Below are 50,283 nucleotides of genomic sequence, written 5' to 3' on the forward strand. Positions count from 1 at the left end.
GGCCCACCAGATTGGCCGCCAGGTTGACGCTGACCGTATCGATCAGGAGAATGATCAGGGCGATCAGCACGGCGGCGCCCGTCATGCGGCTGGCCAGGTCGACAGGGTCCCAGATGGCCTTGCCGTACATGACGACGGAACCCGCCGTGACGATCACGGCCAGCATGGCCAGGAGGCCCATGGGCACGGGCAAGCCGATCGACTGGCCGATCACCTGGTCGCGCTGCGTCTTGGCGAAGCGTGTGAAGTCGGGGATGTTCAATGCCAAGGTGGCCCAGAAGCCCACCATGGCCGTCAGCGATGGCCAGAAGACGCTCCAGAACTGGCCCGCCTTTTTGCCACCGGGGATGAACTGCGATGGCTGGTCCAGCAGGCTGGCCACGCCGCCCGCCTTGCTGTGCACCCAGTACAGCAGCACGAAGCAGATGAGGATTTTCAGCGGCGCCGTGTAGGTTTCGAGCTTGCGGATCGATTCCATGCCATGCAGGATGTAATAGAACTGGATGGCCCAGAAAGCCAAAAAGCACAACAACTGGCTGCCGTTGATGCCCAGGCCTGCGATCTTCTCGCCGCCCAGTTCATGGCCCACCAGCACGCCCATCAGGGTGTAGATCATCTGCCCGCCGAACCAGGTCTGGATGCCGTACCAGCCGCAGGCGACGATGGCGCGCATCAGGGCCGGCAAGCGCGCGCCCATGGTGCCGAACGAGGCGCGCGCCAGCACGGCATACGGGATGCCGTACTTGGTGCCAGCATGGCCGATCAGCAGCATGGGCAGGAGCACGATGGCGTTGGCGAGAAATACCGTGAGCACGGCCTGGTAACCGGACATGCCGCTGTCGATCAAACTGGCCGACAGGGTGTAGGCGGGAATGCACATCACCATGCCGACCCACAGCGCGGCAAAGTGATACCAGCGCCAGGTGCGCTGCGCCGCCGTGGTGGGCGCCAGGTCTTCATTCCAGAGTTGCGTGTTGCCTGAATAGTCGTGGTTCACAGGTATGCTCCATCGGTTGGGAGGGGATCGGTTTTATAGAAACGGCGCGACCTTTAAGTCAATCTAGCTTACCGCAAAGGCCGGCCGCTGTTTACAAATAAAACGCACGCAATAAGCGTGCCCTATGCCGACTCCGCCAATGCCCGAGGGTTGCGCGGATCCTGCGTCCAGTTCATGTATGGCTTGCCTGTCGTCTGCGGCACCATCGTGATGCAGCCCTGCACTGGACAGGTGATTTCGCACAGGTTGCAGCCCACGCATTCATCCTTGATCACCTCATAGGTGCGCGTGCCGGCGGCGTCGATCAGCTGCGCAATCGACTGGTGCGACGTGTCTTCGCAAGCCACGTAGCACTTGCCGCATTTGATGCAGTCGTCCTGGTTGATCTGCGCGATCACCTGGTAATTCATGTCCAGGTATTTCCAGTCCGTCGTGTTGGCCACGGCCTTGCCGGAAAAGTCGCTGATGCGTTCATAACCCTTTTCATCCATCCAGCGCGACAGGCCATCCTTCATCTCTTCGACGATGCGGAAACCATGCAGCATGGCGGCCGTGCACACCTGCACGCAGCCCGCGCCCAGGGCGATGAATTCGGCCGCGTCGCGCCAGTTGCCGATGCCGCCGATACCGGAAATGGGCAAGCCGCGCGTCTGCGGATCGCGGGCGATTTCCGCCACCATGTTCAGCGCGATCGGTTTGACGGCAGAGCCGCAATAGCCACCGTGCGTGCTGGCGCCGCCCACGATGGGCAAGGCGACCATGCGGTCCAGGTCCAGCGAGGTAATCGAGTTGATCGTGTTGATCAGCGAGACGGCATCCGCGCCGCCCGCCTTGGCCGCGCGCGCCGGCATGCGCACGTCCGTGATGTTGGGCGTGAGCTTGACGATGACGGGCAAGCGGCTGTGCTTTTTGCACCAGGCGGTGACCATCTGCACGTACTCGGGCACCTGGCCCACGGCCGCGCCCATGCCCCGCTCCGGCATGCCGTGCGGGCAGCCGAAATTGAGTTCGATGCCGTCCGCCCCCGTCGCCTCGACCTTGGGCAGGATGTCGGCCCAGTAGTGTTCTTCGCAAGGCAGCATCAGCGAGACGATCATGGCACGGTCGGGCCAGTCCTTCTTCACCTGCGTGATTTCGCGCAGGTTGATCTCCAGCGAGCGGTCGGTGATCAGCTCGATATTGTTGAAGCCGACCACTTCGCGGTTCTTGCCGTACAGGGCGGAATAACGCGACGAGACGTTGACGGCGGCCGGGTCTTCGCCCAGGGTTTTCCACACGACGCCGCCCCACCCTGCTTCGAACGCGCGCACCACGTTGTAGGCCTTGTCGGTCGGCGGTGCGGACGCCAGCCAGAAGGGATTCGGCGCCTTGATGCCGCAAAATTCGATGCTGAGATCAGCCATTATGCAGCCTCCACTTTATTGAACAAATCGGAATGGATGGCCAGTGCGGCCAGCTTGCCATGCTGGACGGCTTGCACCGTCAAGTCCTGCCCCGGCGCCACGCAATCGCCGCCCGCATAGATCCCCGGCAGCACCGTGCGAAAGCCCCCATCGACGGCGATCTTGTCGCCTTCACGTTTCAGCAGCGACGCCATCGGGTCATGCAGCACTTCCGTGTCGAGGCTCTGGCCGATGGCCTTGAAGATGGCGTCGGCCGCCACGTCGAACGTTTCCCCCGTTCCCGCCAGACGCGTGCCCTGCATGGCCGTTTTTTCGAAACGCATGCCGGCCACCTTGCCGCCAGCGTCGAGCAGCACTTGCTGCGGCTGGGCCCACGTCAGCATGCGCACCTGGTTCGCCTTGGCGATTTCCTGTTCATGGTGGGTGGCCGTCATGGCGTCGAAACCGCGCCGGTAGACGAGCGTGACTTCCTCGGCGCCCAAGCGCTGGATCTGCACGGCCATGTCGATGGCCGTATTGCCGGCGCCGATCACAATCGCGCGCTTCGGCACGGGCAGCGCGGCCAAGTCGTCCGCCTGGCGCAGCGCGGCGATGTAATCGACGGCGGCCAGCAAGCCCGGCGCATCCTCTCCCGTCAAGCCCAGCTTGCGGCTGGCGCCCAGGCCCAGTCCCAGGAAGACGGCGTCGTACTGCGCGTGCAAGTCGCGCAGCTGCACGTTCTCGCCCAGCGCCTGGCGACATCGGATCTCGATGCCGCCGATGTCCAGCAGGAAGTCGATTTCCTTTTGCGCGAAATCGTCCGTCAGCTTGTACTTGGCGATGCCGTATTCATTGAGGCCACCTGCCTTGTCTTCCTTTTCAAAGATCACCACGTCGTGGCCCAGCATGGCCAGGCGGTGCGCACACGACAGGCCGGCAGGGCCCGCGCCGACAATGGCAACGGTCTTGCCCGTGGCGGCCGCCCGCTTGAAAGGGTGCTGTGCAAAATGCATGTGGTCGACGGCGTAGCGCTGCAAGAGGCCGATCTTGACGGGCTGGCCTTCCGCGTCGTGGTTGCGCACGCAGACGTCTTCGCAGAGGATTTCCGTCGGACAGACCCTGGCGCAGCTGCCACCCAGGATGTTCTGTTTCAGGATGCCGGCGGCGGCGCCGTTGATGTTCTTGTCGTGGATATTGCGGATGAAGCTGGCCACGTCGATTTCCGACGGACAGATGCGGCTGCACGGCGCGTCGTAGCAATACAGGCAGCGGGCGCTTTCGATGGCGGCCTGGCGCGCCGTGAGCGGCGGCGCCAGGTCCGTGAAATGGTCCGCCAGTTCTTCATTGGGCAGGGCGGGATGGGGCAAATAGTTCAAAGACTCGATCATCGCGTATTCCTCTTGTTATGTGCGGCCGGCTTGTGATTTGAAACCCTTACTTCATCTGGGGAAAAGCAAATTCCACACCAGCGCTTGCCGTGTTCGGCCAGCGCTGCATCACGGCCTTGTGGCGCGTGTAGAAACGCACGCCTTCGGGGCCATACGCGTGGTGGTCGCCGAACATGCTGCGCTTCCAGCCGCCGAAACTGTTGAAGGCCATCGGCACGGGCAAGGGGATGTTGACGCCCACCATGCCGACCTGGATCTGGCGCACGAATTCGCGCGCCACGCCGCCATCGCGCGTATAGATGGCCACGCCGTTGCCATACTCGTTGGCGTTGATCAGTTCCACCGCGTGCACCACGTCAGGACAGCGCAGCACGCACAGCACGGGGCCGAAAATTTCTTCCTTGTAGATGTTCATGTCGCGCGTCACGTGGTCGAACAAAGTACCGCCGACAAAGAAGCCGTTCTCGCGGCCCGGCACCACGTGGTTGCGGCCATCGACGACCAGGGTCGCGCCCTGCTCCACGCCCGAGGCGATGAGTTTTTCGATGCGCTGCTTGGCGGCCAGGGACACGACCGGTCCCATTTCCGCACCATCTTCCATGCCGTCGCGCACTTTCAGTGCGGCTGTGCGCGTTGCCAGTGCATCGATCAATTTGTCGCCCGCGTCGCCCACGGCCACCACGACGGAGATGGCCATGCAGCGCTCGCCCGCCGAACCGTAGGCCGCACCGATCAGCGCATCGACCGTCATGTCCATGTCCGCGTCGGGCATCACCACCATGTGATTCTTCGCGCCGCCCAAGGCTTGTACGCGCTTGCCGCTGGCACTGCCGCGCGCATAGATGTATTCGGCGATTGGCGTGGAGCCGACAAAGCTGATCGCCTGCACGACAGGATGATCAAGCAGGGCGTCGACCGTCACTTTATCTCCCTGTACCACGTTGAAGACGCCATCGGGCAAGCCCGCCTCTTTCAGCAGTTTCGCGTGCAGCAGGGACGCCGACGGATCGCGCTCCGACGGTTTCAAGACGAAGGTATTGCCGCAGGCGATAGCGACGGGGAACATCCACATCGGCACCATCACGGGGAAATTGAATGGCGTGATGCCGGCCACCACGCCGAGCGCCTGGCGCATGGACCAGGCGTCGATGCCGCGCGAAATCTGGTCCGTGAATTCGCCTTTCAGCAGCTGCGGAATACCGACGGCAAATTCCACCATCTCGATGCCGCGCGCCACTTCGCCCTGCGCATCGGCAAAGGTCTTGCCATGCTCGCGCGTGAGCATGGCGGCAAAGTCGTCCGTGTGCTGCTGGCACAGCTGCAGATAGCGGAACAGGACACGCGCACGCGTCAATGGCGGCGTGGCCGACCACGAGGGAAAGGCGGCGGCGGCCGCCTGCACTGCCGCGTCCACGTCTTCCACGGTGCCCAGCGCTACCCTGGCCACGGGTTCGCCGAGGGCGGGGTTGTAGACGTCGCCATAGCGGCCACTTTGGGTGTCGACTTTGGCGCCGTTGATGTAATGGGTAATGGTATCGAGATCGTTCATGGTGTTCCTTTTTAACCCCAAGAGCAGAGGCCGGGGTCAGACCCGGCGGGTCTGACCCCGGATGTTGTTTTGTGTTTGCCGTTCAATCGAGATTTTTGAGTACCTTGGCCAGCTTGCCAAACAACTCGTCGACATGCTGTTTTTCCAGCACCAGCGGCGGCGACAGGGCGATTATGTCGCCCGTCGTGCGTATCAGCACGCCGTCGGCGAAGGCCTGCTTGAAGGCGTTGAAGGCGCGTGTGCCGGGCTTGCCGGCGATAGGGGCGAGTTCGATGCCGGCGATCAGACCGATGCTGCGCAAGTCGATCACGTGCGGCAAGCCTTTCAGGGAATGCACGGCGTCGCTCCAATACGCCTGCATGTTTTTCGCGTGGCCCAGGATGTCCTGTTCCTCGAACACTTGCAGGGTCGCCAGCGAGGCCGCGCAGGCGAGCGGGTGGCCCGAATACGTGTAGCCGTGGAACAGTTCGATGCCGGCTGGCGCGTCCATGAAAGCGTCGTGGATGTATTTTTTGCTGAACACGGCGCCCATCGGCACCATGCCGTTGGTCAGGCCCTTGGCCGTCGTCATCAGGTCAGGTTCGACGTCAAAATAATCAGCCGCGAACGGCGTCGTCATGCGGCCGAAGCCCGTGATCACTTCATCGAAGATGAGCAGGATGCCGTGCTTGGTGCACAGTTCGCGCAAGCGTTTCAGATAGCCTTTAGGCGGGATCAGCACGCCCGTGGAACCGGCCACCGGTTCGACGATGACGGCGGCGATCGTCGACGCGTCGTGCAGAGCGACGATGCGTTCCAGTTCATCAGCCAGGTGGGTGCCATATTCGGGCTCGCCCACCGTGTAGGCATTCTTGTCCAGGTTATGCGTGTGCGGCAGGTGGTCCACGCCGGGCAGCAGGGGGCCGAAGGTCTTGCGGTTGCCGCCGATGCCGCCCACGGAAATGCCGCCGAAACCCACGCCGTGATAACCGCGTTCGCGGCCGATCAATCGGGTGCGTGCACCCTCGCCGCGCGCCCTGTGGTAGGCCAGCGCGATCTTCAACGCCGTGTCGACGGCCTCGGAACCGGAGTTGGTGTAGAAGACGTGGCCGAATTTATGCCCCGTGTAGTCCATCAGTTTTTCCGCCAGCTCGAAGGCGGCCGGATGGCCCATCTGGAAGGTGGGTGCGAAGTCCAGCTGGCCCACCATCTCGCGGATGGCGCCGACGATTTTCGGCTGCGCATGGCCGCACGGCACGCACCACAGTCCGGCCGTCCCATCGAGGATGGCGTTGCCATCGACGTCCTTGTAGTACATGCCTTCGGCCGACACGAGCAGGCGCGGGTTGGCCTTGAAATCACGGTTATTCGTAAACGGCATCCAGAATGCCGACATCGATTCCGGCCTTGTTTCGTTCATGACCTTCTCCTTGGGATGGGCTGGCGCGGGGCCAGGATCGTTTTTGACGAAGCGTAAAATAATTTACCAGTTGGCAAAAAGCTGATGTAATAATAGACAGGCCATCCCCAATGGCACAGATACACAAACGGCAAAGTATCCCAACCGTACAGGTCGAAAAACCACTACAGTTTTTGTGTTAAGTAATCTCCGGGAAATTATTGTGAATTTATGACAAACAGAACCGGATGCTATGCAAGGCGCCTGTTGCGACGCAGTGTAAGCACTGCTAGCAGCAGGCAACGCTGCAGAGCGCCGGTTATGGAAGTCAGAAATCACAAGAATTTATTGGGGGTTACTTGAGCAGAAAGGAGCCACCGTGAAGCACAGCGACAGCACAGACGATGCACCCGAGCAAGCCAGTGGCTGGCCCGTGCTCGACATCGACCGCCAGAAGAAGGGCGGCCTGGTCGAGCAGATCGTCATCGCCATCAGCGTCATGGTGGGCAGCCGCGCCCTGCGCATCGGCACGCGCATGCCGTCCGTGCGCCAGTTCGCCCGCTGCAATGGCGTGTCGACGTTTACCGTCGTCGAATCGTACGACCGCCTGGTCAACCTCGGCTTGCTGTCGTCGCGCCGCGGTTCCGGCTATTTCGTCGCGCGCCACGATATCGCCGCCTCGCCGCAGGCCGCCGTGCACGCTAGCCCCACCGCCATCGACGCCCTCACGCCCGATCTGTATTCGGGCGTGTCCGATGCCCTGCCCGTGGGCGCGGGTTGGCTGCCGCCCGAAATGTATGGCGAGGCGACCGTGCTCGATGCCGTGCGCCAGGCCATGCGCATTCCAGCCAGCAGGCTGCGCGGCTATGGCCACCCGCTCGGTTTTCCCTCGCTGCGCCAGCACCTGGCCAGCAGCCTGTCGGAAGAGCTGTTCCAGGTGGAGCCCGACCAGGTCTTGCTGACGCATGGCGCCACGCATGCCTTCGATCTGATCCTGCGCAGCCTGACCAAGCCGGGCGACACGGTGCTGGTGGAAGACCCCGGCTACAGCAATCTGCAGTCGCTGATCCGCCACCACGGCTGCATCCCCGTGGGCATTGCACGCGGCGAGGCGGGCCTCGACCTCGATGCGCTGGCCAGCGAAGCCGCGCGCACGCAGCCCAAGCTGATGTTCGTCAACACGGTGCTGCAAAATCCGCTGGGCACTTCGCTCAGCCAGGCGCAGACGCACCGCCTGCTGGCACTGGCCGAGCAATTCGATTTCTGGCTGGTGGAAGACGATATCTACCGCGAGCTGGCGGCGCGCGGCGAAGCGTCGCTGGCGGCCATGGACGGCTTGCGCCGCGTGATCCGCGTGGGCAGTTTTTCCAAGACCCTGTCGCCCGTGCTGCGCGTGGGGTCGATTTGCGCCTCGCCGTCGCTGGTGGCGGAGCTGGTGCGCGTGAAGATGCTGGCAGGGTTGACGACATCGGAAATCAACGAGCGCGCCGCCTACCATGCCATCTCCGCGCGGCCCTACAAGCGCATGGTGGAACGACTGGTGGCGCAGCTCGACGCGGCCCGCGAGCGCAGCATCGACTGCCTGGCACAGGCGGGCATGGCGCCCGTGGCGCGTCCGCGCGGCGGCATGTTCGTCAGCGCCGGCTGGCCCGACGTGCAGACGCCGGAATGGAATGGCAAGATCATCGCCGACATGGCCTTGAAGGCGGGCATCCTGCTGTCGCCGAACGAATTTTTCATGCTGCGCGCGCCCGAGACGGTGTGGTTCCGCTTCAACGTGGCCTACACCGATACCCCCGTGCTGCAGGCATTCCTGCAATCGATACGCCCACGCTAAAGAACCCGCCATGGCCAGCGACAAAGCCCCTGCCCTTCTTGTGAAAAATGCCGGCGGCCGGCGCCTGCAAAACCGCGACCGCCTGGAAGCGGATATCCTCGAGCAAGCCGTGCGCGCGTTTGCGGAAAGCGGCTATGAAGGCGCGTCGATCGCCACGATCGCCGAGCGGGCCGGCCTGTCGAAGCAAAACCTCATGTATTACTTCCCGTCCAAGCAGCTACTGTACCAGCGCGTGCTCGACGACGTGCTCGACGACTGGCTGGCGCGCATGGACATGCTGGCCAATGCACACGATGAACCGCGCGACGTGCTGCGCGCGTATATCCGCGCCAAGCTGCGTTTTTCGCGCGAACAGCCATGGGCTTCGCGCGTGTATGCGCTGGAAGTGATCAATGGCGCCCCGCTGTACGGCGCGCAGATACGCGACCGGGTCGTGCCCCTGCTGCGCAAGGATATCGCCGTCTTCGAAGCGTGGATCGCGGCCGGCAGGATCGCGCCCGTCAACGCCACGCACCTGATGTTCGCCATCTGGGCCATGACGCAATCGTATGCGGATTTTTCGGCGCAGATGGCCCTGGTGCTGGAACGCAGGCAGCTCACGCGCAAGGATTACGAGGATGCGGAAATCCTGATCGCGCACATGGTGCTGGCGGCCGTGTCCATGCCGCCGGCAAGCGAAAAAAAACCGCCTTGAAAGGCGGTTTCCCGAACAGCGCGAACGTTACGCTGCCGTCTTGCTCTTGCGGCGGCGCGCCATGAAGCCAACCAGGCCCAGGCCGGCCAGCAGCATCGCATAGGTTTCCGGTTCCGGCACGGCCGAGACGTAACCGGCCACGTTGGTGGCGTTGAAATAATGGTTGGCGTTGACCTGGATGTTCGAGGCCCAGTTACCCACCACCACGCTGCCGTTGATCTGGCCATTACCACCGGCCAAGGTCGCCAGCGGCGCCAGGACGCTGCCGTACAGGCCCACGCCGTTCAGGGTGATCGTCTGCGCTTCATAGAAGTTGTACAGCACATTGTATTTGCTGAAATCGCCATAGCCGCCGGACAGGTTCACATTCGTGCCGCTGATATTGAGGATCAGGGTGTCGTTCGTGTGCAGGTTGCTGAACTTGAAGTTGTTCACCCCGCCCAGGGCCGCGGAAGTCAGGTCGAACACTTGCACGCCGCCCGTGCCGCCCTTCAGGGTCATGCCGCCGTAGGCCACGGAGCTGCTTCCCGTGGATGCCACGTTCGCCAGTGAGGCCGAAGTATTTTTCAGCTGGGTCGAGGTCGAGGCAAACGATACGGGTGACGCCGTCGTCTTGGTCGCCGTGTTCAGGCCCACGCTGCTCGTCGTCGTGCTGCCGCCCACAAAGTAATTGCCGTTCTTGATAGAACCGGAGCTGTAGTTCAGGTTGCCGCCAACGACCAGCGCATAGCCGGTATTACCGTGCGTGACGTAGGCGTCCTTGTTCTTGTCATTGACGGAATAGTTCGATGCCGTCAGATTGCCGGCCACCAGCACGCCGCCTTCGACATCGCTGCCGGACGCGCTGAAGTTGCTCAGGGAATATAAATTAGCGCCACCGATGCCCAAATCGACAACACCGGCTTGCGCGGCGCTGGCGGCAAACACGGTCGACAGAACGAGTACGAATGATGATTTAGGCATGATTGACATTTTATTTCCAAAAAGAAAATTAACTTGACGCCAGAATATCATATCCATTGACTTTGATATGTCGCAAACCAACAACTTTTGTAACAATAATGCAAACATAGTTGCTCAATGAGAATCATTCTTCTATCGCCGCCCGGAGAACGCGTTAGCCGTCCCGATGACGCTTTGAACAGACGGGCAAACAGCCGCCTGTTCTGCACTTTCAATATTGCTTAGAAGCGCAGCCAACTTGGTGATACGATCGCGGCAGCGCCAGACCAGGCCGGCCCACAGAGTACGAAATCATAAGGATGAAGCACGCATGAAACGATTGTCCCTAGGCGCACTGATGCTGGCATATGCCTGCGGCGCGCACGCCGATGTGTTTAACATGATCGACAACCAGCCGCTCAGCGAAACCTGGCTCAACGCGGGTTTTTATTCGTATCACTTTCAGCGCGACAAGAACCTGAACGACAGCAATCCGGGCCTGGGCGCCGAATACCGCTTTTCCACGGTCGCGTCGGTCACGGCTGGCCGCTTCTACAATAGCGACCGCGCCTACTCGAATTACCTGGGCGTGTACTACCAGCCGATCAAGGTGGGCCCGCTGCGCATCGGCGCCGTCGTTGGCGGCTTCAGCGGCTATCCGAAGATGCGCGATGGCGGCTGGTTCCCCGCCCTCGTCCCAACCATCAGCTATGAATACCAGCGCGTGGGCGTGAATATCGCCATCGTGCCGTCGTACAAGGACCGCCTGTATGGCGCGCTCAGTTTCCAGCTGAAACTCAAGGTATTCGAATAGCGGCTTGTCCCGGCCTGTCGCCGTTCGCTCCGCCATTCCTGCCATTCGTCGCATACGCGATGCGCGGCAGCAAGATTTTTCATATAGTGGCCTCATTGCCAGCATGCATACGGCAGCGGCACCCACACGACAGGAGAACGGCATGAAAGACATCAATTCGGCACCGGGCAGCACTTCCTTCAGCGCTTTCTGGAACGAGCTGTGCGCTTACACGCGCCAGGGCATGGCAGCCTTGCGCGCCATGCCCTGGCCCATGCTGCTGGTATGCTGCCTGGGCCTGGCGTTCCTGATCACCATCTTGCCGCTGGCCATCATGCTGTTTGCCCTCGTCATGCTGCTGAAATGGGCAAGCAACAGCGACGATGCCGGCGCAGACGAAAAAGTGCCTGGCTCGCAGCAGTCGCCGCAATAAAAATTTGTGTCGTGGCAAGAGGACAATGATTGTTCTATGGCACTATGGATGGGCGCAGCACTGACGGGCGTCAAGCCCATCCCCATGGATGGCAGGGATATGGAACGCCATGCAGGATCCATGATCGAAGCTACTCCCCCACAGCCATAGGAGTTTTCTGATGACCACGACAGCAAAAGCGACAGCAGCGACGACCATTCCCTGCCTGCGCTACCGCGACGCGCCCGCCGCCATCGAATGGCTGTGCAAGGCGCTCGGCTTTGAAAAACAATTGATCGTGCCTGACGGTAACGGTGGCGTCGCCCATGCGCAACTGAGCTTTGGCAATGGCATGGTCATGGTGGCGCCCGCCATCGACAGCGACTATGGCCGCCTGATGAAACTGCCCGGCGACATCGGCGGCGCCAACACGCAAAGCTGCTACCTGGTCGTCAGCGATGCCGACGCCGTCTACCGCAGCGCGCGCGAAGCGGACGCCGAAATCGTGCTCGACATCAAGGATGAAGATTACGGCGGACGGGGCTTTACCTGCCGCGACCCGGAAGGCCACATCTGGAGCCTGGGCACCTACGATCCATGGTAAAACGGAGAACAATGATTATCAGTAGCCTCACCGCCGCCAGCCTTGCGCTGATCGGCGGTTTCCTGTCCGCTCCCGTCCTCGTCGACGAACATCTCAACCGCGTCCATCCCCCGTCCGGCAAGGCGCCTTCAGCCGCCACTGTGGCCCTGCACGAGAGCCTGTGGATCGCCGATCTGCACGCCGACAGCCTGCTGTGGCAACGCAATCTGAACCGCGACAGCCAGCGCGGGCATGTCGACTTCCCCCGCCTGCAGCGGGCCAACGTGGCGCTGCAAGCGTTTTCCGTCGTCACCAAGACGCCGCGCAAGATGAATATCGAACGCAATGGCAGCGACACGGACAACATCACGGCGCTGGTGGTGGCGCAAGGCTTGCCGCCCGCCACCTGGAACAGCCTGCTGGCGCGCGCCACCTACCAGGCCGACGAGCTGCGCCAGCAAGCGTCCAGGAGCGATGGCAAGGTGCGGGTCATCGGCAGCCGCGCCCAGCTGCGCAGCTTCATCGCCGCGCGCGAAAAAGACCCCGCCCTGCTGGCCGGCTGGCTGACGCTGGAAGGCGCGCATGCGCTGGAAGGCAAGCTGGATAATCTGGACACCCTGTACCGGGCCGGCTACCGCATGGCCGCGCCCACGCATTTCTTCGACACGGAACTGTCCGGCTCCCAGCACGGCTTGAAGAAAGGCGGTCTGACGCCGCTGGGCAAGCAATGGCTGCGCGCCATGGAGCAGCGCAAGATGATCGTCGACCTGGCGCACGCCTCGCCGGCCACCATCGACGACGTGTTGACGATGGCGAAACGCCCCGTGATGGTGTCGCACACGGGCGTGCGCGGCACTTGCGCCAACGGTCGCAACCTCAGCGACGCACAGTTGAAACGCATCGCCGCCCAGGGTGGCCTGGTGGGTATCGGCTTCTGGAATACGGCCGTCTGCGGCAAGGACGTGGCGTCCATCGCGCGCGCCATCAAGTACACGGTAAAACTGATCGGCGCCGAACATGTGGCCTATGGCTCGGACTTCGACGGCGCCGTCACCACGGCCATCGATGCGACGGGCTTGCCGCGCTTGACGCAGGCGCTGCTCGACGCAGGCCTGTCGGAAGCGCAAGTGCGCCGCGTGGCCGGTGAAAACGTGCGCGACTTCTTGCTGAAAAACCTGCCGGACGATGACACCTAGGCCAGTGCGCTGATCAAGTCCTCGCTCGCCACCTGGCGCGGCCGGATGCGTATCAGCTTGCGGTACAGCGGCGGCATCGACTCGCACAGCGCCAGCAGCGCGTCCTCCCCCATGGCCGGGCGCACGTACTGGAATTGCGCGGGATTATTCTCCGGCAGCGCCCCTTCCATGGTGGAGCCGTAGGCGCCCAGGGTCATGAAACTGGCGGCGCCGTCGTCCGGGCCGATGGCCAGCACGAAGGTGCCGTGCTTGGGGTGGCCCAGGTAGCTTTTGATGTCTTCCTGCAGCGCAGGATCCGCGCTTGCCATCAACTCAAAGCGCAATTGCGCGTACTGGCGCGTGCATTCCATGAACGGCGTACGGATGACCGATTGCGACAATTTTCCCGGCATGCACAGCAGCAGGTTGCCGAAGGAGTCGAGCAAGGCGGCAGCGTCGCCCTGTCCGCCATCGCGCACGTCCTGCTCCATGGCCGCCTGCAGGAATGGCGCCAGCCCAGCATCGGGCGCATGCGGGTCGCAGCGGTAAGTCAGGGCGTCAGGATAGCGGCGGCGCAAGGCGCGCACCACGGCATGCTCGGACGGCAAGGTGGCCGGATCGCGCAGATGCACGTCGTCGCCCGCGTTCAGCAGCCGCATCACCTGCGCCGATGTCGACTCGAACACGAGCGAGCACAGTGCCTGCGTCGCCTCGTGGATGCTCTTGCCGATGAAAAAAGATTTGGGCGCGGCGCCGGACGGCGCGCGTGCGTATTCGGTGGCGCCGCGCACGGCCGGATAGCAAAAGCTGCGTCCCGCCTGCGCCTGCAGCGGCGCCGGCAAGGCCGTGAACATGGCGCTGCCATCGTAATTGATGCCCGCCTTGACGTCGGGCGCGGCTACCACCACGTTGAAACCGGCCGCCAGAATCGCCCCCGTACACATGCAGCACGGGTCGAGCGAGGTGACGATGGTCAGTTCCCCCGGCGGCGGCAAGGTCACGCCCTTGGCCCGCTCGGCGAAATACCAATCGACCAGCTGGCGCTCGCCATGCGCCGTGGGGTCAAATACCAGCCCCTGGCGCACGACGTTGTTGTGCATCGATTGCAGCACGTTGCCGGCGCCGTCGAGCAGCACGCCACCCACGCCAAACGTGCCCTGCGTCTTCGCTGCCATGGCTTCGGCCGCGGCAATCGCCACGGCGGCCTGGATGTCTATCGTCTTGTTCAAGCGGATCCTGTTACTTCATGTCCAGGTCGGAATTGCCGAAGCCGTGCGGCAGCAGCCAGCCGGCCGTCACTTCCATGACATCGTTTTTCAGGTTCGTCAGGATCACCGGCAGGTCGGCGCCGCCCATCTCGAAGATCACCTGGCGGCAGGCGCCGCACGGCGAGATCGGTTCAGCCGTATCGCCCGTGACGGCCAGCTTGGCGAAGTCGCCCGGCTTGCAGCCATGCGCGATGGCGCTGAAAAACGCCGTGCGCTCGGCGCAGTTGCACAGGCCATAGGCGGCGTTTTCCACATTACAGCCACGGAAGACGCGGCCATCCTTGCACAGCAGCGCCGCGCCTACCTTGAAACGCGAGTATGGCGCATAGGCCAGTTCACGGCCGGCATTGGCTTCGGCGATCAGTTCTTGGTTGTTCATTTTTTCTGTCATACCTTTGAAATCATTCAGGCCGGGGTCAGACCCTCAACACCGCCAACGCATAGCTCAGCGCCATCGCAAACGGGGGTCTGACCCCAGTTTTCAACTACGAACGAATGGTACGGTAAATCACGGGATTGCCCATCAACGCCACTGCGCTGATGGCATACGCTTCCTGGATTTCCTTGACGGCTTGCTGCGCCGCCGCTGCCGTGCGCGCGTGCACCATGGCCAGCGGCTGGCCCACGGCCACTGGCTCGCCCAGGCCCACGAGGTCCGTCAGGCCGACGGCGAAATCGATGCTGTCCGTCGGACGGCGGCGGCCACCGCCCAGGGCCACGACGGCCAGGCCGATGGCGCGGCAATCGCGCACGTTGGCAAAGCCGGCCGACAGCGCCGGTGCCGGCACGATGAACGGCGCCTGTTCCAGGTGCTTGTCCGGATGTTCGACCAGATCGGCCGGGCCGCCCAGGGCCGACACCATGCGCGCGAAGCGCTCGGCCACCTCGCCCGAATCGAGTGCCGCCATCAGTTTCACGCGCGCTTCTTCTTCGGTGGCGGCCAGGCCGCCCAGCACCAGCATCTCGGCGCACAGCGCCAGGGTCACTTCATGCAGGCGCGCGGGACGCGAACGGCCCGTCAGGTAATCCATGGCGCCGCGCACTTCCAGCGCATTGCCCGCGTAAGGCGCCAGTGACTCGTTCATGTCCGTCAGAATGGCCGACGTCTGCATGCCCGCGCCATTGCCGACGGCGACAATGCTTTCGGCCAGCTCCACCGACTTGTCGTACGTCGGCATGAAGGCGCCCGAACCCACTTTCACGTCCATCACCAGCGCGTCCAGCCCGGCCGAGAGTTTCTTCGACAGGATGGAGCCGGTGATCATGGCCACCGATTCCACCGTGGCCGTGACGTCGCGGATGCTGTAGAAACGCTTGTCGGCCGGCGCCAGCTGCGCCGTCTGGCCGATGATGGCCACGCCGATCTCCTGCACCACCTTGCGGAACAATGCATTGTCCGGCACCGTGCAATAGCCGGGAATGGCGTCGAACTTGTCCAAGGTGCCGCCCGTGTGGCCCAGGCCGCGGCCCGAGATCATCGGCACGTAGCCGCCGCATGCAGCGACCATGGGACCCAGCAGCAGCGAGACCACATCGCCCACGCCGCCCGTCGAATGCTTGTCGACGATGGGGCCAGGCAGGTTCAGCGAACGCCAGTCCAGCACGTGGCCGGAATCGCGCATGGCCAGGGTGAACGCCACGCGCTCGTCCATGTTCATGTCGTTGAAATAGACAGCCATGCCCAGCGCCGCGATCTGCCCTTCGCTGACGCTGCCGTCAGTAATGCCACGCACGAAAAACTGGATTTCCTCGGCGCTCAATACGCCCTTGTCGCGCTTCTTGCGAATGATTTCCTGAGTTAGAAACATGATAGCTCCCGATGTCCTATTCAAATGCTGATGTCGATCCAGCGGCCTTGTCGGATTACGCCCTGCGGGCTAATCCGACCTACACGCCTTGCTGGCGAAAGCAACTTGGGGCCGGCGCCCCGGCACATCGCTGCGCGGAAGAACCGGCCCCACTATCCTGCTTTACAAACTTAGACGCCGTAAGGAATCCACACGTTTTTCACTTGCGACGCATGCGCCAGCACGGCGCGGCCGCCGCTTTGGGCAGCGCTGTACCAGTCGCGGCCCTTGGCGCCGCCGACCCAGGTGCGTTTCAGGGTGCCGGCCGACAGGCGCTCGACTTCAGCGCAACCGTCAGCGGATCCGTCATGGCGCCAGACGGCGTCGATGTCGGCGTGCGTGGCCAGGGTGCGCGCCAGTTCATCGGCGTTGCCGCTGATGATGTTGACGACGCCGCCCGGCAGGTCGGACGTATCGAAGACCTGGTACAGGTCCAGCGCGGAGAGCGGATGCGCTTCCGACGGCACCACCACCACGCGGTTGCCCAGCGCGATGGCCGGCGCCACCAGCGAAATGAAGCCGAGTAACGGCGCTTCATTCGGGCAGACGATGCCGATCACGCCAACCGCTTCGTTCAGCGCCACGGTGATGCCCTTGGTTGGCGGCTGGTGCGCCAGGCCGTCGTACTTGTCGGCCCAGGCGGCGTAGTAGAACAGGCGTTCGATCGATGCCTGCACTTCCTTCTCGGGATTTTTACTGCCCGTCATGGCGGCGATGCGGGCGGCGAATTCGTCGGCGCGCGCTGCCAGGTTTTCGGCGATGTAGTACAGCACTTGCGCGCGGTTGTGCGCCGTGGCGCTGGTCCAGCCGGACGCTTTATGGGCCGCTTCGACGGCGTTGCGGATATCCTTGCGGCTGCCCACGCCCACTTCGGCCAGCAGGGCGCCGTTTGCGCCGAAGACGGGTGCGCTGTAGGCGCTGTCGGGGCGCGCCTGCTTGCCGCCGATGTACATCTTGGCCGTGCGGTCGATGGCGAACGGATCGGCTGGCGCCGGCTTCACGTTGGCCTTGGCTTTCGCCTCCACCACCGGCAAGGCCGGACGCGCATCTTCGGCCAGGGCCGTCATGTATTCCAGCATGCCTTCGCGGCCGCCTTCACGGCCGAAGCCCGATTCGCGGTAGCCGCCGAAGCCGCACGCCGCATCGAACTGGTTCGCGCTGTTGATCCACACCACGCCAGCCTTGATGGCGGGAGCGATATCGAGGGCCAGGCTGATCGACTCCGTCCACACGCTGGCGGCCAGGCCGTACACCGTGTTGTTCGCCAGCTGCACCGCTTCGGGCGGCGTGCGGAAGCTCATGGCCACCAGCACGGGGCCGAAGATTTCAGCCTGCGCCACGGCGGCCGAGGTCGACGCGCCCGTGATCAGGGTCGGCGGGAACCACGAACCGTCAGCCGGCAGTTCGCACGCCGGTTGCCACACGTCGCAGCCTTCGGCGCGGGCCGAATCGACCAGCGCGGCGATGCGCTGGCGCTGCACCGGATCGACCAGCGCGCCCACGTCCATCGATTTGTCCAGGGGCGAGCCGAGGCGCAGGTTTTCCATGCGGGCGCGTACCTTGTTCAGGAAGCGTTCCTGGACCGATTCCTGCACCAGCAGGCGCGAACCGGCGCAGCACACTTGTCCCTGGTTGAACCAGATCGAATCGACCAGGCCTTCCACGGCGCCATCGAGGTCCGCGTCTTCAAAGACGATGAACGGCGACTTGCCGCCAAGTTCCAGCGACAGCTTCTTGCCGCTGCCGGCCGTCGCCTCGCGAATGAGGCGGCCCACTTCCGTGGAACCCGTAAACGCGATCTTGTCGACGCCAGGATGGTTGACGATGGCCGAGCCCACGCGGCCGTCGCCGGTGACGATGTTGACGACGCCGGCCGGCACGCCCGCCTGCAAGCACAGTTCGGCGAACAGCATGGCGGTCAGCGACGTGAATTCCGCCGGCTTGAAGACGACCGTGTTACCGGCGGCCAGGGCCGGAGCGATTTTCCACGACAGCATCAGCAGGGGGAAATTCCACGGCACGATCTGACCTACCACGCCCACGGCGCGGTAGTCGGCGAACTCTTCCGACTGCAGCTGCGCCCAGCCGGCGTGATGGTAGAAATGGCGCGCGGCCAGCGGCAGGTCGATATCGCGCGTTTCGCGGATGGTCTTGCCGTTGTCCAGGGTTTCCAGCACGGCGAACAGGCGCGAATGCTTTTGCAGCAAACGGGCCAGTGCGTACATGACTTTCGCGCGGCCGTGGCCGCCCATGCCCTGCCAGACGGGCAGCGCGCGGCGCGCCGCGTCGACGGCGCGTTCCACGTCGGCGTCGGTCGCTTGCGTCAGTTCGGCCAGCTGCGTGCCGTCGGCAGGATTGGTCGAGGCGAACAGTTCCGCCGGCGCGCTCCAGGCATTGTCGATGAACAAACCGAATGTGCGCTGGTGGCCATCGAGCCACGCCTGCGCTTCTTTTTGACTTTCGGGAGCAGGGCCGTAGTCCATAGTATTGAGAATCTCGTTAATTGTTGGCATGACGATTGTTCTTTAAGGTTGTGCGTGACGATGATTGGCCGAGTAGCTGCCGGTGACGTAGTGCTCGAGCTGGCGCTCGATGTCGGTCAGCAGGCTGGAAGCGCCGATGCGGAACAGGTGCGGCTGCAGCCATTCGTTGCCCAGCTCTTCCTTCATCAGGGTCAGGTATTGCAGCGCGCTCTTGGCCGAGCTGACGCCGCCGGCCGGCTTGAAGCCCACCTGGAAGCCCGTCTGCTCGTGGTATTCGCGGATCGTGCGCACCATCGTCAGGGCCACGGGAATGGTGGCGTTCACGCCCTCTTTACCGGTGGAGGTCTTGATGAAATCGGCGCCGGCCATCATGCAGACCCACGATGCCTTGGCCACGTTTTCCATGGTCAGCAAGTCGCCCGTGGCGAGAATCGCTTTCACGTGCGCTTCGCCGCACGCCTTGCGGTAAGCGAGCATTTCGTCGTACAGCACTTGCCAGTTGCCGTTCAGGACGTGCTGGCGTGTGATGACGATATCGATCTCGGAAGCGCCCGCGGCGACCGACAGCTCGATCTCGCGCAGCTTCGTTTCCATGCTTGTCAGGCCGGCCGGGAAACCCGTCGAAACGGCGGCGATAGGCAAGCGGCCCTGGATGACTTTCACGGCCGGCTGGATCATCTCGTGGTACACGCACACGGCGCCGGTGCTCAAGTCGGTCAGGCCCAGCGCGTCCATCAGGTCGGCGCGCAGCGGGCGCATGGCCTTCATGCACAGGCGTTCGACTCTGCCCGGCGTATCGTCGCCGCCCAGGGTGGTCAGGTCGATCATCTGGATGGCTTTCACCAGCCAGGCGGCCTGGTATTCCTTTTTCACGGTACGGCGGTTTGCCAGGCTGGCCGCGCGGCGGTCTGTCGCGGCGCGGTTGACGCGGATCTGGTTGATCCAGCCCAGGTCGAGGCCAACGGCCTCGTTACGCTTGAATTCGGGATGCATGAGTGTCATAACAAGCTGGTTCCATTAGCAAGTGGTGGTACGCCAAGGTGTTTGGCGAGGGTTTGGCCAATATCGGAGAAGGTCTCGGAAATGCCCAGTGCGCGCGGGGCGACGCCGGGGCCGAAGAAGATCATCGGTATGTGTTCGCGGGTGTGGTCGGAGCCGTGCCAGGTGGGGTCGCAGCCATGGTCGGCGGTGATCACGACCAGGTCGCCCTCCTTGAGCTTGGCCATGAATTCCGGCAGGCGCGCATCCATTTCGCGCAGCGCGTCGGCATAGCCCTCGACGTTGCGGCGGTGGCCGAAAGCCTGGTCGAAATCGACGAAGTTCACGAAGGTGAGCGACTTGTCCTGCACCTCATCGGCCGTCTTCAACAGCGCTTCGAACAGCGCCATGTTGTCGACGCCCTTGACGACTCTGGAGATGCCCTGGGTAGCGAAAATGTCGCTGATCTTGCCCAGGCCGACGACTTCGCCGCCCGCATTCTTGACGTGGTCGAGCAGGGTCGGCGCGGGTGGCGCGACGGCGTAGTCGTGGCGGTTGGACGTGCGCGTGTAGTTGCCATTGCTGCCCGTGAACGGACGGGCGATGACGCGGCCGATGTTGTACGGCTCGACCAGCTTGAAGGCCATTTCGCACACTGCGTACAGGCGCTCGAGGCCGAACGATTCTTCGTGCGCGGCGATCTGCATCACCGAGTCGCCCGACGTATAGATAATCAGCTTGCCGGTGGCGACGTGCTCGTCGCCATGCTTGTTGATGATGTCCGTGCCCGAGGCATGGCAGTCGCCGAGGAAGCCGGGAACGCCGGACAAGGCCTTCAGCTTGTCGGTCAGGTCGGCCGGGAACGATGGCGTGGTACGGGGAAAATATCCCCAGTCGAATTCGACGGGCACGCCGGCGATTTCCCAGTGGCCGCTCTGCGTGTCCTTGCCGGTGGAGCGCTCGCGCGCCGCGCCGTAGGCACCGGTAAAACCGTCGCGCTGGTCGAAGCCCGTAGCCCATTCGCCGCTGGCCAGGTGCGCCGCGGCGCCCAGGCCCAGGCGTTCCATGTTCGGGAGTTTCAAGGTCTTGCCGCTTTTGGCGACAGTGCTGGCAATGTGGCCAAAGGTATTGGCACCTGCGTCGCCATACTTGGCGGCGTCTGGCGTCGCGCCAAGGCCGAAGGAATCAAGCAGGAGGATAAATGCGCGTGACATGATAAGGCTCGCTTTATGGAGTGATGCGAAGATGATGCGAACAGTGTAGGCCGGATTTTCCAGGCCTGCCGCGCGGCAGCGCCGCTAAGTGGCGCGCCGCTACTGCGTCAAGAAAAGTGCTTAGGCTTGCGGTTTGGCGGCTACGGTGGCCAGGAAAGCCAGGATCAGCTTGACCAGGTCTTTCGCGCCGATGGCCGCGTATTTCAGGGTTTGTTCGTGCGACAGGGCGAATGGCGACATGCCTTCGGCCAGGTTGGTAATCACCGATACGCCCACCACTTTCAGGTCGCAATGACGGGCCGACACCACTTCCGGCACCACGGACATGCCGACCGTGTCGGCGCCCAGGCGGGCCATCATGCGGATTTCAGCGGCCGTCTCGAAGTTCGGGCCTGGGTAGGCGACGAACACGCCTTCGTGCAGGGTGATGCCGTTCGAAGCGGCAGTGTCCTTGACCAGATTGCGCAGGTCCGCATCGTAGGCGTTGGCCATGCTGAAGAAGCGCGGGCCGAAGCGGTCATCGTTCGGGCCGACCATCGGCGTGCCTGGCAACAGGTTGATGTGGTCGCTGATGGCCACCAGACTGCCGGCGTCCACTTCAGGGCGCAGGGAACCGGCGGCGTTGGTGACGAACAGCATTTCGCAGCCCAGCAGTTTCAGGGTGCGGATGGCGCTCGTCATCACGCCCATGCCATAGCCTTCGTAGAAGTGGCCACGCCCCTTCATGCAGACGACGGCGACGCCCGACAGGGTGCCGATCACCAGTTCGCCGGCATGGCCGTGCACGGTGCTGATCGGGAAACCTGGCAATTCGTCAAAGCTGATGCTGACGGCGTCCGTCATCTGCTCGGCCAACACACCCAGGCCGGAGCCGAGGATCATCGCCACGCGCGGCTTGAAATTTTCAGGAGCGCGGGCACGGATGATTTCGGCGGCGTGGAATGGGGTGTTGTTCGACATGGTTATCCTCTGATTGACTATTGATGATGGGTTGCTGCCTGCGCCACGGTATAGGCAAAATATCGCGCCCAGGTATCGGGTATGTATGGGTGTTACTGGACTATCCAGATGCGTATTGCCACTATTTGCCGCCACTATGCATCAAACGGAATATGTATGGCAAATACCATTTTTCTTGCCCATTTATACAATTCAAATATAAATGGCCGACATTATAGTCGAGGCTAGCCCCAGCCCGCCATCCCCGGAAAATGCATGCATACAAGCTCCATACGAAGGTTTTCCATGCACACTTGACACGAGCTTGACACTGGTCGGACAAATGTTTACAGTTTCAGACAAATGTTTAAACCCCAGCGAAAACCCTGTGACCGATACCAATAAAAAAGACCAGCTGTACACGCTGATCCGTAACAACCCCTTCATCTCGCAGCAAGACCTGGCGAGCGAGCTGGGCTTGTCGCGCTCGGCCGTCGCCGGCCACATCGCCGGATTGATCCGCGAGCGCCGCCTGCTGGGACGCGCCTATGTACTGCCCGACAGCCGTCCCGTGCTGTGCATAGGCGCAGCCAACCTCGACCGCAAGATGCGCACCCTGGCGACCCTGCAGATGGGCACCTCGAATCCCGTGCGCTCGGAAGAAGTGTTTGGCGGCGTGGGCCGCAACATCGCGGAAAACCTGGCCCGCTTGTCGATCCCCGTGGCCCTGCTGACGGCGCTGGGCGACGATGCGGCCGGCCACGCCCTGCAGACGCACGCGGAAGACGCGGGCATCGACATGCGCGGCAGCTTGCATCTGAGCAATACCAGCAGCGGCACCTACACGGCCGTGCTCGACGAACATGGCGAAATGCTGCTGGCGATGGCCAACATGCAACTGTACGAACAGCTGACCCCCGCCTTTTTGCATAGCCGCCAGCCGCAGCGCGCCGCCGCAGCCCTCACCGTCTGCGACCTGAACCTGGGCCACGACAGCGTGCAGGCACTGCTGGCCGATGCCCGCCAGGACGCGGCCCATGCGACGCCGCTCGTCATCGTCGCCGTCTCGCAGCCGAAGATGGCGCACTTGCCGCAAGACCTGTCGGGCTTGCACTTGCTGATACTCAACCGTGGCGAACTGGAAACGCGCGTGGCGCGGGCCTTGCCCACGGCAACCGATCTGCGCGCCGCCTGCCGCGAAGTGCAGCGCCAGGGCGCGCGCCAGATGATCGTCACCTGCGGCAGCGAAGGCGTGTATTTCACGGATGGCGACAGCCTGGACGCGCCTATCGTCCACCTGGCCGCGCGCGAAGTGGACGCCGTCGACGTGACGGGCGCCGGCGACGCGTTTTCCGCCGCCGTCTGCTGGTCGCTGTACCACGACAGCAGCGATTTGAAACTGGCCTGCCGGCGCGGCCTGAAGCTGGCCGCCATGACCCTGGAATCGGCCGCCACCGTCTCGCCCCAGATTTCCGCTGGCGCACTCGACAACATTGACGACGCCGACCTGGCGCCGCCCCCACCTACCCTCTTTCAACAGGACTGACATGACCCAATTACAGAATTTCCTCTTGTTCTCGCAAGAAGTGCTCGACGCGCGCGCCGCCGGCAAGGCCATCGTGGCGCTGGAATCGACCATCATTTCGCACGGCATGCCGTATCCGCAAAACGTGGAAATGGCGCGCGAAGTGGAACAGATCATCCGTGACGGCGGCGCCGTACCGGCCACCATCGCCATCATCGATGGAAAAATCTGCGTGGGCCTGTCGCCCGAACAGCTGGAACTGCTGGGCACCTCGCCCGACGCCATGAAGGTCAGCCGCCGCGACCTGCCGTTCGTCCTGTCGCAAGGCAAGCTGGGCGCCACCACCGTGGCAGCCACCATGATCTGCGCGGAACTGGCAGGAATTTCCGTGTTCGTCACTGGCGGCATCGGCGGCGTGCACCGCGGCGCGGAAACGAGCTTCGATATTTCCGCCGACTTGCAGGAACTGGCACAAACGTCGGTGGCCGTCGTCTGCGCGGGCGTCAAATCCATCCTCGACATCGGCCTGACCCTGGAATACCTGGAAACGCACGGCGTGCCCGTCATCAGCGTGGGCCAGGAAGGTTTTCCTGCCTTCTTCACGCGCGAAAGCGGCTTCAAAGCCGATTTCCGCCTCGATACGGCCGCCGAACAAGCCGCGTTCATCGGCACCAAGTGGCAGCTGGGCTTGACAGGCGGCGTGGTCGTCAGCAACCCCGTGCCGGCCGCGCAAGCGATGCCCAAGGAAGAGATCGATGCCATCACCGCGCAAGCGCTGCAGGAAGCTGACGCGGGCGGTGTGAAAGGCAAGCAAGTCACGCCATTCCTGCTCTCGCGCATCAAGCAGCTGACGGATGGCCGCAGCCTGGCGACGAATATCGCGCTGGTCAAGCACAATGCGCAAGTCGGCACGGCACTGGCCATTGCCATGCAGGCGGTCGTGGCACGATAATAGGACTGCTGTAAAGAAAGCGCGCGCACCTTCACGGGTCTGCGCGCCGTTCCATCGCCTAGCAACACGCAACGCCAAGGAAAGCATGTCCATCGATCTGAAACAGTTAAAGTATTTTCTTGCCGTTGCCGAGGAGAAAAGCTTCAGCCGCGCCGCCGAGCGCCTGCATATCTCGCAGCCGCCCCTGAGCCAGCAGATCATGAAACTGGAAAGCGAACTGGGCGTACGCCTTTTTGCGCGCACCACGCGCACCTTCGAGCTGACCGTGGCGGGCAAGGCGCTGATGAACGAAGCGGCCGACCTGCTGGCCAAGATGCGCATGACCATCGACACGATCCGCCAGATCGACCGCGGCGAAGTGGGCCGCTTGCGCGTGGGTATCGTCGGCTCGGCCATGTGGGGCCCTATCCCCAGCTTGCTGGAAGAATTCCAGACCAAATTTCCCCGCGTCACCTGGACCATCCATGAATTCGGTCCCACGGTGCAATACGAAGCCTTGCGCGCCAAGCAGATCGACGTGGGCTTCTGGCGCGAACCCAAGCTCAACGACGACGACTTGCGTCACGATAATCTGCGCCAGGAACTGTGCTTCCGCGAAAACGTCTGCGTGGCCGTCAATGAACACCATCCGCTGGCGAAAAACACGTCCATCGAACTGATCGACATCGCCGAAGAGCCGATGCTGACCCTGAACCTCGACAAATCCGCGTTTCCCCGCTACCTGGTGCAATGCTGCATCAACGCCGGTTTCGAACCCGTGATTTTCCAGGAAGCGAGCGAACCGCAAACCCTGCTGGCCATGGTGGGCGCGGGCCTGGGCGTGACCCTGGTGCCGGAAACGACGAGCCGCATCGGCTGGCCCGGCGTCGTGTTTCTGCCGATCAAGACGAATCCCCCGTCGGCGAATCTGTACATCAGCTACACGACACTCGACGACGCTCCCGTCGTGCGGGCCTTCCTGAATATCCTCAATCCCCCGGCTGCCTGAGAACGCGAACAAAACCTACTGCACGTCGCGATTTGCGGCCTCCGATGCTCACTGTGCATTCGCACAGCTCCGCTTCTCGACCACAACTCACTGCCGCTCGCTACGGTTTTGTTATGCGTTCTTAAAACCTATTTATATGCCCTGCATATAAATACATAAACAAAAACGTATTTGTCATACATATCTGGCATGATGCATAGTGATTCGGACGCCCATCGCGGCGCCGGTCTCGTGCTTGCCCTGCCCGTCATCTGACGGCGCATCCCAGCCCGCTCCGGCAGCCCCATTCGATGTTGTACCTATAAAAGAGACGGGGCGCGACTGTTGCATGAGCATCACACTGACGACATGAAAGCAGACGAGGTCAGCAATGATCTTGTGCAATACAGTGCAATGTTGATAAGGAATTATCACCTCATGCATCAAAAACAGGCTAAATCGGCCCCAAATTATATGTTTCACCTATAAAAAATATACAATATCGATCTTCCAGGAGCCAATTCATGAAACTTACACAATTTAGTTTGACGATCGCAGCCGTATTTCTGACTGCTCAAGCGTCCGCGGCTACCCCAAAACTGGGTGTCGTGTATGACGCGGGCGGCAAGTTCGACAAGTCGTTCAACCAATCCGCTTTCGAAGGCGCATCGCGCTTCAAAAAAGACACGGGCATTTCCTTCATCGAAGTACAGGCATCGAGCGATACGCAAGCCGAGCAAGTCATGCGCGGCCTGGCCCGCAAGAAACTCGACATGATCGCCGCCATCGGCTTTGCGCAAACGCAAGCCGTGCAAAAGGTCGCCAAGGAATTCCCGAACGTGAAATTCGTGCTGATCGACGGCCAGGCCGCCGGCAGCAACGTCAATTCCGTCGTCTTCAAGGAAGAAGAAGGCTCCTACCTGGTGGGTGTGGCGGCAGCCATGGCCAGCAAGAGCAAGAAAGTCGGCTTCATCGGCGGCATCGATATTCCATTGATCCGCAACTTCGCCTGCGGCTACGCGCAAGGCGCGAAGGCCGTCAATCCGAAGATGGAAATCACGCAAAACATGGTCGGCACCACGTCCGGCGCCTGGAATGACCCGGCCAAGGGTGGCGAACTGGCCCGCTCGCAATTCGAGCGCGGCGTCGATGTCGTCTTCGCCGTCGCTGGCGGCAGCGGCATGGGTACCCTGCAAATGGCCAAGGAAAAAGGCAAGCTGGCCATCGGCGTTGATTCGAACCAGAATCATCTGTATCCAGGCAGTATCCTGACCTCGATGGTCAAGCGCGTCGACAACACGGTCTACGACAGCTTCATGCAAGTCAAGAACGGCACCTGGAAGGGCGGCGTCAGCTATAAAGGCTTGAAAGAAGGCGGCGTGGATTGGGCGCTCGACGCAAACAACCGCAAGCTGATTACGCCGGAAATCGAAAAGCGCGTGTTGGGTGCGCGTAAGGACATTATCGATGGCAAGATCAAAGTGATCGATTACCGCGTCGGCAGCAGCTGCCCGGTTTAATTTTTCTCCGTATCTTTTAGCGCGCCGCCGGGGCCAGTCTCCGCGCGGCGCGTTTCCATGAAACTATCCAGTTATGAACCTATGCAGCCAGCAGTAGAATTTCGCAGCATTTCCAAGCATTTTGGACATGTGAAGGCGAACGCCGACGTCAGCTTCTCCATCGCCAAGGGCAGTATCCATGGCCTGGTGGGGGAAAATGGCGCCGGCAAATCGACCTTGATGAGCATCCTGTACGGGTATTACCGTGCCGACGGCGGGGAAATCCTGCTAGACGGGAAAGTACAGCCTATCCGCAACAGCCAGGAAGCAATCAACCTCGGCATCGGCATGGTGCACCAGCACTTCATGCTGGTCGAGAACTTCACCGTCCTCGACAATATCATGCTGGGCACGGAAGGCGGTTTTCGCCTGGCCAGCCACCGCACGGAAGCGGAAGCGAAATTGCGCGAGATTTGCGCGCGCTACCGCCTCGACGTCGACCCGCTGGCGAAGATCGAGGACTTGTCCGTCGGCGCGCAGCAGCGCGTGGAAATCCTCAAGCAGATTTACCGCAGCGCCAATATCCTGATTCTCGATGAGCCGACGGCCGTGCTGACGGCCCAGGAAACGGCCTCGCTGTTTGAAATCCTGCGCCTGTTCAAGGAGCAGGGCAAGACCATCATCCTGATCACGCACAAGCTGCAAGAGATCCTGGAAATCACCGACAACGTCACCGTCATGCGCGGCGGCACGGTGGTGGGCGCCGTGGCGACCGCCGGCACCTCGAAAGAGGAACTGGCCAACATGATGGTCGGCCGCCCCATCCAGAGCCACTTGCCACGGGCACCGTACAATCCGGGCGCCACGGTGCTGGAAGTGGACGGCTTGCAACTGGCCGACGAGCAGCAAGTCAAATTGCTGGCCGACATAGGTTTCAACTTGCGCGCCGGCGAAATCGTCGCCATCGCGGGGGTCTCTGGCAATGGCCAGAGCGAGTTGCTGGAAATTCTGTCCGGCATGCGTTTGCCGACCTCGGGCAAGCTGCGTTTTCTCGACAAGGACTTGCCGTTTGCCAAGCGCCACGATGCCGACGGCTTGCCGCTGGCCTTCCGCGACCTGGGCATCGCCCACATTCCGGAAGACCGCTTGCGCGACGGCGTGGTAAAGAATTTCTCCGTCATGCAAAACACCATCCTCGGTTACCAGGACCACCTGAAAAACCGCTGGGGCCTGTTCAACTTCAAGGCCATCGGCGCCCGCTGCGCGGAACTGCTGAAAACTTTCGATGTACGTCCGGCCAATCCGGACCTGCGCATCGGCTTGCTGTCGGGCGGTAACCAGCAAAAGGTGGTGATCGCGCGCGAAGTGCTGGCCAAGCCGAAACTGATGCTGGTGGGCCAGCCCACGCGCGGCGTCGACATCGGCACCATCGAAAGCATCCATACGCAATTGCTGGCCCTGCGCGACGCAGGCGTGGCGATCCTGCTGGTGTCCGTCGAACTGGAAGAAGTGCGGGCGCTGGCCGACCGTATCCTCGTCATGTGCGGCGGACGCATCACCGGCGAACTGAAAATTGAAGAATTCGATACCACCCGCATCGGCCTGTTGATGGGGGGAATGCATAAATCATGAATAACGACTTGCCACGCTGGGCGACAGCCTTTGTCATGCCCATGTTAAACCTGCTGTCGGCCTTGCTGGTCGCAGCCCTGGTGATCTATATGCTGGGCGAGGATCCGGCCGAATCGCTGTCCATCCTCGTCCACAGCGCCATCCTCAATCCGGAAGGCTTGAGCTACACCCTGTTCTACGCCAGCACCTTCATTTTCACGGGCCTGTCCGTGTCCGTGGCGATGCAGGCCGGGCTGTTCAATATCGGTTCCGAAGGCCAGATGTATATCGGCGGCCTGGGCTTGACGGTGGCCATGCTGGCCTTCGACCAGACCCTGCCCGCCTTGCTCTTGATACCGGCCGCCATGATCGGTGCGGCCCTGTTCGGCGCGCTGTGGGGTTTCCTGCCCGGCTACCTGCAAGCCAAGCGCGGCAGCCACATCGTCGTGACCACCATCATGTTCAACTTCATCGCCGCCAGCCTGATGAACTTCATTATCGTGAAGTATCTGATTCCGCCGGGCGAGCAGAACACGGCCAGCCGCGTGTTTGCGGAAAGCGGCGAAATGCCGCGCTTAAGTACCTGGTTCCCGTCGCTGGGCGACACGCCGCTGAACATCAGTTTTCTTTTGGCGATTGCCGCGCTGGTGATTTACGGCGTGATGGTGTGGCGCTCGTCGTGGGGCTTCAAGCTGCGCGCCACGGGCTTGAACAAGCACGCGGCCCACTATGCGGGCGTGTCGATCAGCAAGATGATCATCATCGTCATGCTGATCTCGGGCGCGCTGGCGGGCCTCGGTTCCGTCAATTCCATCATGGGTTCGACGCATTATCTGTCGCTGAACTTCGTTGGCGGCGCCGGCTTCATCGGCATCGCCATCGCTCTGATGGGCCGCCAGCATCCGGTCGGCATCTTCCTGTCGGCCGTGCTGTTCGGCGCGCTGATCCAGGGTGGCTTCGACTTGTCGCTGGAAAAACCGAATATCCCGACCGAAACCTTCATTTTCATCCAGGGCTTGATCATCCTGTTCTGCGGCGCCATGGAAAACTTCTACGCACCGGCCATTTCCGCCCTGCTCAAGCGCACCAAAGGCTAACACCATGACACTCGACGACTTTCAATTCGCCAGCATCCTGGTTTCGACCGTGCGCAATGCGCCCGTCCTGATCTTTGCCGCCATGGCCGGCCTGTTTGCCGAACGCAGCGGCATGATCGACATCGGCCTGGAAGGCAAGATACTGGCCAGCGCCTTCGCTTCCGCCGCCGTGGCCTACACGACGCAAAACCCGTATTACGGCATGGCTGCCGGCATGCTCGTCTGCGTCGCCCTGGCCCTGCTGCAGGCCTACGTCAGCATCACGCAAAAGGGCAACCAGCTGGTGGCCGGTATGGCGATCAATATCGCCATGAGCGGACTGACGTTTGTGCTGGCGCAGTTCTTCTTCCAGCAAGGCGGCCGCACGCCCGACCTCGGTTCGGCGCGCCTGTTCGACGTCGTCTTGCCGGGCACGCAGTACGTGGAGCACATCCCGTTCATCGGCTGGGTCTACGCCCACCTGATCGGCGGCCATTCCATCCTCGTCTACGTGGCGTTCCTGCTGATCCCGCTCGTGCACTGGCTGCTGTACCACACGCGCTTCGGCCTGCGCCTGCGCGCCTGCGGCGAAAACCCGCATGCGGCCGACTCGGCCGGCGTGAGCGTGGAAGCGACGCGCTACCTGGCCATGCTGGTGGCCGGCATCCTGTGCTCGTTCTCTGGCGCCTACCTGGCCATCGTGCAAAGCGGCTTCTTCCTGCGCGACATGTCGGCCGGCGCCGGCTACCTGGCCCTGACGGCCATGGTCTTCGGCAACTGGCGTCCCGTCTACACCTTCCTCGGCTGTCTGATGTTCGGCTTCTTCGCCGCCATCCAGATCCAGATCGAAGGCGTGGACTTGCCGGTAGTGGGCCGCATCCCGGGCTCCTTGATCCAGATGGTGCCGTACGTCGTCACGGTGATCGTGCTGGCGGGCTTGATGGCGAAATCCATCGCGCCAAAGGCGATCGGTATCCCATTTGTCAAATCGCGCTAAGTTTCAGCCTGCGCCAACTAAAAGCGAAGCCTGCGGGCTTCGCTTTTTTTATGCCTGTGCAATCTCGTCCAGCGAGAAAAACACAGCCAGGCCCAGGCTGCGCGCCACCGCCACCATCTGGTCGGCGCCCTGGGACGCGCCGCCGAGACGCAGCACGGCATCGCAATGGCTCAATAAGCGCGTCGCATGCGCGTGGAACAGCTGCTCATACACGGCGTCACCCACCCGGCTTGAGCCGGCCAGCGCCAGCATGGGCAAGGCCAGCCATTCACCGAGCACGGGCATGTGGCCCTTGGCATACAGGGGCAGGCAGACGGCTTCCATGGCCGCCACATTCGCCGCCATCAGGGCGGGATCGTCGCCCGTGCCGGAGCGATACGGGCCTGCAACGAGGATCTGCATGCCTTTTTTGACCGGCATCAGTTGTAGCTGCGCATGCTGCAGCAGCATGATGGTCTTGCCGTCGCAAATGCGGCCGTCTGCCACCATCCGCATCGCTTGCGCCAAGGGCAGTTCCAGAACTTCAATATCTTCGCCTTCGTGCGCCAGGCCGCCACCGTCGCCGATGCGGCTGGCGGGATCGTATTCGGCGACAAAGAAATGCAAACGCTCCGTCACGGAGCCGGGACTCATGAAGGCCTGGAATATCTTGTGCACCTGCCCCACCCGGTAACCGGTTTCCTCTTCCACCTCTGCGCGGATGCGCTGTTCCGCGCTGGCCTCCTCCAGCAAGCCGGCCGCTGATTCGATCAGGAAACCATCGTGGCCTTCGCGGTAGGTGGGAAAGCGGAACTGGCGGATCAGGATCACCGTGCGCTTGATCTTGTTGTAAAGCAGGATGGTGGCGCCATCGCCGCGGTCATAGGTTTCCCGCGTCTGCGTCTGCCACTGGCCATCGTGGCGCAGATAGTCGAACGTGGTCTTTTTCAGCAGATACCAGTCGTGCGACAGGGTTTGCACGCCTTGGATGCGGACCCGTTGCTGCTTGCTGTTTTCTTCGCGCATAGTGTCTCCTTGTGCTTGCACGGATCGACTTTATCATGCAAACTCGTGCAATATCAAGAAAATACAAGAAAAACCATGCTCACACATCAACGCAAACAATATCTGCTGGACTTGCTCCAGCGCGAAGGCCAGATCGTCGCCAAGGCCGTCAGCGATAGCCTGGGCTTGTCGGAAGACACGATACGGCGCGACCTGCGCGAACTGGCGAAAGAAGGGTTATTGGAGCGCGTGCACGGCGGCGCCCTGCCCTTGCTGCCAAGTTCGCCCGCGCTGGCGCCGTTTGCGGCCCGCGAACAGATTTCACCGGAAGCCAAGCCCGCCATTGGCCGCGCGGCGGGCGCCATGATACAAACGGGACAAGTGGTGTTTCTCGACGGCGGCACGACCGCCGTGCAACTGGCGCGCCAGCTGCCGCGCGACTTGCGCACCACCATCGTCACGCACAGTCCGTCGATTGCCGTCGAACTGGTGAATCATCCATCGATCGAGGTGCTGATGCTGGGCGGGCGCCTGTACAAGCACTCGATCGTCGGTATCGGTGCCGCCACAGTGGAAGCCATCGGCCGCATCCGTGCCGACCTGTATTTCATGGGCGTGTCCAGCCTGCATCCGCAAGCGGGCATCACCACCGGGGATTATGAAGAAGCTTGTGTGAAGCGTGCCCTGAGCGACGCGTCTGCCCGCACCGTCGTGCTGGCCTCGCCGGAAAAATTCAATACGGCTTCGCCGTTCCAAATCGCGCCCTTGAGCCAGGTCAACGACATCATCGTGCACCGCGACGTGGACGACGCCCTGGTCGCGCCCTACCGCGAGATGGACATCAACGTAATCCTGGCGTAAAAAAAGCGGCCAGCAGGCCGCTTTCGAATGACGTCTTTACCGCGGCCAGATCGCCTGCAGCACGGCCGCCAGGTGATAGCCGCTCTCGATCAGCTGCTGCTTGGCCAGTGCCGAGCTGGGCACGGGATAATTGTCCGGCACCGTCAAGCTCCAGACGTTGTAGACCTCGCCCTTGCGGCTCGTCTGCTGCGTGGCCGTACCGGCCACCACATCCGTGAAAGCAACCTTTGACGCCGCCAGCGAGGCATCGGCCCATTGATACGGCCAGGTGGCGGGATCGCCGGTGTTGCTGCTCACTTGTGGCGCGCTGGCAATCACGGTGCGCGCGAACTGCTGCGGCGTGCGCGTGCTCAGACGGCGCATGGCGTAATCGACCACGGTCGTGTCCCAATACGAATGCAGGGGCTTGGTGGGCGACTTCGGATAGCTGCTTGCCGGCTTGGCCGCGCCATCGTCGACCGGCAACGGCGCGGGAATCACGGCGTCCGACAGCGCCGTCATCTTCGCATCGTCGAGCAGCAAGTCGTTGCCCCCACGCGCATTGAAAACGGTGACGTCATCGATCTGCGCCTGCGTGGCGGGCGCGAAAAACTCGCCATCTTTGCCAACAAAAGCATTACCCACATGCAAAGGCTGGTGGATATCGCCCACCAGGTGCGTGATCAGGATCAATGCTTCGCGCTGGCTGAAGCCGTGCGGATTGCTGGCCGCATCAGCCTTGCCTTGCAACACCAGGATCGCCTGCTTGAGCGTCTGCACGATATCGTCGTCGGCCGTGCCCACGCCATGGTCGTGATAGTGCGCGTTCTGGAACGGCACGTTCGTGTAGTGGTATTCGCCATGCTTGGGGTTGGCCGCTACATAGGTCAGCATTTCCGGCGATTGCGGACCGCAATACGTGCCTTTCACGCAATCGGGCCAGTTGGCGATCTTTTCCAGGCTTTCGCCAGGCAACAGCAACTTGGCCACTTGCGCCTGGGCAGCGCTATCCTTGAGCAATTGATCGGCGATGGCGCCCACGGCGCGGTGGCCGTCGTTGCCCCACGCCAGCACATTACCGGAAGCAAAAGCGGCGCCTAGCGCCAGCACACTCAGCAGTTTTTGCATGTTCACCATTACTCCTTGCCTTGCGGCGTGGCCTTGGCCGGCTTCGGATACTGCTTGTTGATGTCGATCGGCTGCGCATACGCCGAACTCCACGTCTGCTCATGCAGCGCGGCGATGCGTTGCGCCATGGCGTCGTTGCGCAACACCACTTCCAGGTTGCGCGACAAGTCGAAATAGCCGCCCGCCCAGTTGCTCGTGCCGACCCAGGCCAGCTTGCCGTCGATGGTCATGGTCTTGCTGTGGATCACGCGTGCGAATGGAATGAAACCGGTCGAGGCCGTGGGAATCGTCACGATGCGGATGTCCACGTTCGGCACCAGGGCCAGGCTTTTCAGGTAGGCGATGGCCGGTGCTTCCGTGTTCCAGCTTGATACCATCAGCTTGATTTTCACGCCGCGCTGCGCGGCCGCGCGCACGGCGTTGTCGATCACGGCGTAGTACGGCCGCGTGCGGTTCGGGCCGTAGGACAGCGGTGCGTAATCGAGCAGCTGGATGCGCACTTCGCTTTGCGCTTGCGCCAGCAAGGCGGGCAAGCCAGTTTCCGAGTCGCCCACGCCAGCCGGGTTGTAGGCGTTCGGGCTGGCCAGCAGGAAAGCGTTTTGCGCGTAGTTGGCGGGCACCACCTTGCTGTTGAGCACCGTGGCGCGGCTGCCTTGCGACGTCAATGCCTGGGCTTGCCAATCCTGTTCGAAGATGGCTTGCACCTGGCTCACCATGGCGGGCTCCGTGATTCTCAAACCCGTTTCATGGATATGCTCGAACGAACGCCAGTCGAAATTCTGGCTGCCGATGTACGCCACCTGGCCATCGACGGCCAGATATTTTGCATGCACGATGCCATTGCCCGTGATTTTATTGAAGTCGATCAGGCGCAAGTCCAGGTTCGGGATCGCCCTGATCTGGGCGATGGTGGCCGCTTCCGACAAGCCCACGCCCTTCTGGTCCAGCAGGAAGCGGATTTTTATACCGCGCTGGCCGGCAGCCGTCAGGCTGGCCAGTACCTTTTCAAAGGCCGTGCCCGGTTTGCTGACGGCGTAGAACTGGGCGATGACGATCTCTTTTTTTGCCGAATCGAACAATTCGGTCCACACGGCGACGGGCTCGCGCAGGTCGGGATTCGTCAAGCTCGTTTCCACGGGCGACGTGTGCACGAGCTCAAAGCCGGGAATGGTGAAGTCCGCGTGGGCCGTGCCCGCGAACAGACTGGAAATAACGACAGAAACAAATAAACGACGCATGGTTTTTCCTGGTAAAGATTATTTGACGCGCACGATGCGGCCGGCCGCCGTGGCACTGCCAGCGGGCTTGCCGGCGCGCGCGCGGGCGGTCAGGTAATTGCTGAAGGCGTCGATGTCGCGCACGCCCGTGTCGAGCCGGCGCGTGCCGGCCGCCAGCACGGTAAAGCGGTCGCCGCCGCCGGCCAGGAAACTGTTGGCGGCGACACGGTATTGTTGATTGTCTTCAAGAGGAAGGCCATTCAGCATGATGCTGCCCGACAGCACGCGCTGGCCTTGCGGCTGCGTGCTGTCCCAACGGTAGCTAAACCCTTCGGACACTTGCAGCAGGTTGCCCTCTTCCGCCTCGGCACCCGGCCATTGCTGCTCGAGCAAAGTGCGGATTTGCGCGCCGGACAGGCTGACGACGATCAAGGTATTGCCGAACGGGACCACAGCCTGATTCTGGCCCACGTTCGTCATCAGGTCGGCGCCCGCTTCCAGGTCCTTGCGGATGCCGCCATTGTTCATCAGGCCGATTTGTGCCCCAGCAGCGCGTGCGCCGAACAGGGTGCTGTCGGCCACCAGGTCGCCCAGCGCGGAAGCGCCACTGCCCTTGGTGCTGCGGCCCACGGTGGGCACGGCGATGGCGGCCACGGGACGCGACAACTCGGCCGCGCTGCGCTGCTTGACCGATGCCAGATAGGCTGCCACGGCCGGGTCCGGCTCATACATGCCTGGCAACATGACGACGTTTTGTGCGCTGGCATCGATCAGCGCATTCTTGACGGGATCGACCTGGAGCTTGATGCGCGTGAGCATATGCCCGCCCATCTGCGCCTGCGTCACCAGCCGGCCATCGACACGGCACAGGTAACCCTGGTGCGAATGACCGCTGATGACCAGCTGGATCGCGGGGTCGAGGCGCTTCACCACGTCGACCACTTCGCCCTTCAGGTGGCTGCAATCGGGCTGGTCGACGGCTTCGCTCGTCTCGCCGCCCTGGTGCAGCAGCACGACGAACACGCCCACGCCCTGCGCCCGCAATTGCGGCAAGGTGGCGTTGATGGCGTCCGCCTCATCGCCGAACTGCAGGCCGGCAATGCCGGCGGCCGTCACGACGGACGGCGTATCTTTCAGCACGGCGCCGATCAAGCCCACCTTGACGCCATGCGCCTCTTCGATCCGGTAGGCGGGCAGCAGGGACTTGCCCGTTTGCGTGTCGATCACATTGGCGGCCATATAGGTATAACTGGCGCCCTTGAAGTCGGGCGTGAACTTGCAGGCCTTGTCGGCGCGCGACGACTCGCAGCCGCCGCGCTGCTGGCGCAGCAATTCCGCCTTGCCCTGGTCAAATTCATGATTGCCGACGGAACTGGCCTTCATGCCCAGCATGTTCATGGCGACGATGCTCGGTTCGTCCGCCCACAGCGCCGACATGGCGGGGCTGGCGCCGACCAGGTCGCCATTGCCGACAAAAATCAGCTGCGCATCTTCGCGTCGCCACGCCGTCAATGCACCAGACAAGGTATCGATGCCGCCGGCCTGCACCGTCTTGCGCTCGGCATCGGCGGCACTCGTATAGGTGAATTTGCTACGGTCGAGGTTGCCGTGAAAATCGTTCAGGGCGACCAGGTGGATATCGACGGACGTCGCGGAAGGCGCGGTAGGTGCGGCACAGGCGGCCAGCAGCAAGGTCAGGGCCGCTGCGGCGGCGAGTGGTGTCAGATGATGTTTCATGGTCCCCACATGGTTATCAGTATTCAAAAAGACTATCTCATCCGGGGGGACGCCGTGCGCCGCAAGCCCATCAGAGTATGACAAGAAAGCACAACATAAAACGAAAAAACGGCCGGTGTCGCCACCAGCCGTTTGCAACTTCAGTTAAGCGTCGAGATTAGAACTCGTACTTGACCGTAGCTTGGATCGCCCATTGGGATTCACCCTTTTGTTGACGCACGGTGTAGTCCTCTACCTTGTCACGCACTTGGTAGATATAACGGCCTTGAGCATCGAGGCCGGCAAAATCAACAAAGCTGCGGGTTTGACCACCAGCCGAGCGGAAAGCCATTTCATTGATACGGCCCCACTTGCGGTTGATCATGTTGCCCACGTTGAAGAAGTCCATCGTGAACACGCCTTTGTTGCCTTTGAAGAAGCCTGGGACTTCCTGGCTGACACGCATGTCGAAGCTGTTGGTCCAAGGCGAGAAGCTGTCGTTACGCTTCACCACGCCGCCTTTCGAACTGCGCAGGTCGCCATTGGCATTGACCAAGGACCAGAAACGGTCTTCGTTAGCGTGGTTGGTTGCCGTATCGCCACGGAATACCACTTCGCCCGAACCTGGTTTCGATGGGATGTACATCAAGTCGTTGCCGCTGACACCGTCACCGTTCAAGTCATTGCTGTAGGTCCAGCTGTATGGCTTACCCTTGCGACCTTCATAGAACAGGCCGAAGCTGGTTTTGTAGTTATCGAAGAAGCGCTTCTGGAAGTTCAACACAGCATTGAAGCGGTCTTTCACCAGGTAGCCGGAATTGGCGGCGACGTTTTCATTCGGATTGAAAATCGAACGGGCGTTGAAGTTCGACGTCGATACCGACGAGGTCAGCGGCGACACTTCCGTTGCATCTGTATAGGTGTAGGCAACCGACCAGCCAAAGCCTTTGGTCATCGGCTGGCTGACCGACAGGGTCACCAGATTGCCTGCGCCTTTGTCCGTTTTCTGCGCAACCATGACGTTGTTGAACGCAGGGTTCTTGAGTGCCTTGGCGAAGGAACCCGAGCAACCCGCATTGGTCGACGACAAGCCACCGGTCGAAGTCCAGCAATTCGTATTGTAGGCAGTATTCGAGTAATACAGCTCACGGCCATCGGTACCGGTACGCGTCGCTGCACCCAGGTTCAGATGCTCGTAGTAAATGGCATCCTTGTTTTGCGTACGCAGATATTCCGCGCCGAAAACCAGACCCATCCATGGCAGCTCATGTTCGAACGCCAGGTTGCCCTTCCAGATCGATGGCTGGCGCAGGTTAGGCGACAGGAAATCGACGTTGGCTGCAGGTGCGGCATCAGCGAAGTTCGTCGGCTGAGCGTTCGGATCAGGATTGAACAAGCCACCTACCGATGGGCAAGCCTTGAAGCCACTGGTGCCGCAACCAACGATACGGGTTGCCACGCCAGGATTAGCGAACGGGTTCGACATCCATACCGTGGCCGCCGCGCCCTGGAACAGGCCGAAACCACCGCGCAATTGGGTTGGACGGGCACTGTCGAACTTGTAGTTGAAGCCCACGCGTGGCTGCCACAGTGTCTGTCCATCGATGGTTTGCGTATTGTTCAGGCCAAAACCACCGCTTTGTACCTTGCCGGTCTGCGGGTTGCCAGCAACCATAGGTGCCGCCGCGGCAGCGTTATACAGCGGGCGGTCGCTGATGGCGGCCTTGTCGACACGCACGCCATACTGCACGGTCAACTGTTTGTTGACGGTCCATACGTCTTGGGCGAAGAAGCCATAGTTTTTCAGGCTGAAATCAGCAATGGCGTTTTCCAGGGAACCGCCTGCCAATGGTACTTGCACCTGGTAAGAGCTCGGGCGTCCGGTACGGAAATTTTCCAGTACGGCTTGTTCCTGAAGAGCGGCTGAACTGTTGCAATTGAAAGTAGTGCTGCCGTCCGCGTTTGGTTTGACAAACGAATATCCGACATTATTGATACAGCCGAAGGTGTAGTTGCCATTGATGTTCTGCAGGAACGCATTGTAGACATCGTTCTTGCTGAAGTCGCCGCCGAACTTGACTTCATGATCGCCCAGGGCCCAGTTCGCGCCCAGGTAGGCATCCTTGGTCTTGGTGCGCAAGACGTTAAACTGATACGACTGATCGGTACCGAAGTTCAGGAAACGGTCGTTGGTCGACACGCCTGCAGGCGATCCCGCCGGCAAGGCACCCGTAAACTTGAGCGACATGGTTGGCAGGGTGGAATTGTTCTTCGGCAGACTTTCATAGTCGCGCGACGATACTTTGAATTCCGTCGAGAAATTTGGCGTCCAGTCGGCAAACCACTGGCCGACGATGGTTTCGATCGACTTTTCCTGCGAACGCCAAGCCGAGTTCAAGGCGATACCGCTTGACGTTACGCCGGTAAACATCGGCTCGGACTGATCGGTTTTGGAATAGCGAACCATCGCGCGATGGTTGTCGTTGATGTTCCAGTCCAGTTTCAGCAAGACATCATCAACCGTCAACTTCGTACCGGCAGGCACGGTGGTGGTGCCGACTGGCAAGTTGTACTTTTCTTTGGCAATCGTCTGTAAACCCGCAATAGCGGATTCGGTAACGCCGACGTTCGTCATCGAGCTGCCCAGCGGACCAAAGTTTGGTGCCGTGCGGGTACTTTCCAGCTTTTCTTTGTTTGCAAAGAAGAACAGCTTGTCTTGGATCAGCGGGCCGCCAACGGAAATGCCCTTGGTCGTTTCGCGGAATGGCGCTGGTGCGTAATAGCTGTCTTTGACGTTGTCGTAACGGTCACCCGCCATACTGTCATTACGGAACACGTAATAGACACTGCCCTTGACATCATTGGTACCGGACTTGGTCACGGCGTTGATGTTGGCGCCCGTGTAGCCTTTTTGCGTCACGTCGTAGTTGGCGACGTTCACTTGCACGGACTGGATCGCATCGATCGAGATCGGCTGCTTGGCCGTCGGGCTGCCGTTCGATTCCAGGCCGAAGGTATCGTTCACGGCCACGCCATCGATGGTCATCGAGTTATAGCGCGAGTTTTGACCGGCAACGGACAATTCGCCGCGCTCTTTGTCCGTTTGCGAAACACGCGGATCGGAACGGGCGTAATCTTGCAGATTGCGCTGGATCGACGCTTGCATGGCCAGCTCATTGGCACCAATGTTGGTGCCGGCGCCCATATTGCTGCGGTTAAAGATCTGTGCGCGTGCGCCCGTGCCCGTGACGTTCACGGTTTGCATCTGTGCGCCCAGGGTGGCGTCCACATTGGCCGTTTCAGCCAATTGCACGTACACGCCTTCGCGTTTTTCCACTTCACCATTCTTGGTGATGGTGATGGTGTATGGACCGCCGGCACGCAGGCCGCGCGCGACGTAACGGCCTTCCGCATCGGTCGTTACATTGCTGACGGAACCCGACTCGGTGTGCACAATGGTAACGGTGGCACCAGCTGCCGGCTTGCCGTCAGTGGCCGAGATACGGCCGCCAATGGAAGACGTAGTGTTCTGTGCGAACGATGGTGCCGCCGCCAGTGCAATAGACAGGCTTAACGCGATTTGCGTCAGCCGAAGTCGCTTGTGATTGATCATCTTTAACCCCAGAAAAGACTATTATTTTTTGAAAATCCTGGATTGCCCCACCGTCCGGCTGCGCCGCACAGCAACACAAACACAACATTTCCTCTTTACGATGCTGCAACTGTTACGCCGGCGGGACTGGCTGCGGTCCTGACAAGACCATCACAAAACGCCGCTCCACACATCACAACTATTCATATCCAGACAATAACGGCGGAAAAAACCACATCCGATCCGTACGACCCAGGGCGCTAGCACCTGTGTCATTCATCCCACATGCTTACCCGGCTAACATGGCAAGCCGCGAGTGTAATTGTTAAATATTTCAAGACTGTGACACGGCGGCAAAATACAGAAGAATGTCGTCATTTAGCTGCGCGACTATTTGTTTCACTCTGCATCTCACCTTTATTTACTGCAAATACCCATCTTCATACGATATCGCCCAGATGAATTGTGACTTTTTAATATCATCTTCATCTCACTATGCATCATCAAAAAATGGATGACAAATACGATTTTTTTTATATATTTATATATTTAAAATATAAATAGCATGGGGTAACTAGCTGGATTGATATCGTGCTGACAGCGTCCGGGCTTATGGCGCGTGATTATAAATGAGCAATATGTACTTGAAATTGATTCATCCATGAAATCGGATAAAGTCGTGTATCTACTGTTAATTGTGTCGCATGGCCGCCACAAAATTAACAAAATAACAGCGCGACATTTAAGATGAGGAATAAAAAATGGCCGGAAGATCCGGCCATTTAAGAGTATCAGTTATGAACGTCGCGCAACTTACGGTTTTCCACCCTTGCCTGCCTTGTCGGCTGCGGCAATTTGCGCTTCAAAACGGGTGAAACGGGCATTGAGCGCTTTCAGCAAACGCTGCTTGTCCGCTTCCGCCAGGAAGGAATAGCGCAGACTGTTGTACGACAGCTTTTTGATTTCCGCATAATCGGTCTTGTACTGGCTGGCAAACAGCACGTATTCATTCGACAAGGTATTGCGCGACACACCCGCGTCATCGGTGGAGATCACAAAAGGAACGCCATATTTGCGGTACAGGGTAATCGGATGGGCCTGGCCCTTGATACCGAGGATGTAATCGTTGCTGGTCAGATTCACTTCCACGGGGATGCCCCGCTCGCGCATCTTTTGCATGGTCGCCAGCGCATTGTTTTCGTACGCGATATCCATGCCGTGGCCGATACGGTCGGCGCCCGCCACATCGACGGCTTCGGCGATATGGAAGGCCATGCCTTCCGGCGGCACCATGCCCAGCGCCAATTCGCCGGCGTGCAGGGCGATTTTGACGTTCGGATACTTTGCCTTGAGGAACTTGAACATTTCCATGTGCAGGCTGTAGTCGCGCATGGACACGTTCACGCTTTCCTGGCCCACGATATTCACGCCCACCAGCAGCGGATTCAAGCTCGCTGCCTTGAACGCGGCCACCATGGACGAGAACACTTGCGATGGAGACAGGAAACGCAGCACATACGCCTGGTAGCGCATGGTGAAGTTCGCATCGTCGATGCCGGTGCTGCTGGCGTTGACGTTGTCGTTGTATGCGGTGATGCTTTTCTGGAAGCTGGCGTCCTGCTCCAGGTTCTGCGTCCAGTTGGCCAGCACGGCTTGCAATGCTGCCGGCTGCAAGCCCGGCGCCAGCACCTGCTGGTCGAACTGCGCGTTTTGCACGAATGGCGACAGCTCGAAAATCGTCTCGATGTAGCTGAGGTTTTCCGCGATGGCGCGCTGCTTCAGGGTTTTCAGGCCATCGGCCGTATTGCTCGACGCGACGGGGCCGAAGTAGCCGAAGGTGTCAAAAAAAGTGCGGTCCGGCGGCGTCTGGATGGCGCCGTGGTTATAGAAATCCTTGGTCGACCAGCGCTGCAGCAATTGCGCATACAGGCCCGCATCGGCAAACACTTCCGTGGACGACAGGCAGCCACGCTGCAAGGCCGGCTTGGCGCGCTCGGCTGCCACGACGTCCTTGTTGCTTTCGATGCGGTAAGTCGTCTTGTTGACGCAATAGTTTTCCTTGTCGACCCAGTCAAGGAATTGCTCGGCGTAAATGGCACCCGAGTAATGATGATGCAGATCACCGCCCTTGGGCATCATGGAAAAGAACAGGCTCAGCTCGGCTGTCTTCGGCTGGGTGCCCGAGACCAGGGCGGCAAAATGACGCGCGGTGGCCGCTTCGTTGGAAGACGGGGCGGCCTGCGCCGTTCCGGTCAATGCCAGCGCGGCGCCAAGCGCCAGGCCAGTGAGTTTCTTGTGCATTCGCGTTCTCGCTCAGGATAATTCGTGTTGAACAACGGGTAGGTCAGCCTTGCCCCCGCACATGCACGCATTGGCCGCCCGAATAGGTGGCGGCCACGGCGCGGTCGTCGCCCAGCAGCGCAAAGGCAAACAGCAATTCCTCCAGGCTTTGACAGCCGGCCGTGCGGCGCTCGAGCAGCGGCGTCGATTGCTTGTCGAGCACGATGAAGTCCGCTTCCGTGCCAGCCGTGAAATTGCCCAGGGTGCCTTCCAGTTGCATGGCGCGCGCGGCGCCCAGGGTCGCCAGGTAAAACATGCGCAAGGCGGGCAGATAGCTGCCTTTCAAGCGTGCTACTTTATAGGCTTCGTTCATTGTTTGCAACATCGAGAACGAGGTGCCGCCGCCCACATCGGTGGCCAGCGACAGCAGCACTTTCGCCGCATCGGCTCGCTCGAAATCGAACAGGCCGCTACCGAGGAACAGGTTTGACGTAGGACAAATGGCGGCCGCCGACGATGTTTCCGCCATGCGCGCGCGGTCGCGCTCGTCAAGCCAGATGCAATGGCCGAACATGGCGCGCGGGCGCAGCATGCCGTACTGGTCATACACATCGAGATAGCTGCGCGCCTGCGGATGCAGTGCGCGCACCCAGCGGCATTCATCTTCGTTTTCCGACACGTGGGTTTGCAGATACGTATCCGGATAGGCGCGCGCCAGCTCGCCCGCCAGATGCATCTGTTCATTCGTCGACGTCGGCACGAAACGGGGCGTGATCGCATACAGCGAACGGCCGTGCTTGTGCCAGCGCCGGATCAGCTCTTCGCTTTCGCGCGCGCCGGACTCGGCCGTGTCGCGCAGGAACTCGGGGCAATTGCGATCCATCATGACCTTGCCTGCCACCATGCGCAAGCCGCGCGCCTCACTGGCGCCAAAGAAGGCATCGACCGATTGCGGATGCACGCTGCCATACACCATGGCCGTCGTGGTGCCGCAGCGCAGCAGTTCGTCGAGGAAAAACTCGGCCACGTTGCGCGCATGCTCGGGATTCTCAAACGCGCGCTCGGTCGGAAAGGTGTACGTTTCCAGCCACGGCAGCAAACCAGGTGCGGGCGAGGCGATCATCTCCGTCTGCGGGAAGTGCAGGTGGGTGTCGATGAAACCGGGCACGATCAGCTTGCCGCGGTAATCGACGATCTGCGTGCCGGGTGGCAAAGTCGCTTGCAACTGCGCATAATCGCCGGCTACCACGACCTTGCCATCGGCCACGATCAGCAAGCCGTCCGCATGCCAGGCGTGCGCCTCCTCGCTAAAGGCGGGATCGGCGTGGAAGTGCAGCAAGCTGGCTCGGTAAGCTTGCAATGTGGCAGGAACAATCGGCATGACTTCTTTCTATAACGGGTGAATGGCGGCGCGTGTCCGGCGTCGCGGTGGCGCGCTGGCAGAGGCCAGCCGCAGCGGTGCGGCCAGGACGGCAGCGGCCGCCTCTTCCCACACCATCAGTAATTGACAGGCAACGGAGGCGGCGATCACGGCCGGCGCCTTGTTGCGGATGCCGGGCATGCCGATCGGACACACCATGGCGGCGATGCGCTCGTCCGGCACGCCGCGCGCCCGCAGGCGGTGCTCGAACTGCTTGCGTTTCGTGTGCGAACCGATCAAGCCGAACCAGCCAGCATCCTCGCGCTCCATGATGGCTTGCGTCAAGCGTTGATCGAGCGCATGGCTATGCGTCATGACGAGAAAACTGCCGCCGGGCGGCGCCATGGCGACAAATTCCTCGGGCGTGTCGGTGGCGGCGATGCGGACATTATCAGGTATCTGCGCGGGAAACATGTCTTCGCGTTCATCGACCCACGTGATATTGCAGGGCAAGTGGGCCAGCGCGCGCACGATGGCGGCGCCCACGTGGCCGGCGCCGAACAAGGTCAGGTGCGCGCGCGGCGCCAGGCAGGGGTCGACCAGCCAGCGCCGCCCTTCGCTCCCCTGCGCCACATGGGTACTGCGTTCGCGCGAAAACGTGTCAGGCGCCTGTTCGCCAGAGCCAGCGATCAAGCTACCAGCAGCATCGAACAAGGCCGAGGCGGGTTCGCCGTCGAGCGCCGTCAACCGCCAGCTGTCTTGCTGGCGGCGTTCGCGCAAGGTGGCCAGCAACGCATGCAGGCTGGCGTCGACATACTCGAAAGCCAGGTGGACGACGCCACCGCAGCATTGTCCCAGGCTGGGGCCCAGCGCAAAACGTTCGAGCCGCGCTTGGGTGTCGCCCGTGGCCAGCATGGTCTTGGCGATTTCCACGGCGCGCAATTCCAGATGTCCACCGCCGATGGTGTCCATTTGACCATCGAGGCTGACGCGCATCTTCGCGCCCGCCTCGCGCGGACCGGAACCTTCCACCAGGGCGACCGTCACCAGCACGGATGCCTGCGCGTCATTCTCGATTGCTGTCAGCCAGTCGCTCATCGTCAGCCCCTATGCGCCGGCATGCGCCGCTTGCACGGCCATCACCGCCTTGAGGATTTCCTCGCTGGTGGCGGGCGCATTCAGCGGTGGTTGCACGGCGTGATGGCCGACGCTGGAAATGGCGTCGCGGATGGCAAAGAACACGGAAAACGGCAGCAACAATGGTGGCTCACCCACAGCTTTGGAACGGTGGATGCTGTCTTCCACGTTGCGGTTCTGAAACAGCTGGACGCGAAAATCTTCAGGGCAATCGGAAATGCCGGGGATCTTGTACGTCGATGGTGCATGCGTCATCAGCTTGCCCGCCGCATTCCACCACAGCTGCTCCGTCGTCAGCCAGCCCATGCCCTGGATAAATGCGCCTTCCACCTGGCCCAGATCAATCGCAGGATTCAATGACTGGCCCGCATCGTACAAGGCATCGGCACGCAGCAGCTTCCATTCGCCCGTCAGGGTATCGACCACCACTTCGGCCACGGCCGCGCCATACGCGTAATACGAAAACGGATGGCCCGTCATCGTCTTCGCATCCCACGACAGGCCAGGCGTGGCATAAAAACCGTCCGACCACAGTTGTACACGGGCCAGATACGCCTTCTGCACCAGCTCCGCAAACGGCACGGCGTGACCATTCACGAGGATATGGTTGTTAAAGAAGCGCACGGAAGCCATCTCACCGCCGTACAGTTTGACCGCGTAGTCGGCCAAGCGTTCACGGATCTGGCGCGCCGCATCCTGCGCCGCCTTGCCGTTCAAGTCGGCACCGGTGGACGCCGCCGTGGCTGACGTATTCGCCACCTTGCTCGTATCGGTGGCCGTGGCCCGTACCTTGTCCAGGTCCAGGCCCAGTTCGTGCGCCACCACTTGCATGACCTTGGTATTGATGCCCTGCCCCATTTCCGTGCCGCCATGGTTGACCAGCACGGAGCCATCGACATACACGTGCACGAGCGCACCGGCCTGGTTCAGATGCGTGACGTTGAAGGCGATACCGAATTTCAGGGGCGTGAATGCCAGGCCCTTCTTCAGGATCGGGCTGGCCTCGTTGAACGCATCAATAGCCAGGCGGCGCGCGCGGTAATCGCTGCTCGCTTCCAGTTCCGCGACAAGTTCATGAATGACGTTGTCGACGATTTTCTGCCCGTACGGCGTGACGTTGCGTCCTTCTACATCGTTGCGGCCATAGAAATTGAGCAGGCGGATATCGAGCGCATCGCGTTGCAAATGGCGGGCGATTTCATCGATGACGTACTCGATGGCAATGGCGCCCTGCGGCCCGCCGAAGCCCCGGAAAGCCGTGTTCGACTGCGTATTCGTCTTGCCGCAGGCGGCGCGGATGTCCACGTCGGACAGGTAATAGGTATTGTCGAAGTGGCAGACGGCGCGCGTGGCAACAGGGCCGGACAAGTCGGCCGAGTATCCGGCGCGCGTGGTCATGTCGACCTTGGCGGCAAGGATGCGGCCATCGTCGTCATAGCCCACTTCGTATTCATAGTAGAAACAGTGGCGCTTGCCCGTCACCAGCATATCGTCGTCGCGGTCGGCGCGCAATTTGACGGGACGCTTCAATTTCGCCGCCGCAATCGATGCCGCCGCCGCCCACAGGGCCGACTGCGATTCCTTGCCACCAAAACCGCCGCCCATGCGCCGGCATTCGACGGTGATGTTGTGCGAATGCACGCCCAGCGCATGCGCCACCACGTGCTGCATCTCGCTCGGATGCTGGGTCGAACACAGCACCAGCATGCCTTGCGCTTCCTTCGGGATGGCGTAGGAAATCTGTCCTTCCAGATAAAACTGTTCCTGGCCGCCCACATACAGCTGGCCCTTGATCACGTGCGGCGCGCCCTCGAACGCGGCCTGGTAGTTGCCGCGCGTCAGCTGCATCGGTGGCAGCACATACGATTGCGCGGCCTTGGCCGCTTGCGGCGTCATGATCGCGGGCAATTCCTCATACGACACTTGCGCCAGGCGGGCCGCGCGGCGCGCATGGTCATGCGTATCGGCCACCACGATGAAGATGGGCTGGCCCACGTATTGCACCAGCTCCGCGGCCAGGATGGGATCGTCATGGATGATGGGACCGCAGTCATTGGTGCCGGGAATGTCGTGTGCCGTGTAGACGGCGACAACACCGGCAGCAGCACGCACGGCAGACAAATCCATGGCCGTGATGCGCGCGTGGGGCTTTTGCGACAGACCCAGCGCCGCGTGCAAGGTGCCTTGCAGCTCGGCGATATCGTCCGTGTACGTGGCTTGCCCCAGCACATGCAATTGCGCCGATTCATGTGGGCTGGGCTTGCCCACGGCGGCCCAGGCGGCCGCTTGCAGTTCGGGCGTGGCAGGATGGTTCATGCTGGTCCTTTCAGGCGCGGCAAGCGTAGGCGTTGACGGCAGTGCGCAGCAAAGGCGCACCGGGGCGTGTTTCCAGCCAGAAGCGGCGCAACAGGTTTTGCGCCGTCGTCATGCGGTAAGTGTTCGACGCGCGCATGTCGGACAGCGGTGCGTAATCGTCAGCCAGCAAGCGCATGGCGATGAGCAAGTTCTCTTCCGTCCAAGCCTGTCCGCGCAAAAACACTTCCGTTTGCGCGGCCCGCTGCGGCGTGGCCGCCATGCCGCCAAAGGCGACGCGCGCGTCAACAATGCGCTCGCCATCGAGCTCAAAGGCAAACGCGGCGCACACGGCCGAGATATCCTGGTCGAAACGCTTGGCCAATTTATACGTGCGGAAATGCACGTCGGCACGGGGCAAGGGCACGCGCACGGCTTCGACGAATTCGTCTGGCTGCAGATCTTTCTTTTGATAACCGAGATAAAAATCTTCCAGCGGCATGCTGCGCTGGCCAGCAGGTCCACGCAGCACGATCTCGCTGCCCAGCGCAATCAGCCACGGCATCGAGTCGCCGATCGGCGAACCATTGGCCACATTGCCGCCCAAGGTACCGGCGTTGCGGATCGGCAAGGAAGCAAAGCGCTGCCACAGTTCCGACAATTCTTCCGGATAATGTTCGCAAAGCGCCGCATAGGCATCGTTGAGGCTGGCGCCGGCGCCGATGTGCAGCTTGCCATCGTCCACGGCGATGCTTTTCAGCGCCGCGACATTACCGAGATAAATGATGTCGCCCAGGTCGCGCAATTGCTTGGTCACCCACAGGCCAATATCGGTGGAGCCGGCCAGCAGGCAGGCTTGCGGCTTTGCCGCGCGCAATGCCACCAGTTCATCAATGGTGCGCGGCGCGTGGAAGTGCTGGCCGCCGTGTTCATACGTAGTCAGGCTGCCGCGCTGCAGCGCCTGCAATTGCACGCGCAACGCATCGCGGTCGAATGCCACATGTGGCAATTCACCCATGCGTCTGGCTGCATCGATGATGGGCCGGTAGCCCGTGCAGCGGCATAGATTGCCCGACAGGGTGTCGTCGATTTCACAGCGCGTGGGCGTCTCGCCGTTTTTCTCCAGATACATGCCCCACAAGGACATGACAAAACCGGGCGTGCAAAAACCGCACTGGGAACCGTGGCACTCGACCATTGCCTGCTGCACCGGGTGCAGGGCGCCATCGGGCTGCTGCAAGTCTTCCACGGAAAACAGGGCCTTGCCATCGAGAGTGGGCGTGAGCTGGATGCAGGCGTTGACGGCTTTCATCTCGACCTGGCCGTCCACCAGGCTGCCGATGACCACCGTGCAGGCGCCGCAATCGCCTTCGGCGCAGCCTTCCTTGGTGCCCGTGCAATGCAAATCCTCGCGCAGGTGCTGCAACACAGTCTGCGTAGGGGCGGCGTTGCGTACTTCCTGTACGGTACCACGATAGTAAAAACGGATCGGTTCTGACATGCTGGCCTCGGTATAGTCCCAGTATAGGAGATTAACACCGGCATATGGGACAACTATACGCAAAGACTGATTTTACTTATCATCCCATCTCAATAGAACTCACTCCTGGAACGGATGCACCGCATGCCAGTGTTCGGCAATATCGATACGGCGCGTGATCCACACTTGCTCATGACCCTGCACATAGTCGAGGAAGCGCGCCAGTGCGGCCGCGCGGCCAGGCCGCCCCACCAAGCGGCAATGCAGGCCTACCGACAACATCTTCGGCTGATTCAAGCCGTCCGGATCGCCTTCCGCGTACAGCACATCAAAGGCATCCTTCAGATAATCGAAGAACTGCGTGCCCGAATTAAAGCCCTGCATAGCGGCAAAGCGCATATCGTTCGTATCCAGGGTATAGGGCACTATCAGTTGTGGCTGCACGGCCGGCATGCCGGCGGCATCCGTGTACGCCACCTTTTCCCATAATGGCAGGTCGTCGCCATAATAATCGGCGTCATAGCGGAAACCGCCATGTTCAACCACCAGTTTGCGCGTATTGGGCGAATCGCGCCCCGTGTACCAGCCTTGCGGGGCGGAACCCGTCAATTCGCGGATGATCTGCACGGCTTCGCGCATGTGTTCGCGTTCCGTCGCCTCGTCCATGTTTTGATAGGAAATCCAGCGCAAGCCATGGCAGGCGATTTCATGCCCCAGTTGTTGGAAGGCAGCCACCGCCTCCGGATTGCGTTTCAAGGCCATCGACACGCCAAACACCGTCAGCGGCAGGCGCCGCTCCTCGAACATGCGCAGCAAGCGCCACAGCCCGGCGCGCGAACCATACTCATAAATCGACTCCATGCTCAGGTGGCGCGCTGGAAAAGCGGCCGCACCGATCATCTCCGATAGAAACGTTTCCGACGCGGGATCGCCATGCAGCACGCTGTTTTCCGCCCCTTCCTCGTAATTGAGGACGAATTGCAGGGCGATGCGGGCCTTGCCCGGCCATTGCGGATGGGGTGGCGTGCGGCCATAGCCGATCAAGTCGCGTGGATAATCTTCGTAATTGTTCATGCGGAGGCGCGCCTATAGGAGGACAATGTTGGCTATATGCCCAATCATATAGCCCGGCGCAGTCACCGGTATATGATTTGCACGATAAGCACATTCACTCACCCTATATACAGGATAGCAAATGGGAAAACTCAGCACGCATGTACTCGATATCGCCCACGGCAGGCCGGGAGCCGGCGTCAAGGTCGCCCTGTTTTCAGTCGCGCCGGAAGGCAAAGTGTTATTGAAGATGGATATGACGAACAGCGACGGCCGCTGCAGCACCCCATTGCTGGAAGGCGAGAGCATGAAAGCGGGCCAGTATGAGCTGGTGTTCAATGCCGGCGACTATTTCGCCGCCCAGGGCGTAGAACTGCCATCGCCCCGCTTCATTGACCTGGTGACGCTGGCCTTCGGCATTGCGCATACGGATGAGAACTACCATGTGCCGCTGGTGGTGTCGCCGTGGTCGTATTCCACTTACCGCGGTAGCTGATGCCACGAGGCCAACAATGTTGTCGGATTACGCTACGCTAATCCGACCTACCGGACTTTACATGAGCGTAGGTCGGCTTAGCGCTGCGCGCGTAAGCCGACACCACCCGCGGCGTATCAAACCACCAGACGAAAAAAAACCCGCCAATTGCTTGACGGGTTTTTCTCTACTGCGAATAACAAGCCTGACGATAACCTACTTTCACACTGGTTGCAGCACTAT

38 protein-coding genes and 1 pseudogene (1 of these 39 only partly in view) are annotated in these 50,283 nt (G+C 61.4%); 15 read left to right on the forward strand and 24 right to left on the reverse strand.

Features of this window, described 5'->3' with window-relative positions; all coding sequences use genetic code 11:
- The 5 genes from JAB6_RS14725 to JAB6_RS14745 form a co-directional block, all read right to left on the reverse strand.
- Positions 1-997, reverse strand: partial view of an NCS1 family nucleobase:cation symporter-1 gene (locus JAB6_RS14725; protein ID WP_070303409.1) — the 5' portion only. It extends 488 nt beyond the left edge of the window; 997 of the gene's 1,485 nt are visible here — the first part of the coding sequence; its start codon is at positions 995-997; the stop codon falls past the left edge of the window.
- Positions 998-1,119: 122 nt separating this feature from the next.
- Complete coding sequence (gene preA / locus JAB6_RS14730) at positions 1,120-2,400, reverse strand: NAD-dependent dihydropyrimidine dehydrogenase subunit PreA (protein ID WP_070303410.1); 1,281 nt, start codon at positions 2,398-2,400, stop codon at positions 1,120-1,122.
- Entirely contained in the window at positions 2,400-3,767 is a 1,368-nt protein-coding gene (locus tag JAB6_RS14735; RefSeq protein WP_070303411.1) for an NAD(P)-dependent oxidoreductase, read from the reverse strand. The genes preA and JAB6_RS14735 overlap by 1 nt, the downstream gene beginning before the upstream one ends.
- 46 nt (positions 3,768-3,813) lie before the next feature.
- The gene (locus JAB6_RS14740; RefSeq protein ID WP_070303412.1) at positions 3,814-5,316 is read right to left on the reverse strand and encodes a CoA-acylating methylmalonate-semialdehyde dehydrogenase; all 1,503 of its coding nucleotides are present in this window, start codon (positions 5,314-5,316) and stop codon (positions 3,814-3,816) included.
- 82 nt (positions 5,317-5,398) lie between these two features.
- Entirely contained in the window at positions 5,399-6,715 is a 1,317-nt protein-coding gene (locus JAB6_RS14745; protein ID WP_070303413.1) for an aspartate aminotransferase family protein, read from the reverse strand.
- Positions 6,716-7,073: 358 nt separating this feature from the next.
- Between JAB6_RS14745 and JAB6_RS14750 the strand changes: the two genes are divergently transcribed.
- Together JAB6_RS14750 and JAB6_RS14755 are read left to right on the forward strand one after the other, a co-directional pair.
- Positions 7,074-8,531 carry a PLP-dependent aminotransferase family protein gene (locus JAB6_RS14750; RefSeq protein ID WP_070303414.1) on the forward strand — a complete coding sequence of 486 codons (1,458 nt, stop codon included), beginning with the start codon at positions 7,074-7,076 and terminating at the stop codon, positions 8,529-8,531.
- A 10-nt stretch (positions 8,532-8,541) separates the two neighbouring features.
- The gene (locus tag JAB6_RS14755; RefSeq protein WP_070303415.1) at positions 8,542-9,225 is read left to right on the forward strand and encodes a TetR/AcrR family transcriptional regulator; all 684 of its coding nucleotides are present in this window, start codon (positions 8,542-8,544) and stop codon (positions 9,223-9,225) included.
- 27 nt (positions 9,226-9,252) lie between these two features.
- Here JAB6_RS14755 and JAB6_RS14760 read toward each other — a convergent pair whose 3' ends face one another.
- Entirely contained in the window at positions 9,253-10,188 is a 936-nt protein-coding gene (locus JAB6_RS14760; RefSeq protein WP_070303455.1) for a choice-of-anchor A family protein, read from the reverse strand.
- A gap of 310 nt (positions 10,189-10,498) precedes the next feature.
- Here JAB6_RS14760 and JAB6_RS14765 point away from each other — a divergent pair, with 310 nt between their 5' ends.
- The 4 genes from JAB6_RS14765 to JAB6_RS14780 all read left to right on the forward strand — a co-directional run bounded on the left by JAB6_RS14765 (position 10,499) and on the right by JAB6_RS14780 (position 13,151).
- The gene (locus JAB6_RS14765) at positions 10,499-10,981 is read left to right on the forward strand and encodes a hypothetical protein (RefSeq protein WP_034754565.1); all 483 of its coding nucleotides are present in this window, start codon (positions 10,499-10,501) and stop codon (positions 10,979-10,981) included.
- Positions 10,982-11,123: 142 nt separating this feature from the next.
- Positions 11,124-11,393, forward strand: coding sequence for a hypothetical protein (locus JAB6_RS14770; RefSeq protein WP_070303416.1), 270 nt, complete (start codon positions 11,124-11,126; stop codon positions 11,391-11,393).
- 160 nt (positions 11,394-11,553) lie between these two features.
- A complete protein-coding gene (locus JAB6_RS14775; protein WP_070303417.1) occupies positions 11,554-11,976 on the forward strand; it encodes a VOC family protein in 423 nt (140 codons plus the stop codon).
- A gap of 11 nt (positions 11,977-11,987) precedes the next feature.
- On the forward strand, positions 11,988-13,151 hold the full coding sequence (locus JAB6_RS14780; RefSeq protein ID WP_139143396.1) for a dipeptidase: 1,164 nt from the start codon (positions 11,988-11,990) through the stop codon (positions 13,149-13,151).
- On the opposite strand, the gene JAB6_RS14785 is transcribed toward JAB6_RS14780, so the two are convergent.
- From JAB6_RS14785 to xapA, 7 genes are all read right to left on the reverse strand, one after another.
- Positions 13,148-14,365 carry a nucleoside deaminase gene (locus JAB6_RS14785; RefSeq protein WP_175444548.1) on the reverse strand — a complete coding sequence of 406 codons (1,218 nt, stop codon included), beginning with the start codon at positions 14,363-14,365 and terminating at the stop codon, positions 13,148-13,150. The genes JAB6_RS14780 and JAB6_RS14785 overlap by 4 nt on opposite strands.
- A 4-nt stretch (positions 14,366-14,369) precedes the next feature.
- Complete coding sequence (locus JAB6_RS14790; RefSeq protein WP_034754695.1) at positions 14,370-14,777, reverse strand: cytidine deaminase; 408 nt, start codon at positions 14,775-14,777, stop codon at positions 14,370-14,372.
- Between the two features lie 106 nt (positions 14,778-14,883).
- Complete coding sequence (deoA, locus tag JAB6_RS14795) at positions 14,884-16,206, reverse strand: thymidine phosphorylase (RefSeq protein ID WP_070303419.1); 1,323 nt, start codon at positions 16,204-16,206, stop codon at positions 14,884-14,886.
- A 170-nt stretch (positions 16,207-16,376) separates the two neighbouring features.
- Positions 16,377-18,728: an aldehyde dehydrogenase family protein gene (locus JAB6_RS14800; protein WP_070303420.1), complete on the reverse strand. Its 2,352-nt coding sequence runs from the start codon at positions 18,726-18,728 to the stop codon at positions 16,377-16,379.
- A gap of 42 nt (positions 18,729-18,770) precedes the next feature.
- A complete protein-coding gene (deoC, locus tag JAB6_RS14805; protein ID WP_070303421.1) occupies positions 18,771-19,730 on the reverse strand; it encodes a deoxyribose-phosphate aldolase in 960 nt (319 codons plus the stop codon).
- Complete coding sequence (locus JAB6_RS14810) at positions 19,727-20,920, reverse strand: phosphopentomutase (RefSeq protein WP_070303422.1); 1,194 nt, start codon at positions 20,918-20,920, stop codon at positions 19,727-19,729. Before JAB6_RS14810 ends, deoC begins: the two co-directional genes overlap by 4 nt.
- A gap of 120 nt (positions 20,921-21,040) precedes the next feature.
- Entirely contained in the window at positions 21,041-21,880 is an 840-nt protein-coding gene (gene xapA, locus JAB6_RS14815; protein ID WP_070303423.1) for a xanthosine phosphorylase, read from the reverse strand.
- 367 nt (positions 21,881-22,247) lie between these two features.
- On the opposite strand from xapA, the gene JAB6_RS14820 reads away from it, so the two are divergent.
- The 7 genes from JAB6_RS14820 to JAB6_RS14855 all read left to right on the forward strand — a co-directional run bounded on the left by JAB6_RS14820 (position 22,248) and on the right by JAB6_RS14855 (position 30,486).
- Complete coding sequence (locus JAB6_RS14820; RefSeq protein WP_070303424.1) at positions 22,248-23,405, forward strand: carbohydrate kinase; 1,158 nt, start codon at positions 22,248-22,250, stop codon at positions 23,403-23,405.
- Position 23,406: 1 nt separating this feature from the next.
- Positions 23,407-24,336, forward strand: coding sequence for a pseudouridine-5'-phosphate glycosidase (locus JAB6_RS14825; RefSeq protein WP_070303425.1), 930 nt, complete (start codon positions 23,407-23,409; stop codon positions 24,334-24,336).
- An 85-nt stretch (positions 24,337-24,421) separates the two neighbouring features.
- Positions 24,422-25,324, forward strand: a complete 903-nt coding sequence (locus JAB6_RS14830) for a LysR family transcriptional regulator (protein WP_034754538.1) — start codon at positions 24,422-24,424, stop codon at positions 25,322-25,324.
- 503 nt (positions 25,325-25,827) lie between these two features.
- Entirely contained in the window at positions 25,828-26,823 is a 996-nt protein-coding gene (locus tag JAB6_RS14840) for a BMP family protein (protein ID WP_034754523.1), read from the forward strand.
- 81 nt (positions 26,824-26,904) lie between these two features.
- Positions 26,905-28,434, forward strand: a complete 1,530-nt coding sequence (locus JAB6_RS14845; protein WP_070303427.1) for an ABC transporter ATP-binding protein — start codon at positions 26,905-26,907, stop codon at positions 28,432-28,434.
- Positions 28,431-29,510, forward strand: coding sequence for an ABC transporter permease (locus JAB6_RS14850; RefSeq protein WP_070303428.1), 1,080 nt, complete (start codon positions 28,431-28,433; stop codon positions 29,508-29,510). Before JAB6_RS14845 ends, JAB6_RS14850 begins: the two co-directional genes overlap by 4 nt.
- Positions 29,511-29,514: 4 nt before the next feature.
- Positions 29,515-30,486, forward strand: a complete 972-nt coding sequence (locus JAB6_RS14855; RefSeq protein ID WP_034754516.1) for an ABC transporter permease — start codon at positions 29,515-29,517, stop codon at positions 30,484-30,486.
- A 420-nt stretch (positions 30,487-30,906) separates the two neighbouring features.
- Here the strand turns inward: JAB6_RS14855 and JAB6_RS29710 are convergent.
- Positions 30,907-31,491: pseudogene (locus JAB6_RS29710) on the reverse strand (NUDIX domain-containing protein); the annotation flags it as partial.
- 75 nt (positions 31,492-31,566) lie between these two features.
- Between JAB6_RS29710 and JAB6_RS14865 the strand changes: the two are divergent.
- A complete protein-coding gene (locus JAB6_RS14865) occupies positions 31,567-32,331 on the forward strand; it encodes a DeoR/GlpR family DNA-binding transcription regulator (protein ID WP_034754511.1) in 765 nt (254 codons plus the stop codon).
- Between the two features lie 36 nt (positions 32,332-32,367).
- Here the strand turns inward: JAB6_RS14865 and JAB6_RS14870 are convergent, their stop codons facing one another.
- The 10 genes from JAB6_RS14870 to puuE all read right to left on the reverse strand — a co-directional run bounded on the left by JAB6_RS14870 (position 32,368) and on the right by puuE (position 49,586).
- Positions 32,368-33,438 carry a S1/P1 nuclease gene (locus JAB6_RS14870; RefSeq protein ID WP_034754692.1) on the reverse strand — a complete coding sequence of 357 codons (1,071 nt, stop codon included), beginning with the start codon at positions 33,436-33,438 and terminating at the stop codon, positions 32,368-32,370.
- An 8-nt stretch (positions 33,439-33,446) separates the two neighbouring features.
- Entirely contained in the window at positions 33,447-34,676 is a 1,230-nt protein-coding gene (locus JAB6_RS14875; protein ID WP_070303430.1) for a phospholipase D-like domain-containing protein, read from the reverse strand.
- Positions 34,677-34,694: 18 nt separating this feature from the next.
- Positions 34,695-36,392, reverse strand: a complete 1,698-nt coding sequence (locus JAB6_RS14880) for a bifunctional UDP-sugar hydrolase/5'-nucleotidase (protein ID WP_070303431.1) — start codon at positions 36,390-36,392, stop codon at positions 34,695-34,697.
- Positions 36,393-36,549: 157 nt separating this feature from the next.
- Complete coding sequence (locus tag JAB6_RS14885) at positions 36,550-39,984, reverse strand: TonB-dependent receptor (RefSeq protein ID WP_070303432.1); 3,435 nt, start codon at positions 39,982-39,984, stop codon at positions 36,550-36,552.
- A gap of 792 nt (positions 39,985-40,776) precedes the next feature.
- Positions 40,777-42,264: an adenosine deaminase gene (locus tag JAB6_RS14890; RefSeq protein WP_070303433.1), complete on the reverse strand. Its 1,488-nt coding sequence runs from the start codon at positions 42,262-42,264 to the stop codon at positions 40,777-40,779.
- A 43-nt stretch (positions 42,265-42,307) separates the two neighbouring features.
- On the reverse strand, positions 42,308-43,624 hold the full coding sequence (gene guaD, locus JAB6_RS14895) for a guanine deaminase (RefSeq protein ID WP_070303434.1): 1,317 nt from the start codon (positions 43,622-43,624) through the stop codon (positions 42,308-42,310).
- A 9-nt stretch (positions 43,625-43,633) separates the two neighbouring features.
- Positions 43,634-44,701 carry a xanthine dehydrogenase accessory protein XdhC gene (gene xdhC / locus JAB6_RS14900; RefSeq protein ID WP_070303435.1) on the reverse strand — a complete coding sequence of 356 codons (1,068 nt, stop codon included), beginning with the start codon at positions 44,699-44,701 and terminating at the stop codon, positions 43,634-43,636.
- A 9-nt stretch (positions 44,702-44,710) separates the two neighbouring features.
- The gene (xdhB, locus tag JAB6_RS14905; protein WP_070303436.1) at positions 44,711-47,056 is read right to left on the reverse strand and encodes a xanthine dehydrogenase molybdopterin binding subunit; all 2,346 of its coding nucleotides are present in this window, start codon (positions 47,054-47,056) and stop codon (positions 44,711-44,713) included.
- 10 nt (positions 47,057-47,066) lie between these two features.
- Positions 47,067-48,533, reverse strand: a complete 1,467-nt coding sequence (xdhA, locus tag JAB6_RS14910) for a xanthine dehydrogenase small subunit (protein ID WP_070303437.1) — start codon at positions 48,531-48,533, stop codon at positions 47,067-47,069.
- A gap of 99 nt (positions 48,534-48,632) precedes the next feature.
- A complete protein-coding gene (gene puuE, locus JAB6_RS14915) occupies positions 48,633-49,586 on the reverse strand; it encodes an allantoinase PuuE (protein ID WP_070303438.1) in 954 nt (317 codons plus the stop codon).
- Between the two features lie 121 nt (positions 49,587-49,707).
- Between puuE and uraH the strand changes: the two genes are divergently transcribed.
- Positions 49,708-50,061, forward strand: a complete 354-nt coding sequence (gene uraH / locus JAB6_RS14920; protein ID WP_070303439.1) for a hydroxyisourate hydrolase — start codon at positions 49,708-49,710, stop codon at positions 50,059-50,061.
- The last annotated feature ends 222 nt before the right edge of the window (positions 50,062-50,283 follow it).

The sequence above is a fragment of the Janthinobacterium sp. HH104 genome, assembly GCF_001758715.1.
In the GTDB taxonomy this organism is placed as follows: domain Bacteria; phylum Pseudomonadota; class Gammaproteobacteria; order Burkholderiales; family Burkholderiaceae_D; genus Janthinobacterium; species Janthinobacterium aestuarii.

Bases quoted from the DNA above. Each gene is read 5' to 3' on its own strand.
- preA (WP_070303410.1), bottom strand. From the start codon at position 2,400: ATGGCTGATCTCAGCATCGAATTTTGCGGCATCAAGGCGCCGAATCCC.
- JAB6_RS14735 (WP_070303411.1), bottom strand. From the start codon at position 3,767: ATGATCGAGTCTTTGAACTATTTGCCCCATCCCGCCCTGCCCAATGAA.
- JAB6_RS14740 (WP_070303412.1), bottom strand. From the start codon at position 5,316: ATGAACGATCTCGATACCATTACCCATTACATCAACGGCGCCAAAGTC.
- JAB6_RS14745 (WP_070303413.1), bottom strand. From the start codon at position 6,715: ATGAACGAAACAAGGCCGGAATCGATGTCGGCATTCTGGATGCCGTTT.
- JAB6_RS14755 (WP_070303415.1), top strand. From the start codon at position 8,542: ATGGCCAGCGACAAAGCCCCTGCCCTTCTTGTGAAAAATGCCGGCGGC.
- JAB6_RS14760 (WP_070303455.1), bottom strand. From the start codon at position 10,188: ATGCCTAAATCATCATTCGTACTCGTTCTGTCGACCGTGTTTGCCGCC.
- JAB6_RS14765 (WP_034754565.1), top strand. From the start codon at position 10,499: ATGAAACGATTGTCCCTAGGCGCACTGATGCTGGCATATGCCTGCGGC.
- JAB6_RS14770 (WP_070303416.1), top strand. From the start codon at position 11,124: ATGAAAGACATCAATTCGGCACCGGGCAGCACTTCCTTCAGCGCTTTC.
- JAB6_RS14775 (WP_070303417.1), top strand. From the start codon at position 11,554: ATGACCACGACAGCAAAAGCGACAGCAGCGACGACCATTCCCTGCCTG.
- JAB6_RS14780 (WP_139143396.1), top strand. From the start codon at position 11,988: ATGATTATCAGTAGCCTCACCGCCGCCAGCCTTGCGCTGATCGGCGGT.
- JAB6_RS14790 (WP_034754695.1), bottom strand. From the start codon at position 14,777: ATGAACAACCAAGAACTGATCGCCGAAGCCAATGCCGGCCGTGAACTG.
- deoA (WP_070303419.1), bottom strand. From the start codon at position 16,206: ATGTTTCTAACTCAGGAAATCATTCGCAAGAAGCGCGACAAGGGCGTA.
- JAB6_RS14800 (WP_070303420.1), bottom strand. From the start codon at position 18,728: ATGGACTACGGCCCTGCTCCCGAAAGTCAAAAAGAAGCGCAGGCGTGG.
- deoC (WP_070303421.1), bottom strand. From the start codon at position 19,730: ATGACACTCATGCATCCCGAATTCAAGCGTAACGAGGCCGTTGGCCTC.
- JAB6_RS14810 (WP_070303422.1), bottom strand. From the start codon at position 20,920: ATGTCACGCGCATTTATCCTCCTGCTTGATTCCTTCGGCCTTGGCGCG.
- xapA (WP_070303423.1), bottom strand. From the start codon at position 21,880: ATGTCGAACAACACCCCATTCCACGCCGCCGAAATCATCCGTGCCCGC.
- JAB6_RS14825 (WP_070303425.1), top strand. From the start codon at position 23,407: ATGACCCAATTACAGAATTTCCTCTTGTTCTCGCAAGAAGTGCTCGAC.
- JAB6_RS14830 (WP_034754538.1), top strand. From the start codon at position 24,422: ATGTCCATCGATCTGAAACAGTTAAAGTATTTTCTTGCCGTTGCCGAG.
- JAB6_RS14840 (WP_034754523.1), top strand. From the start codon at position 25,828: ATGAAACTTACACAATTTAGTTTGACGATCGCAGCCGTATTTCTGACT.
- JAB6_RS14845 (WP_070303427.1), top strand. From the start codon at position 26,905: ATGCAGCCAGCAGTAGAATTTCGCAGCATTTCCAAGCATTTTGGACAT.
- JAB6_RS14850 (WP_070303428.1), top strand. From the start codon at position 28,431: ATGAATAACGACTTGCCACGCTGGGCGACAGCCTTTGTCATGCCCATG.
- JAB6_RS14855 (WP_034754516.1), top strand. From the start codon at position 29,515: ATGACACTCGACGACTTTCAATTCGCCAGCATCCTGGTTTCGACCGTG.
- JAB6_RS14865 (WP_034754511.1), top strand. From the start codon at position 31,567: ATGCTCACACATCAACGCAAACAATATCTGCTGGACTTGCTCCAGCGC.
- JAB6_RS14870 (WP_034754692.1), bottom strand. From the start codon at position 33,438: ATGCAAAAACTGCTGAGTGTGCTGGCGCTAGGCGCCGCTTTTGCTTCC.
- JAB6_RS14875 (WP_070303430.1), bottom strand. From the start codon at position 34,676: ATGCGTCGTTTATTTGTTTCTGTCGTTATTTCCAGTCTGTTCGCGGGC.
- JAB6_RS14880 (WP_070303431.1), bottom strand. From the start codon at position 36,392: ATGAAACATCATCTGACACCACTCGCCGCCGCAGCGGCCCTGACCTTG.
- JAB6_RS14885 (WP_070303432.1), bottom strand. From the start codon at position 39,984: ATGATCAATCACAAGCGACTTCGGCTGACGCAAATCGCGTTAAGCCTG.
- JAB6_RS14890 (WP_070303433.1), bottom strand. From the start codon at position 42,264: ATGCACAAGAAACTCACTGGCCTGGCGCTTGGCGCCGCGCTGGCATTG.
- guaD (WP_070303434.1), bottom strand. From the start codon at position 43,624: ATGCCGATTGTTCCTGCCACATTGCAAGCTTACCGAGCCAGCTTGCTG.
- xdhC (WP_070303435.1), bottom strand. From the start codon at position 44,701: ATGAGCGACTGGCTGACAGCAATCGAGAATGACGCGCAGGCATCCGTG.
- xdhB (WP_070303436.1), bottom strand. From the start codon at position 47,056: ATGAACCATCCTGCCACGCCCGAACTGCAAGCGGCCGCCTGGGCCGCC.
- xdhA (WP_070303437.1), bottom strand. From the start codon at position 48,533: ATGTCAGAACCGATCCGTTTTTACTATCGTGGTACCGTACAGGAAGTA.
- puuE (WP_070303438.1), bottom strand. From the start codon at position 49,586: ATGAACAATTACGAAGATTATCCACGCGACTTGATCGGCTATGGCCGC.
- uraH (WP_070303439.1), top strand. From the start codon at position 49,708: ATGGGAAAACTCAGCACGCATGTACTCGATATCGCCCACGGCAGGCCG.